This is a genomic window from Micromonospora lacuserhaii, assembly GCF_036902735.1.
Taxonomy (GTDB): domain Bacteria; phylum Actinomycetota; class Actinomycetes; order Mycobacteriales; family Micromonosporaceae; genus Micromonospora.
This window is the reverse complement of sequence record NZ_JBAKHO010000001.1, coordinates 228,285-285,955: the sequence shown is the minus strand read 5'-3', so window position 1 is coordinate 285,955 and position 57,671 is coordinate 228,285. Positions and strand designations below refer to the sequence as shown.

Sequence of the window (57,671 nt, the reverse complement as noted above, 5' to 3'; positions counted from 1 at the left end):
CGGGCGGGCCGGTGGGCTCCTGGTGGAGCTGCCGGTCGAGCTGTACGCGGCCCGCTGGCGGATCGCGCTGCGCCCCGGGCGGGACCTGCGCCGGGCCCGGGACCTGATGGAACGCGACCTGGACCAGCTCGCTGAGCAGGCCGAGGCGTACGCCGGGCCGGTGAAGATCCAGGCGGCCGGGCCGTTCACCCTGGCCGCGGCCCTGGAGCTGCCGATCGGCGGGCGGATGGTCCGGGACCCGGGGGCGGTGCGCGACCTCACCGGCTCCCTGGCCGAGGGGCTGCGCCGGCACGTCGAGGCGGTGGCCCGCCGGCTGCCCCGGGCGTCGGTGCTGCTCCAGCTCGACGAGCCGTCCCTGCCGGCGGTGCTCGCCGGGCGGATCTCCACCGAGAGCGGCTTCGGCACCTACCGGGCGGTCCAGCCCGAGCTGGCCCGGACGCTGCTGAGCGAGGTGATCGACGCGGCCGGCGTGCCGACCGTGGTGCACTGCTGCGCCCCCGACGTGCCGCTGGAGCTGATCCGTACCGCCGGTGCGACCGGCATCGCGCTCGACCTCGGCCTGCTCACCGACCTGGACCCGCTCGGCGAGGCGCTCGACGCCGGGCTCGGGCTGCTGGCCGGCGCCGCGCCCACACTGCCGCCGCCGGCCGGCCGCGCGCCGACCTCGGCCCAGGTCGCCGACCGGGTACGCACCGTCTGGGACCGCCTCGGCTTCCCCCGCCGTCAGCTCGCCGAGCAGGTGGTCATCACCCCGGCCTGCGGCCTGGCGGGGGCCACCCCGCAGTACGCCCGGGCCGTCCTCGCCGCCTGCCGGGACGCCGGACGGCGACTGCACGAGGACTGAGGGTTTTCCGTCGTACCCGGTGGGCAGGATGACGGTCATGATTGGACAGCTGCGTTCAGTGGTGATCGACTGCCCCGACCCGCGCGCCCTGGCCGGCTTCTACGCCGAGCTGCTCGGCCTGCCGCTGATCGAGGACGAGTCCGACGACGACTGGGTGGTGCTCGGCGGCCCATCCGGGCACCAACCCCGGATCGCCTTCCAGAAGGCGCTCGACCTGCGCCCGCCGGACTGGCCGGATCCGAATCGTCCCCAGCAGTTCCACCTCGACGTCACCGTCGACGACATCGAGACCGCGGAGAAGGCGGCGCTGGCCCTCGGCGCCCGCCGGCTGCGCGGCGAGGGCGACGGCTGGCGGGTGTACGCCGACCCGGCCGGCCACCCGTTCTGCCTCTGCTGGGACTGACCGGCGGCGGTGCCCGCCGGGCGGGGGTTGCGGCGAGACGGCATGATCGTCAACGTGATCGACTCCTCGCTCCGGCGGGCCTCCGGCTCGCTGTTCGGTCTCGCCTACGGTGACGCCCTGGGCAAGCCGACCGAGTTCCTGACCGTCGCCGAAATCGTCCGCCGGTACGGTCCGACCGGCCCGCGCGAGCTGGTCGGCGAGCCCGCCCTGGTCACCGACGACACCCAGATGGCCCTGGCGGTGGGCTGGGCGCTGCACGACGCGCCGGCGTACACCCCGGAGGCGGTCGAGCCGCTGCTGCGGCAGCGCTTCCTCGACTGGGCGGCCAGCCCGGAGAACAACCGCGCGCCGGGGATGACCTGCCTGCGCGCCTGCGCCGAGCTGAGCCGGGGGATGCGCTGGCAGGAGGCCACGGTGGCTGGTTCCAAGGGCTGCGGCGCGAACATGCGGGTCACCCCGGTCGGCCTGCTCGACGTCGACCTCGACACCCTCGCCGGCCTGGCCCAGCTCCAGGCGGGCCTGACCCACGGCCACCCGACCGGGTTGGCGGCCAGCGAGCTGACCGCGTACGCGGTGCGGCTGCTGTGCGAGGGCGCGGCGCTGGCCGAGCTGCCCGGGCTGCTCACCGCGCGGGCCGACGCGCAGCGCCGGGTCTACCGGGGGGACTGGCTCGGCGACCTCTGGCAGCGTCCCGGGGTGGACGGACCGGAGGAGTTCATCGCCCGGGGCTGGGACGAGTGTCGGCGGGCGCTGGCCCGGCTCGACGCCGCGCTCGCCGCGCCGGACGACGGCGGGGACCCGTGCCGGCAGACCGGCGAGGGCTGGATCGCCGAGGAGGCGCTGGCCACCGCCCTGCTCTGCGCCCTGCGCCATGTCGACGACCCGATCGCCGCCCTGGCCCGGGGGGCCACCACGGCCGGCGACTCCGACTCGATCGCCGCGCTGGCCGGCGCGTTCGTCGGTGCCGCCCACGGGCTGTCGGCCTGGCCGGCGGAGTGGACCGGCCGGATCGAGTACGCCGGGCAGCTCACCGCCCTCGGTGCCGGCTGGGACTGACCGGCGGTCGGGTTTCGTCGGCGGTGGGTCGGTACCGCGGTCGGGTCAGACCGGCAGGTGGGGAAGCTTCTTGACCTTGCTCCAGACGGCGGGATCGCACTTTCCGGCCCGGTTGGCGAAGGCGTCGGCTCGGACGTGGACGGGTTCGGCGAGGTCGAGCCAGCTGTCGTGGTCGGCGTCGGCGTCCCAGTCCCGGGTGGGGATCGGTACGTGGTCGTCCCGGTCGCTCTTGTCCTGGCTGGTGATCTTGAGCACCTCGGCGCCCCGGTCGTCGGCGCGCAGCACCAGGCACGGCCGCACCTTGGAACCGGTGCCGTCGTGGTACGGGACGTCCGCCCACCAGATCTCGCCCGGCCGGGGCGTACCGGTGGGGGTGCGCGGGCGGGGCGGCGCGGTGGGGCGCGCGCGGTCCCGGGGCGACGTGCCCCGCTCGGGGCGGGTCTTCCGGCCGCCGCCGGACGGGCGCCCGCCGCGCAGCCGCCACTCGTTCCAGGCCCAGCCGGCGACCACGGCCAGCACGACCAGCACCGCCCAGAGCACCCAGTCCGGCATCCGTACCCCCGCGTCCGCGTAGCGTCGGCAGGGCGCCGACGTGCGGCGATCGTCGCACGGCCGGGCTCCGGCCGCCCGTCGGGCGCGTCGAGGATTGTCCCACCGGCCCGATACGGTGCTCCGGTAGCGTGATCACGGGGAAACCCGACTGGTTGTCCGGAGGCGGCAGGGTGTCCGAAGAAGCGATCCCCCAGCAGGTCAGCGCCGCGCAGGAGGCGGCGGCCGGCGGCGAGCCGACCCCCGCGGCCCGGGAGCGGCACGCGACGCTGAGCCAGGAGCTCACCGAACACCAGTACCGCTACTACGTGCTCGACGCGCCGACCGTCACCGACGCCGAGTTCGACAAGCAGCTGCGGGAGCTGGAGGCGCTGGAGGCGGAGTACCCGGCGCTGCGCACCCCGGACTCGCCCACCCAGCGGGTCGGCGGCACCTTCTCCACCGACTTCACCCCGGTCACCCACGCCGAGCGGATGCTCTCGCTGGACAATGCCTTCGCCGACGAGGAGCTGGCGGCCTGGGCCGAGCGGGTCGAGCGGGACGCCGGCGGCCCGGTGCCCTACCTCTGCGAGCTCAAGGTCGACGGCCTGGCCATCAACCTCACCTACCAGAAGGGCCGGCTGGTCCGGGCGGCCACCCGGGGCGACGGGCGCACCGGCGAGGACGTCACGGCCAACGTCCGCAGCATCCGGGACGTGCCCACGAAGCTCACCGGCACCGGGGAGTTCCCCGACGTGCCGGAGCTGCTGGAGGTGCGCGGCGAGATCTACTTCCCGGTCGCCGCCTTCGCCGAGCTCAACGCCGGCCTGGTCGAGCAGGGCAGGGCACCCTTCGCCAACCCGCGCAACGCGGCGGCCGGCAGCCTCCGGCAGAAGGACCCGCGGGTCACCGCGTCCCGGCCGCTGCGCCTGGTGGTGCACGGCATCGGCGCCCGGCGGGGCTTCTCGCCGACCGCCCAGTCCGAGTCGTACGCGGCGCTGAAGGCGTGGGGCCTGCCGACCAGCGACCGGGTGCGGGTGGTGCCCGACCTGGCCGGCGTCGTGGAATACATCGCCTACTACGCCCAGCACCGGCACGACGTCGAGCACGAGATCGACGGTGTGGTGGTCAAGGTCGACCCGGTCTCCATCCAGGGTCGGCTCGGCTCCACCAGCCGCGCCCCGCGCTGGGCGATCGCCTTCAAGTACCCGCCGGAGGAGGTCAACACCAAGCTGCTCGACATCGACGTCAACGTCGGCCGGACCGGCCGGGTCACCCCGTTCGCCGTGCTGGAGCCGGTGCGGGTGGCCGGTTCGACGGTCGCCCTGGCCACCCTGCACAACGCGCGCGAGGTGGAGCGCAAGGGGGTGCTGATCGGCGACACGGTGGTGCTGCGCAAGGCCGGTGACGTGATCCCCGAGGTGCTGGGCCCGGTGATCGAGCTGCGTCCCGCCGACGCCCGTCCGTTCGTCATGCCGACCAGCTGCCCGGCCTGCGGCACCCCGCTCGCCCCGGCGAAGGAGGGCGACGTCGACATCCGCTGCCCCAACACCCGCAGCTGCCCCGCCCAGCTGCGGGAGCGGGTGTTCCACCTGGCCGGCCGGGGTGCCTTCGACATCGAGGTGCTCGGCTACAAGGGCGCCGCCGCCCTGCTCGACGCCGAGATCATCCACGACGAGGGCGACCTGTTCGCCCTCGACGCGGACCGGCTCGCCGCGTCGCCGTTCTTCGTCAACAAGGACGGCACCCTGGGCAGCAACGCGACCAAGCTGCTGGAGAACCTGGCCGTGGCCAAGGAGCGCGACCTGTGGCGGGTGCTGGTCGCGCTGAGCATCCGGCACGTCGGCCCCACCGCCGCCCAGGCGCTCGCCCGGCACTTCCGCTCGATCGAGGCGATCGACCGGGCGTCGGAGGAGGAGCTGTCGTCTGTGGACGGCGTCGGGCCGACCATCGCCGCGAGCATCAAGGAATGGTTCGCCGTCGACTGGCACCGCGAGGTGGTCCGCAAGTGGGGTGCGGCGGGCGTACGGATGGCGGAGGAGGCGGTCGACGAGGGGCCGCGACCGCTGGAGGGCCTCACCGTGGTGGTGACCGGCACGCTCGCCGGGTTCAGCCGCGACCAGGCCGCCGAGGCGATCCAGAGCCGGGGCGGCAAGGTCACCGGCTCGGTCTCCAAGAAGACCAGCTTCGTGGTGGTGGGCGACAACCCGGGTTCCAAGGCCGACAAGGCGGCCAGCCTGAAGCTGCCCGTCCTCGACGAGGCGGGCTTCCGGGTGCTGCTCGAATCCGGCCCGGAGGCCGCCCGCGAGGTGGCCCGGGTGGAGGAGAGCTGAGCGCCCCGGCGGTCGCCGGTGAATCTTGGGGCCGTATACCAACTTAATTACGACTACGACCGATTCGTGACTGTCGTGCGGGAGTGGCGGCACACAGGGCGTTTCATGGGAGCACGGTGCGCGACCGGCGCGTACCAGGACCGTGCTGCCCGGGAGGTGCGATGGAGACCGCCGACCCTCGCAACTCCGTGCCGCCCGGGCGGGGGACACCCTTCGCCGGCTTCGTCGTCACGGTCGTCGCGCTGGCCGTGCTGGTCTCCGCCGCCCCGCTGACCGACCTGCCCGACCGGTTGTCGGGGCTGCCCGCCGCGTTCTGGACGATGGCGGCGCTCGCCGTGGTCTGCGACGCCCGCCCCTTCGTCCCGCCCGGCCGGCGGCAGACCTCGGCGGTCTTCCCGTCCACCTGTTTCACCTTCGCCATCCTGCTCGGCTGGGGGCTCGGCCCGGCCGTGGCGGTGCAGGCCGTCGCCGTCGCCGTCTCCGGCTGGCGGATGCGGCACTCGGTCTGGCGGACCACCTTCAACGCCGCCCAGTACGCCTGCGCACTGGCCGCCGCCTACCTGGTGCTCTGGCTCGGGCCGGGGGAACTCTTCGCCGGCGGCCGGCTGCACTGGACCGACGTGGCCGCGGTCGCCGCCGCCACCGCCACCTGGTTCGCGGTCAACTACGGCCTGGTCAGCACCGCGTTGCGGCTGCGCTTCGGCGGCCGGTGGTGGCCCAGCGCCCGGCAGGCCCTGCCGTACGAGCTGCTCTCCACCGGCTCGCTGCTGCTGCTCGCCCCCGTCCTGGTCACCGCCGCCCGGGCCAGCGCCGCCCTGGTCCCGCTGGTGCTGGTTCCGCTCTTCGCCGTCTACCGGATGGCCCGGCTCTCCACCGAGCAGGAGCAGCTCGCCGCGCTCGACCCGCTGACCGGGCTGCCCAACCGCAAGGCGCTGCTGGCCGAGGTCGCCGAGCAGGTGCACCTGCACGCCGAGCGGGTCGCCCGGGACGAGCCCGGCGCCCACCTGGCCCTGCTCCTGATCGACCTGGACCGGTTCAAGAACGTCAACGACGCGCTCGGCCACGCGGTGGGGGACCGGCTGCTGGTGGAGGTGAGCGCCCGGCTGGCCGAGGCGGTCGGCGGCCGGGACATGCTGGCCCGCCTCGGCGGAGACGAGTTCGCGATCGTGGCCGGCGGCCTGGACGGGGTCGAGGACGCGCGGGAGCTGGCCGGCCGGCTGGTCGCCGCGCTCGCCGAGCCGGTGTCGCTGGACGGGCTGCCGCTGGACGTCGGCGGCTCGATCGGCATCGCGCTCTTCCCCGAGCATGGCGAGGACTACGCCACCCTGATGCGCCACGCCGACGTGGCGATGTACGACGCCAAGCACCGCAACGACACCGTGGCGGTGTACGCCGCCGAGTCCGACCACAACTCTGCCGAGCGGCTCGGTCTCCTGGCCGACCTGCGTCGCGTACTCGATGCCGGGCCGCCCGCCGGCCAGCCGGTGCGGGGCGGGGACGGCGCGGCGCTGCCGTCCCGGCTCGACGCCGACCCGGGGTCGGGCGGCGCCGCGGGCCCGCCTGGACGACTCCGACGAGCTGCTGAACCAGATCCTCACCGGCGCCGACCCGGTCCGCCGCCGGTCGGCGGGCCCCGACCCGGGCGAGCCGGCCCCCCCGCCGGCCGAGGCTCCGGCGCCCCCCGCCCCGACGAGCCGACCCGACGCCGACGAGGCCGCCGACGTCGGCGAGATCACCATGTACTACCAACCCCAGGTGGCCATCGCCACCGGGGAGGTGGTCGGCGTCGAGGCACTGCTGCGCTGGCGGCACCCGCGCCGCGGCATGGTCGACCCGGAGGAGCTGATCCGGGTGGCCGAGCAGAGCGCGGTGATGCGGCTGCTGACCAACCGGGTGGTGGACGACGTGGTGGAGCAGCTGGCGAAGTGGGCCGCCGCCGGGATCACCCTGCGGGCGGCGCTCAACGTCAGCGTCCGCGACCTGCACACCGGCGAGATCGCCGACCGGATCGCCGAGCGGCTGACCCGCTACGGGGTACGCCCCGAGCGGTTGCAACTGGAGATCACCGAGGGCGCGCTGATGGCCGACCCCCGGCGGGTGCTGGACACGATCACCCGGCTGCACCGGCTCGGGGTGGCCATCTCCCTGGACGACTTCGGCACCGGCTACTCCTCGTTGCAGCACCTGCGCCGGCTGCCGCTGGCCGAGGTGAAGGTGGACCGGTCGTTCGTCCTCGGGATGGCCGACGACGCCGACGACGCGGCGATCGTCCGGTCGACGATCGAGCTGGCCGGCGCGCTGGGGCTGCGGGTGGTCGCCGAGGGGGTCGAGGACGAACGGACCTGGCGACTCCTGCACGCCGCCGGCTGCGACGCCGCGCAGGGCTGGTTCTACGCCCGCCCGATGCCGGCCGAGGAGCTGGCCGCCTGGCTGGCCCGGTACCGCCCGCTCCGCCCGACCCCCAGCCCGGGCGCGGAGATCCCCCGCCGGCACGCCCGCTGAGCCGGGCATCGGCGCGGCTCGACCGGGGCTGGCGCGGACGCCACGGACCTGACGGCGTCGGCGAATCACCGGAGATCGGCGTCCGGCCGTCGGGCCGGAGGGGGAGTCGGAGGCGTGGTGGGGAGCGCAGGACAATAGACTCGCTCCGGTCACCGCGCGTCATCGCACCACCCGGCCGCGCGGCCGGCACGCAGACCCAGCAGGACAGCCACGAAGGGGGCATTGATGGCCGCCATCTCCCGCGAGGAGGTCGCGCACCTGGCGCGACTGTCGCGGCTCGCCGTCACCGAGGAGGAGCTGGACACCTTCGCCGGCCAGCTCGACGTGATCCTCCAGTCGGTCGCCCAGGTCGGTGAGGTCGCTGCGGCGGACATCCCGCCGACCTCCCACTCGGTGCCGCTGACCAACGTGCTCCGCGAGGACGTGGTGACGCCGTGCCTCACCCCGGAGGAGGCGCTCTCCGGCGCGCCCGACGCCGACCAGCAGCGGTTCCGCGTCCCGCGGATCCTGGACGAGGATGTGGCCTCATGAGCGACCTGACCAGAATGACCGCGACGGAGATCGCCGGTCTCGTCGCCGGCGGGGAGACCTCCGCCGTCGAGGTCACCCGGGCCCACCTGGACCGGATCGCCGCGGTCGACGACCGGGTGCACGCGTTCCTGCACGTCGACTCCGAGGGCGCGCTGGCCGCCGCCCGCGCGGTGGACGAGCGCCGGGCCGCCGGCGAGGAGCTGGGTCCGCTGGCCGGCGTGCCGGTCGCGGTCAAGGACGTGCTCACCACCAAGGGCGTGCCGACCACCGTCGGGTCGAAGATCCTGGAGGGCTGGCGCCCGCCGTACGACTCGACGATCGTGCAGCGGCTGCGCGACGCGGGCACGGTGATGCTCGGCAAGACCAACATGGACGAGTTCGCGATGGGTTCCTCCACGGAGTACTCCGCGTACGGCCCGACCCACAACCCGTGGGACCTGGACCGGATCCCGGGCGGCTCCGGTGGCGGCAGCGCCGCCGCGCTGGCCGCGTACGAGGCGCCGCTGGCGATCGGCTCGGACACCGGCGGCTCGATCCGCCAGCCCGGCGCGGTCACCGGCACCGTCGGCGCGAAGCCCACCTACGGCGGCACCTCCCGGTACGGCCTGGTGGCGTTCTCCTCGTCGCTGGACACTCCCGGCCCGTGCGCCCGTACGGTGCTCGACGCCGCCCTGCTGCACCAGGTCATCGGCGGTCACGACCCGCGGGACTCCACCTCGATCCCGGCCCCGGTGCCGGACGTGGTGGCCGCCGCGAAGCTCGGCGCCACCGGCGATCTGACCGGCGTGAAGCTCGGTGTGGTCACCGAGTTCACCGGCGAGGGCGCCGAGCCGGGCGTGATGGCCGCGTTCCGCGAGTCGGTGGACGCGCTGGCCAAGCTGGGCGCCGAGATCGTCGAGGTGTCCTGCCCGCACTTCCGCTACGCGCTGCCGGCGTACTACCTGATCGCGCCGAGCGAGTGCTCCTCCAACCTGGCCCGGTTCGACGGCGTCCGGTTCGGCCTGCGGGTCGGCGACGACGGCAACCGGTCGCTGGAGGAGGTCATGTCGCTGACCCGGGAGGCCGGCTTCGGCGCCGAGGTCAAGCGGCGCATCATGATCGGCACGTACGCCCTCTCCTCGGGCTACTACGACGCCTACTACGGTCAGGCGCAGAAGGTCCGCACCCTGATCACGCGGGACTTCAACGCGGCGTTCGAGCAGGTCGACGCGCTGATCTCGCCGACCACCCCGTTCGTGGCGTTCCCGATCGGGGCGCGCACCTCGGACCCGTACCAGATGTACCTGGCGGACCTGTTCACCATCCCGACCAACCTGTACGGCGGCCCGGGCATCTCGGTGCCGTGCGGCCTCTCCGACGGGCTCCCCGTCGGCCTGCAGGTGATGGCCCCGACGATGGCCGACGACCGGATGTACCGGGTCGCCGCCGCGCTGGAGTCCGTGGTCGGCACGTTCACCCCACCGGCGCTGTGAGTCAGGAGCTCAGATGACCACGACACTGCCCGCGTACGACGAGGTCGTCGCGCGCTACGAACCGGTGATCGGCCTGGAGACCCACGTCGAGCTGGGCACGAACACCAAGATGTTCTGCGGCTGCCCGACCGACTTCGGCGGCGAGCCGAACACCCGGGTCTGCTCGGTCTGCCTCGGCCTGCCCGGTTCGCTGCCGGTGGCCAACAAGGCGGCCATCGAGGCGACGATCCGGATCGGCCTGGCGCTGAACTGCTCCATCGCCGAGTGGTGCCGGTTCGCCCGGAAGAACTACTTCTACCCGGACATGCCGAAGGACTTCCAGATCAGCCAGTACGACGAGCCGCTCTGCTTCGACGGCTACCTGGACGTCGAGGTCAACGGGGAGCTGGTGCGGATCGGCATCGAGCGGGTGCACCTGGAGGAGGACACCGGCAAGACGCTGCACGTCGGTGGCGCCACCGGCCGGATCCACGGCGCGACGGAGTCGCTGGTCGACTACAACCGGGCCGGCATCCCGCTCGTGGAGATCGTCACCAAGCCGGTCCCCGGCATCGGCGCGCTGGCGCCGGAGGTGGCCCGGGCGTACGTGACCGAGCTGCGCGACGTGCTCCGCTCGCTGGGCGTCTCCGACGTCCGGATGGAGGAGGGGTCGCTGCGCTGTGACGTCAACACCTCGCTGAACCTGCCGGGCGAGGAGTGGGGCACCCGCACCGAGACGAAGAACGTCAACTCGCTGCGCTCGGTGGAGCGGGCGGTGCGTTCGGAGATGCTGCGCCAGGCGTCGGTGCTCGACGCCGGCGGGAAGATCACCCAGGAGACCCGGCACTTCCAGGAGGACACCGGCGACACCCGGCCGGGCCGGTCCAAGGAGACCGCCACCGACTACCGGTACTTCCCGGAGCCGGACCTGGTGCCGCTCGCGCCGGACACCGCCTGGGTGGCCGAGCTGAAGGCCGCCCTGCCGGAGCTGCCCCGGCTGCACCGCCGCCGGCTCCAGGAACAGTGGGGCCTGTCCGACCTGGACATGCAGTCGGTGCTCAACGCCGGTGCGGTGGAGCTGATCGAGGCCACCGTCGCCGCCGGCGCCACCCCGGCCGCCGCCCGCAAGTGGTGGCTGGGTGAGCTGTCCCGCCGGGCCAACGAGACGGGCGTGGAACTGGCCGACATCGGCGCCACCCCGGCGCAGGTCGCCGAGCTGCAGGGCCTGGTCGACGCCGGCAAGCTCAACGACAAGCTGGCCCGTACCGTCCTCGAGGGCGTGGTGGCCGGCGAGGGCTCGCCGACCGAGATCATGGCCAACCGGGGCCTGGAGGTGGTCTCCGACACCGGCGCGCTGACCGCCGCCGTGGACGAGGCGATCGCCGCCAACCCGGGCATCGCCGACAAGATCCGCAGCGGCAAGGTCGCGGCGGCCGGCGCACTGGTCGGCGCGGTCATGAAGACCACCCGCGGCCAGGCGGACGCCAAGACCGTCCGTGAGCTGATCCTGGAGCGCCTCGGCGCCCAGGGCTGAGTCCCACCCGGAACGGGCCGCCGTCGTGACCCGGCGGCGGCCCGCCCGCCTTCACCGGGTACGCGCGCGACCCGCGCCACCCCCCTCGCGTGGGCGTCAACGGCGACGCCCGGATGGAGTCACCGTGAACGAGCACGACCTCGACGTCCTCGACGAGATCCAGCGGCGGGTGCTCTGGCTCGCCACCCGGATCGTGGACGCCGCCAACCACGACCGGGACACCGGCGACGGGGTGAAGGTCGGCGGCCACCAGGCGTCCAGCGCCTCCCTGGTCACCGCGATGACCGCGCTCTGGTTCGCCCACCTCGACGCCGAGGACCGGGTCGCGGTGAAGCCGCACGCCTCGCCGGTCTTCCACGCCATCCAGTACCTGCTGGGCAACCTGGACCGGTCCTACCTGCCGAAGCTGCGGGCGCGCGGCGGTCTCCAGTCGTACCCGTCGCGGACCAAGGACCCGGACGAGGTGGACTTCTCCACCGGCTCGGTGGGCCTCGGCGCGGCGGCGCCGCTCTTCGCCGCGGTGACCCGCCGCTACGTCGACGCGCACTTCGGGCAGCGCCCGCACTCCCGGTTCGTGGCGCTGATCGGCGACGCCGAGCTGGACGAGGGGAACATCTGGGAGGCGGTCGCCGACCCGGCCACCACCGGGTTGGGCAACGTGATGTGGCTGGTGGACTTCAACCGCCAGTCGCTGGACCGGGTCGTCCCCGGCATCCGGATCAACCAGTGGCGGGGCCAGTTCGAGGCCGCCGGCTGGCACGTCGTGGAGGTCAAGTACGGCCGCAAGCTCGCCGAGGCGTACGCCCGGCCGGGTGGCGCGGCGCTGCGCGACTGGATCGACCGGATGCCCAACGAGCAGTACCAGTCGCTGTTCGGGCTGGCCGGGCCGGCGCTGCGCAAGCAGTTCCTCGACGGCGCCCCGGCCGGCATCACCGAGCTCATCGCGGACATCTCCGACGACGAGCTGGGCCCGCTGGTGACGGATCTGGGCGGCCACGACCTCGAGGCGATGCTCGACGCGTACGCCCAGTGCGACGCGGTCACCGACCGGCCCAGCGTGATCTTCGCGTACACGGTGAAGGGTTGGGGGTTGCCGATCGCCGGCAACCCGCGCAACCACTCGGCGCTGCTCAGCACCGAGCAGGTCGACGCGCTGCGGGCCGCGAACGGCCTCACCCCCCACACCGAGTGGGACCGCCTCGACCCGGCGTCGGAGGCCGGCATCCGGGCCGGCGAGCGCCGGGAGGCGCTGTCCCGCGCGCCCCGCGAGCGGTCGCTCGGGGTCACCGTCCCGGAGACCACGAAGGTACGGGTCAACAAGCCGGTCTCCACCCAGGAGGTGTTCGGCCGGGTCCTGGTCGACCTGGCCCGCGACCCGCAGGTGGCGCCCTACCTGGTGACCACCGCCCCGGACGTGGCCACCTCCACCAACCTCGCCGGGTTCATCAACAAGACCGGCGTCTTCGCCCCCACCGAGCAGCGCTCCTGGACCGAGGACCGGATGCTGCGCTGGACGGAGAGCCCGTCGGGCCAGCACATCGAGCTGGGCATCTCGGAGATGAACCTGTTCCTGCTGCTCGGCCAGCTCGGCCTGTCGTGGGACCTGTCCGGGCAGCCGCTGCTGCCGGTGGGCACGGTCTACGACCCGTTCGTGCTGCGCGGCCTGGACGCGTTCCTCTACGGCACGTACTCCGGCTCCCGGTTCGTGGTGGCCGGCACCCCGTCCGGCATCACCCTCGCCCCCGAGGGCGGCGCCCACCAGTCGACGATCACCGCGTCGGTCGGCCTGGAGCTGCCCGGGGTCACCTTCATCGAACCCGCGTACGCGGGCAGCCTGGACTGGCTGCTCTGTGACGCGCTCGGCCAGATCGCCGGGGGAGCCGCGCCGGCCGCCACCGCCGCGCCGGCGGAGGACGGGGCGTACTACTTCCGGCTCAGCACCCGCCCGATCGACCAGGCGCCCTTCGAGGCGGCCCGGGCCCGGATCGGCGACGCGGTGCTGCGCCGGCAGGTGGTGGCCGGGGCGTACCGGCTGGTGGACGCGCACCAGGCGTACCCGCACCTGGCGGACGCCCCGGTGGTCACCCTGGCCGGCTCCGGCGCGGTGCTGCCGGAGGTGCTCGCCGCAGCCGCGGAACTGGCCGACGAGGGCATCGCCGCGCACGTGGTGGACGTGACCTCGCTGGACCGGCTCTACCGGGCCTGGCAGCGGACCCTGCGCCAGGGTGTGCGGACGGCGACCGTGCCGAGCGTGCCCGGCGCGCTGCGGGCCGCCTTCGGGGACCGGGCCCCGGTGGTGACCGTGCACGACGCCGCCTCGCACGCGATGGCCTGGCTCGGCTCGGCGCTCGGGGTGCCGGCGGTGCCGCTGGGCGTGGACGAGTTCGGCCAGTCCGGCACCGTCCGCGAGCTGTACGAGCTGCACGACCTGCTGCCCGGCAGCATCGTCAACGCCGCGCTGGCCGCCCTTTCCCTGCGCTGACGGCTCAGCGGGTCGGGGTCGGGCTGGCCGACTCCGGCCCGCCCCGGGTCGGGGTGGGGGTGACCGGCACCTGGGCGCCCTTCGCCGGCTCCTTGATCACGTGCCGTTCCAGGTTGACCTGCGACTGCCCGGTGCCGCCCACCGTGATGTCGTCGTACGCCTGGAGCATCTTCTGCTGGTCGAAGTAGAGCACCGTCATCGACAGCGGGGTCGGCTTCTCGCCCTCCAGGCCGCGCAGCCCGGCGCCGCCGGTGGAGCCCTCCACCATCAGTTGGGTCGGCTGCTTGCCCGACACCTGCGGCAGCTTGGAGACCTGCCGGGCGTGGGTGTGCCCGGCGAGCACCAGCGGGCAGGTGCCGGAGAGCGGGCCGGCCGACGCCGGGTCGTGCACCAGCGCGATGTTCACCGGCTGCGGCGAGTTGCGTACGGTCGTGGCGAGCTGGTCGCCGGCGCCGATGACCTGGTCGGCGACCTGCTTGGTGAGGCCGCTGCCGGCCGGCGAGGTCTCCTTGTCCGGGGTGAACCGGGGGTCGCCGATCCCGGCGATGGTCAGCCCCGCCACGGAGACGGTCGAGTTGCTCAGCACGACCGCGTTGGGCTGGCGGGCGACCGCCGCGGCCGTCCGCGCCGAGTCGTGGTTGCCCCGGATGTAGACGTACGGCTTCTTGAGCAGGCCGATCGAGCCGACGAAGGACGCCTCCGGCTCGCTGCCCCAGTCGGTGATGTCACCGGTGTCGATCACCGCGTTGATGCCGAACTGGTCGACCACGGTGCGGATCAGCTGCCAGCCGGTCGGGTTCAGGTGCATGTCCGAGACGTGCAGCACCCGGGTGGTGCCGGGCGCCGGCTCGTAGACGGGCAGCGCCGACACCGTGGTGTAGAGCTGGCTGACGTTGCCGACGAGGCGTTGCAGCTGCTCGGAGTAGCGGGAGTAGTCGTTGGCGATCCGCCGCGCGTCACCGACGATCGCCGGGGCGTTCACCAGCAGCCCCTCGTACCGCGGCTCCTCGATCGCCTGGGGGCGGACGGTGCCGGCGGCGAGCCCGAGGCTGCCCGCGGTGACCGCCAGCGCCACCCCGCCGGCCCAGGCGGTGCGGCGGGTGTTCCGGAAGACCAGGGCGGCCAGCACCAGGGTGACCAGCACGGCCGAGCCGACGGTACGCAGGCCGAGCCGCATCGCCCCGTTCCGGACGTCCTCGACGGCGGACTGGCTGGCCCGGCTGATGCTCGCCGGGTCGTCGATCAGGGCCTCGGTACGGCGCTGGTCGAGCGCGCCGAGCCGGACGGTCAGATGGGTCGGCCCGTCGTGGCTGTCGAGCTGGAGCGCGCCCAGCGGCGGGATGTCGACCGTGGTGCCGCCCTCGATGGCCGGGGCCAGGGTCAGGTAGGCGCGGAACGGGCCGATGTCGGTGTTCACCCGGCCGCCGGCCAGCACCCCGATCACCGCCCCGGCCAGCCCGACGGCCAGCACCGCCGCGACCACCCCGGCCCGCCGGGCCCGTCCGGATCCGTCGGCCGGTCCGGCCGTCCGTCGCCAGGGTCGCCAGCGCCGCTCACGCCGGTCCCGGGCGTTCGCGTCCCCGGTCCCGCGCTGCTCGTTCTCCTGACCGTCCATGCTGAGATTCTGACCTGCCCATCGGAGGATCTTGGCAAACCCGGGGGACGGATGCCCGTCCGTGCCGCAACGACCGGTCGGTCACCGCCCGCGCGGGCCGGTCGGCCGGGGCCGGCGACCGGTCAGCTGCGGCCGGCGCCACCACCGGCGAAGACCAGCCGGAGCAGCCGGTCGTCCTCAGGCACCGGCTGGCCGCGCCCGTCGTGGTTGGAGGTGGAGACCCAGATCGAGCCGTCGGGCGCGGCGGCGACCGCGCGCAGCCGACCGTACCTGCGGGTCAGCAGCTCGCGCGGCTGGCCGAGGACGGTGCCGATGTCGGTCAGCTCGACCAGCCAGAGCCGTTCGCCGCGCAGGCACGCGGTGACCAGCAGCCGCGCCGCCGCGGCCAGGCCGGAACAGGAGGCGTCGGCGGTGCGCCACTGCACGATCGGGTCGACGTACCGCTTGTCACCGGCCTGCCCCTCGACGATCGGCCAGCCGTAGTTGGCGCCCCGGTCGATCCGGTTGATCTCGTCCCAGGTGTTCTGGCCGAACTCGACGGCGTACATCCGCTTGCCGGCGTCCCAGGCGAAGCCCTGGACGTTGCGGTGCCCGAGCGACCAGACCGGGGAGTTGGGGAACGGGTTCCCGGGCGCGGGCTTCCCGGCCGGGGTGATCCGCAGGATCTTCCCGCCGAGGTTCTTCGGGTCCTGGGCGGCGTCCCGGTCGCCGGCGTCGCCGGTGCTGACGTAGAGCTGCCCGTCCGGGCCGAAACCCAGGCCGCCGCCGTCGTGGTTGCCCGCCCTGGGGATGCCGGTGAGGATCGGCGTCGGCGTCCCGCCCAGGGTCAGCTTCGCCACCCGGTTGTCCTGCGCGGTGGTGTAGTAGACGAAGATCGTCCGGTCCTTGGCGTACCCGGGGGAGACGGCGATGCCGAGCAGCCCCGCCTCACCGGCGGCGGCCACGTCCGGGACGGTCTGCACCGGGCTGACGGTGAGCCCCTCGGGGCCGGACTCCGGCCCCACCTTGAGGATCCGCCCGCTGTCCCGCTCGGTGACCAGGGCCGCGCCGTCGGGCAGGAAGGCGATCCCCCATGGCACCCGCAGGCCCTTGGCCAGCACGGTGGCGACCACCTCCTGGCCGGCGCCGGAGGTGGCCGACGCGGACGGGGTGGGCAGGTTGGGCGGCTCGCCCGCCGGGTCCGGGTCGGGCGGCCCGAAACTGCACCCGGTGGCGGTCAGCAGCAGAGCCGCGCAGGACGCCGCCAGCGCCGCGCGGGCGCGGCCGGTGCGGGGGTGCGGGGGCAGGACGCTCACCCGCCCCACCCTAGCCCGCGGAATCGGACCCACCGGCCCTGCGGCGACAGCCGGGGACGCGGCGACCGGTCAGCGGGCCCGCACCGCGAGCAGGGCGATGTCGTCCTCGCGGCTGTCCGCGGCGGTCAGTAGCAGGTCGCAGAGGCCGGCGGGGGAGAGCTCGGCGGTGCCGGTGACCCGCTTGACCAGCTCGGCGGTCCCCTCGTCCACCGGCCGGTCCCGGCGCTCGATCAGCCCGTCGGTGTAGAGCAGCAGGGTGTCGCCGGGAGCCAGCGTCGCCTCCTGGCTGGTCCGCCGGACCGGGCGGGCGAAGCCGAGCAGCGGCTCCCGCCGGCCGTCGAGCATCCGCACCGCGCCGTCGGTGTCGACCAGCAGCGGCGGCGGGTGCCCGGCGTTGCACCAGCTGATCGTGAGGGTGTCGGCGGGCCCGGGGCGCAGTCGGGCCAGGATCGCGGTGGCGGCGGTGCGGATCCGCAGCCCGGAGATCGCCCCGTCCAGCCGGGCCATCAGCTCGTCCACCGGATCGGTTCGGCCGTACGCGTTGCCCCGCACGAGGTTGCGCAGCTGCCCCATGGTGGCGGCGGCCTCGATGTCGTGCCCGGCGACGTCCCCGATGGCAATGATCAGGTCCCCGTCGGGTTGGACGAAGGCGTCGTACCAGTCGCCGCCCACCTCGACCCGGTCGGCGGCCGGCTGGTAGCGGGCGGCCAGCTCGACGAGGGGAATCTCCGGCAGCTGCGGCAGCATGCTGTGCTGGAGCACCTCGGCGACGTGCCGCTGCTCGCCGTACATCCAGCCGTTGCCGACCGCCTGCCCGGCACGGCGGCCGATGTCCAGGGCGGTGTGCAGGTCGCCGTCGTCGAAGGGTCGCCGGCCCGGGGCGTTGACCAGCGTCATGGTGCCCATCACCGCGGCCCGCCCGGGGGCCGGGACCGGCACGGTCAGGTGGGAGCCGAAGCCGAGCCGGTCGGCGAGGGCGACCATCTCCGGGTCGGGGCTGGCCCGCCGGACGTCGTCCAGGGTGCCGGCGCTGCCCAGCACCGGCTGCCCGGTGCGCAGCACGGTGTGGGTGACCGACTCGGGGCCGAGCCGGGTCGGCATCAGCGCGGCGAAGCGGGCCACGTCGGCGGCGCGCGCCGGATCCCGGTGCACCCCGGTGACGCTGCGCGGCGCGCCTTCCCGGTCCACCAGGCTGACCAAAGCCCAGTCGGCCAGCAGCGGCACCACCGCCGCGGTCAGCCGGGCCGCGGCGGCCCCCACGTCGAGCGTGCCGGTGAGCCTCTCGCTGAGCCCGGCCAGCAGCTTGAGCCGCTCGTGCGCCTCCTCGGCCTGCCGCCGGGCCTGCTCCGCGCTGTCCAGCGCGATCCGCAGCCGCAGCTCGGAGGAGCAGGCCGCCGCCAGGTCGGAGAGCGTACGCAGCTGCTCGGCCGTCCAGGCCCGGGGCTTGCTGTCGATCGCGCAGAGCGAGCCGAGCACCCGGCCGTCCAGGTCGGTCAGCGGCATCCCGGCGTACGCGATGACCGCCAGCTCGGAAATCGCCAGGTTCTCCCGGACCCGGGGGTAGAGCCGGGCGTCCGGCAGCACCATCGGGATCTCGATGTGGACCACGTGCTGGCAGAAGGAGTGGCTCAGCGGAGTCTCCCGGCGGGCCGCCCACGGCTCGGGCAGGCCGACCATGCCGGGGAAGAACTGCCGGTCCTCGCTGACCAGCGAGACCAGCGCGACGGGCACCTCGAGCAGGTCGCTGACCAGCCGCGCGAACCGGTCGAACGCCTCGTCGGGGGCGGCGCCCAGGCCGGTGTCGGCGAGCGCGCGCAGTCGGGCGGGGTCGGCCAGCGTCGACAGTTCGACGCCGGGCGATCGCGCGGGGCGGCCCGGGGAGGGCGCGGTCATCTGCCACCTGTCTCCGGAGTAACGGCACGCCCAATGGCGCCTCGACCCTTGGTTATACCCATCCGGGGCCACCGACAACCACGGACGTGTCGGACGCCGCCGCCGTTCGCCGACCCGCCCACCCCGGCCGGGCGCCGGTCGCTATCGTCGGCCCTCGTGAAGGCATGGATTCCGCACGAGGCCGGTGTCGGGCTGCTCGGCGAGGTGCCGGCCGGCGTCACGGTGCAGCCGTGGACCGACCCGGGGCGCCCGCCGTCGGACCCGGCGGACGTCCGGTTCTGGGTGCCGCCGTTCCTCGCCGGTGGGGACGCCACCGCGATGTTGGACCGGCTGCCCGACCTGGCGGTGGTGCAGCTCCTCTCGGCCGGGGCGGACGCCTGGGTGGGCCGGGTCCCCGAGGGGGTGGCGCTCTGCGACGCCCGGGGTGTGCACGACGCCGGCACCGCCGAGTGGGTGGTCGCCGCGATCCTGTCCCAGCTGCGGAACTTCCCGGCGATGGCCCGCGCCCAGGCCCGCCGCGAGTGGGCGTACGACGCGGTCACGCCGACCGACGAGCTGACCGGCAAGCGGGTGCTGATCGTGGGTGCCGGCTCGATCGGGTCGGCGGTCCGCGCCCGGCTCGCCCCGTTCGACGTCGGCTTCACCCTGGTGGCCCGCTCGGCCCGCCCGGCCGAGGGGGTGCACGGGGTGGACGAGCTGCCCCGGCTGCTGCCGGACGCGGACGTGGTGGTGCTGCTGGTGCCGCTGACCCCGCAGACCCGCGGGATGGTCGACGAGGCGTTCCTCGCCGCCATGCCGGACGGCGCGCTGCTGGTCAACGCCGCCCGGGGTCCGGTGGCGCGGACGGAGGCGCTGGTCGCGGAGCTCACCTCCGGGCGGCTGCGGGCCGCGCTGGACGTGACCGACCCGGAGCCGCTGCCCACGGACCATCCGCTGTGGGAGCTGCCGAACGTGCTGCTCACTCCGCACGTCGCCGGCTCGGTGCGCGGCCTGCTGCCGCGGGCGTACCGGCTGGTGGGCGAGCAACTGCGCCGGTACGCGGCGGGCGAGTCACTGATCAACACGGTGGAGGGCGGCTACTGAGTCGGTGCCCCGCCGGGCTCAGTGGACGTCCGGCAGGGTCTGGCCGGTGGCGGAGACCAGCTGGGGGAGGTCGGTGCCGCGGACCGCGGGCAGCAGGACCTCCTGCCCGTCGTCGAGCCGGGCGACGGCCCGGCCACGCGGGTCGGTGGTCAGCTCGGCGACCCGGTCCCAGGGGATCCGCCGGCCGCCGAACAGGGCCCGCAGCCGCAGCTCGCGGGCGTCGGCGTCGGTGCCGGCGCGCCAGGCCCAGGCCGCGACGGCCAGCGGGATCAGCAGCACCGGCAGCAGGTACCACTCGGCGGTGGCCAGCGGCAGCGTGCCGATGAGGGCGACGAGCGCCGCGACCAGGATGGCCTGGTTGAACCGGAAGCGGATGGTGTCGGCGCTGCTCACCCTCGAATGATCCCACCTCGGACGGCTTCCGGTCGGTCGGGGCGGGACGGCCGTGACCACCACCATGCCGGCGGTGACGTGGGTCACTCCGGCAGGCCGTTACCGACGCCCCGGCCATTCGTTGCGGGTGTTGGTGTGTCGGATATCCGTCCGATCCGCCGCGCCGCCTGCACCGTCGCACCGCCCCGTGTCCCCCTCACGAAGGCGACCGCCGTGCCCCTCGCGTACCTCGTCCGCCGTCCACCCGCCGCGGTGGCCGCCGTCTCCGTGCTGGTCGCCTTGCTGATCGGTGTCGGTCTCACCGGTGCGCTGCCCCCGCTCGCCGCGACCACGCTGGCCGGCGCGTCCGGCTGCGCCCTGGCCGGGGTCCGGCTCTCCCGGTTGGCGACCGTCCGGGGCAGGGGCCGCGCCGCCCCGCGCCGACGTCGCGCCGCCGCGCTGCTCGACACCGCCGTGGCGGTGCTCGGCCTGACCGTGGCGGTGCTGCCGCTGGCGGTGCCGGCCGAGCGGACCGAGGTGGCGTCCGCGGGGCTGGCCGCCGCGGCCCTCGGGTACGGCGGCGGCCTGCTGCTGCTCCCCGGCCACTCCCGGCTGGCCCCCCGGGTCCGGTTGCGCCGGGCCCTCGACGTGCTCAGCCTCGGGACCGCCCTGCTCTTCGCCGGCTGGGTGCTCGTCCCGCCGGGCCCGGTGCCGGCGGTGGTCCGGGTGGTCACCGTGCTGGGCGCGGGCGGGGCGGCCGGGCTGCTGGTGAGCGCCATCGCCGACCGGCGCCGCCGGCCCGGGGCGGCGCTCTGCCGGGCCGGCGCGGCGGCCGCCCTGACCGGGCTGGCCGACCTAATGGTGCTGCTGGCGTGCCGGGCACCGGAGCCGGCGGTGCTGACGGCGGTGCCGCCGCTGATCGCCGGCACCCTGCTCACCGCCGCCGGGATGGGCCGGGTGTCGGCCGGCGACCCGCCGCGCGGCGACGGCCCGCCCCCGCCCTGGCCGCGGGTCACCGCCCCGGCCGCGGTGGCGATGCTCGCCGCGCTGCTGCATCTGGGGCTGCTCGGACCGTTCCGGCCGGGCGAGGTGCTGCTCGGGCTGGCGGTCATCCCGCCGCTGGTGGTGCGGGAGCTGGCCGCCGCCGCCGACGACCGGCGCGGGGCGCGCCGGCTGGCCGCCCGGGAGGCGCACTTCCGGGCCCTGGTCTCCGGCGGCCGGGATCTGGTCCTGCTGCTCGACGACGAGCTGCGGGTGGCCTGGCTCTCGACGGCCGGCGCCCGGTGGTTCGGGCTCCGCGACGACGCGGTGCGCGGCCGGCCGCTGGCCGCCCTGCTGCACCCGGACGACGCGCCCGCGGCGCTGGCGCTGCTCGCGGCGACCGGATCCGACGGCGAATCGCCCCTGCTGGCGGCCCGGATGGCCGGCGGGGACGGTGGTTGGCGGGAGACCGAGTCCACGGTGAGTGACCAGCGCGGGGTGCCCGAGGTCGGGGCGGTGGTGCTGCACGTACGGGACGTCGGGAAGCGCCGGGTGGGACGGGAGCCGGACCGGGTGGCCGCCATCGACCGGCTGACCGGCCTGGCCGACCGGGGGGAGCTGCTGCGGGCGCTCGGCCTCCGGCGCGACCCGGGCACGGTGCTCCTGGTCGACCTGGACGGCCTCGGCGCGGTCGACGCCGCCGCCCGGGCCACCCGGGACGCCCTGCTGGTCACCACCGCCCGCCGGCTGCGCGACGTGGTCGGTCCGCGCGACCTGGTGGCCCGGTTGTCCGGGGAGGAGTTCGTCGTGGTCACCGACGCCGCGCCGATCCCGGCGTACGCGCTGGGCGCCCGGCTGGTGACCGCCCTGACCCAGCCCCTGCCGACCGCCGATGCAATGGTGCGGCTACGGGTCAGTGTCGGCCTGGCCGAGCTGAGCGGGGACGGGCCGCAGGACGTGCTGCGCCAGGCCGACCTGGCCCGCCGGCGCGCCGTCCAGCTCGGCCGCAACCGGGTCGAGTGGTACGACGCCTACCTGGAGGAGCAGCTGGTCCGCCGGCTGGACCTGGAACGGGAGCTGCCCGGCGCGGCGGCCCGGGGCGAGCTGGACCTGGTCTACCAGCCGGTGCTGGGGCTGGCCGACCGGTCGCCGGTCGGCGTCGAGGCGTTGCTGCGCTGGCGCAGCCCGGTGCTCGGCACCGTCCTGCCGGGTGAGTTGCTGCCGGTGGCGGAGGAGCTCGACCTGATCGGGGAGCTGGGCGACTGGGTCCTCGACCGGGCCTGCCGTCAGCTCAGCGACTGGTCGACGGCGGGGCGGCGGCTCTGGATGGCGGTCAACCTGACGCCGCGCGAGCTGCTGGCCGTGGATCTGCTGCCCCGGGTGAGCGCGACGCTGGCCGGGCACGGCGTGTCGCCGGACCGGCTGGTGGTGGAGGTCGCCGAGCCGCGGCTGGGCAGCGAGTTGTCCACCGTGGTGGCCCGGCTGGCGGGTCTGCGCTCGCTGGGCGTCCGTACCGCGCTGGACGACTTCCAGGCCGAGCACGCGTCGCTGGCCCAGCTCCGCCGGCTGCCGATCGACCTGCTCAAGGTGCGGCCGCAGCCGATGGACGGCGCGGAGCGTCCGCTGCTCGACGTGGTGGTCACCCTGGGCGAACGGCTCGGCCTCGACGTGGTGGTCGAGGAGTTGGAGTCCGACGCGGACGTGGAGCGCGCCCGCCGGGCCGGTTGCCGCTACGGCCAGGGGTTCGGGCTGGCCCGGCCGGCCACCGCCGAGCGGGTGGAGGCGTACTTCGCGGAGTTCCCCTCGGCGTCGCGCTGACCGCGTCGTTCAGTGATTGCTTAACCGGTTCACCTGGTCCGGGGCGGGGCGGTGCTGCCGCGCGGCGTGAGGTGGGCGGTCTCGTCCTGCAGCCCGGTCACCGGCTCGCCGGCGATGACCCGGAGCAGCTGCCGCGTGGCGTGCGCGCCGTACGCCGGGATGTCCCGGCCGAGCGCGGTCAGCGGCGGGTGCACCAGCTGGCAGAGCGGCGAGTCGTCCCAGGCCACGATCGACAGGTCGCCGGGGACGGCGAGCCCCATCTCCTGGGCCACCGAGAGGCCGGCTATCGCCATCACGTCGTTGTCGTAGATGACCGCGGTGGGGCGGTTGGCGGAGCTGAGCAGCCGGCGGGTGGCCCGGGCGCCCTCCTCGCCGGTGTAGTCCGACCAGACGGTGGACGAGTCGGTCAGCCCCAGCCGCTTGCACACCTCGGCGAACGCGTCGCTGCGGATCTCGGTGTGCAGCAGCGTGGGCAGGCCGCCGACCCGGGCGATCCGACGGTGGCCGAGCGCCACCAGGTACTCCACGGTCTCCACCAGCGCCGCCGCGTCGTCGGACCAGACGCTGGCCAGGCTGCCGGTGTGCCCGGGGCCGCCGATCACCACCGCCGGCAGTTGCAGCTCCTCCAGCGCGGGCACCCGGGCGTCGTCGGTGCGCAGGTCGCAGACGAAGACCCCGTCCACCCGCCGCTCGGCCCACCAGCGGCGGTAGACCGCGATCTCCGCCTGCTGATCGGCGACCACCTGGAGGGTCAGGGCATACGACCGGGCGGAGAGTTCGGCCTCCACGCCGCTGATCAGCTCCATGAAGAAGGGCTCGATGCCCAGTATCCGGGCCGGGCGGCACAGGGCCAGGCCGACCGCGTTGGCGGTGGCGCCGGAGAGCGCGCGGGCGGCGCTGCTCGGGCTGAAGCCGATCTCCGTGGCGATCGCCAGGATGCGCTGACGGGTCGCCTCGGACACGCCCGGCTGCCCGTTGAGCGCGTACGACACCGCGCCCTTGGACACCCCGGCTCGTCGGGCTACGTCGGCGATGGTCGGCCGCTTCACCGGCGTGCTCCTCACTTCTCTCGCGGCCCCCGGGCCGGTCCCACGGCGCCGGGATCACCGGCGGCCCTCACGCTACCCCGGCCCGGGTCGGTGGTTCACCCGCCCGAGCCGTCGTTCAGCACCGTGCTGAACGATTGCTTGCGCGGTTAAGCGTACGGCCTACCCATCCCCTCTGCGTCAGCCTGGGACGTGCCGATGTGCGCGGGAGAGCGCTTCACCACGCATGGTCGCGCTCCCAAAGGTGCCCGGAGGTTACGGGACGGACTCAGCGTTAACCGCCCGTTGACACTGTCGATGGTGAACCGTACGGTGGCCTCACTTATCCGGTTCAGTCAACGTCTCTCGATATCGGGAGCGTTCCCATTCGGCGCGGAGGATGACATGAAACGGTCCTGGACCCACTGGGCCCGCGTGGCGGTGGCCGGTGCCGCCAGCCTGGTCATGGTCGCTGCGTGCAGCGGCAAGAGCACCACCGACTCCGACTCCGGAGGCGGCACGGTGACGCTCAAGATCAACTTCTGGGGCGACTTCGGGCTCCAGGACCTCAAGGCCAAGTACGAGGCCGCCCACCCCAACGTCAAGATCCAGCTCAACTCGGGCGAGTACAACGCCCAGCACGAGGACCTGCAGAAGAAGCTCGTCGCCGGCTCGGGCGCCGCGGACATCGCGGCCATCGACGAGGGCTTCATGGTCCAGTTCCGCAGCCAGTCCGACAAGTTCGTCAACCTGCTCGACAAGGGCGCCGGCTCGTACGAGAGCAAGTACCTGCCCTGGAAGTGGAAGCAGTCGCTGTCGGCCGACGGCAAGACCCAGATCGGCCTCGGCACCGACGTCGGCGGCCTGGCCATGTGCTACCGGACCGACCTGTTCAAGGCCGCCGGCCTGCCCACCGAGCGGGACCAGGTCTCCGCCCTCTGGCCCACCTGGGACAAGTTCATCGAGGTCGGCCAGCAGTACACCGGCAAGACCAGGAAGAAGTTCATCGACTCCGGCACCAACCTGTTCAACCCGATCCTGGGCCAGCAGCCCGTCGGCTTCTACAACGAGCAGGACCAGCTCCAGATGGAGCAGGGGCCGAAGGTCGCCTTCGACTACACCGTCAAGGCCATCCAGGCCGGACTCTCGGCCAACCTGGCCAGCTTCCAGGCCGACTGGGACAAGGGCTTCACCAGCGGCTCCTTCGCCGTCCTCGCCTGCCCGGCGTGGATGCTCGGCCACATCAAGGACACCGCCCCCGGCACCCAGGGCAAGTGGGACATCGCCGCGGTGCCCGGCGGTGGCGGCAACTGGGGTGGCTCGTTCCTGACCATCCCGAAGCAGGGCAAGCACGTCGACGAGGCGTACGAGCTGCTGGAGTGGCTGGTCCAGCCGGAGCAGCAGATCGAGATCTTCAAGAAGGTCGGCAACCTGCCCTCGCAGCCGGCGCTCTACGCCGACCCGGCGATCTCCGAGTTCAAGAACCCGTTCTTCAACAACGCGCCGGTCGGGCAGATCTTCCCGAAGATGGCGCAGGGCCTCACCCCGCAGTACCTGGGAAAGAAGAACGGCCCGACCCGGGTCGCGGTGGAGAACGTGATCACCCGGGTGCAGAACAAGACCCTCAAGCCGGACGCCGCCTGGGCCGAGGCGGTCAAGGAGGCCGAGAAGGCCGGCAATTCCTGACCGACCGCTGACCGGTGGCGGGGCGGAGTCCCCGCTCCGCCACCGGTCACCCGTCGAACCAGCAGCGCCGCCGGCCCGGCGGTCGGCGCCGCCCGGAACCCGCGCTCCGCACCCCCCGGTGGTCGACGAGCGCGTACCCCCGTCACCTCTTCGGCCCTGGAGTGTGTTCCATGTCCACCACGCGTGCCGCGCCGTCGCACCACCGAGTCGCCCCCGAGCGCCGCGGCCCCGGGGCCGACGAGCGGCGGATCACCTGGCGCAACCGGCTGTACCGCTTCGACATGCGGTACATGCCGTATCTGATGATCGCCCCGTTCTTCCTGCTCTTCATCATCTTTGGGCTCTTCCCGCTGGTCTTCAACGGCGTGGTCTCGCTGCGCAACTACCGGCTCGACGACCCCACGCTGCCGGCCTGGGCCGGCTTCGAGAACTTCACCCGGCTGTTCGGCGACGACGACTTCTGGAACGCGCTCTACAACACCTTCGGGATCTTCCTGCTGTCGTCCGTGCCCCAGCTGCTGCTCGCCCTGATCGTGGCGTCACTGCTCAACCGGAAGCTGCGCGCGCAGACCTGGTGGCGGGTCGGCATCCTGCTGCCGTACGTGACCCCGATCGTCGCCTCGACGATGGTGTTCAGCGTCTTCTTCTCCCGGGACTTCGGCATGGCCAACTGGGTGCTCGGCCTGCTCGGCATCGGCGGGGACACCCCGATCGACTGGCGCGCCGACAAGACGCACGCCTGGATCGCCATCGCCACAATGGTCAACTGGAAGTGGATCGGCTACAACGCCCTGCTCTACCTGGCCGCGATGCAGTCCATCCCACGCGACGTCTACGAGGCGGCGGCGATCGACGGCGCCGGCCCGTGGCGGCAGCTCTGGCGGATCACCGTGCCGATGATCCAGCCGGTCATCGTCTTCACCGTGGTGCTCTCCACCATCGGCGGGCTCCAGCTCTTCACCGAACCGATGCTCTTCGACCTGAACTCGCAGGCCGCCACCGGCGGGCCGAACGGCGAGTGGCAGACCATCGCCCAGCTGATCTACAAGGTCGGCTGGAAGGACCTCAACCTCGGCTACGCCGCCGCGATGTCCTGGGCCCTGTTCCTGATCATCCTGATCGTGGCGGGGATCAACACCCTGCTCACCAACCGCCTGTCGGGAGGTCGCAAATGACCGCCGTCGCCCCGCCGCGTCCCGCCGCAGAGGTGCGCCGCAACCGGCCCGCGCTGATGGGCCGGGCGCCGCAGGACACCCCGGCCGGCGTCTGGACCTACCTGCTGCTGGCCGTGACGTTCCTGTTCGCCGCGTTCCCGCTGTACTGGATGTTCGTCATCGCGACCAGCGACGACGCCGCGCTGGCGAAGATCCCGCCGGCGGTGGTCCCCGGCAACCAGTTCATGACCAACGTCCGGGAGGTCTTCTCCCTCCAGGACGTCTACTTCGCCGCCTCCCTGATCAACAGCGTCATCGTCTCGGTGGTGGTGACCGCGTCGGTGCTCTTCTTCTGTTCGCTGGCCGGGTTCGCCTTCGCCAAGCTGCGCTTCAAGGGCAACAACGCCCTGATGCTCTTCGTGGTGCTCACGCTGACCGTGCCCAACCAGCTCGGCATCGTGGCGCTCTACATCGTGATGGGCAAGCTCGGCTGGAACGGCACCCTGCTGGCGGTCATCGCCCCCGGCCTGGTCACCGCGTTCGGGGTGTTCTACATGCGGCAGTTCATCGTGAACACCGTCCCGGACGAGCTGGTCGAGTCGGCCCGGGTCGACGGCGCCACCACCATGCGGGTGTACGGCAGCATCGTGCTGCCCGCGATCCGCCCGGCCCTGGCGGTGCTGGGGCTGCTCACCTTCGTCGCCACCTGGAACGACTTCCAGTGGCCGCTGATCACGCTGAGCGGCACCGACTACCCGACCTCGATGGTGGCCATCTCCGACCTGGCCAGCGGCAACTACGTCATCTACCGGCGGGTGCTGGCGGGCGCGTTCATCGCCACCGTCCCCCTGCTGGTCATGTTGTTCATCGGCGGTCGGCAGATCGTCCGCGGAATCATGGAAGGCGCGGTGAAATCTTGAGTCAGCGAGCGCTGCACGAGGGTTGGGTGCTGCGGGCCGTCCCCGGCCCGCAGGTGCCGGCGGAGATCGTCGACAGGGCGGTGCCGGCCACCGTGCCCGGCTGCGTGCACACCGATCTGCTCGCCGCCGGCCTGATCCCCGACCCGTTCCTGGATGCCAACGAGACGGCGCTGGCCTGGGTGGGACGCACCGACTGGCACTACGAGACCACCTTCGCCTGGCAGCCCGGCGACGACGAGCGGGTCGATCTGGTCTGCGCCGGCCTGGACACGGTCGCCACCGTGACCCTCAACGGCACCGAGGTGGGCCGGACCGAGAACATGCACCGGAGTCACCGGTTCGACGTCCGGCCGCTGCTGCGCCCCGGCCCGAACACCCTGTCGGTCCGGTTCGACTCGGCGTACCGCTACGCCGAGGCGCACCGGGACCGGCTCGGGGACCGGCCCAACGCCTACCCGGAGCCGTTCCAGTTCATCCGGAAGATGGCCTGCAACTTCGGCTGGGACTGGGGGCCGACCCTGGTCACCGCCGGGATCTGGCAGGAGATCGGGCTGGACTCCTGGTCCACCGCCCGGCTCGCCGGTGTCCGTCCACTGGTGACGGTGACCGGCGACGAGGGGCGGGTGGAGCTGCACGTCGAGGTCGAGCGGGCGGCCGACGTGCCGCTGACCGTGCGGGCCGCCGTGGCCGGCGCCACCGGCGAGGTCACCGTCGGCGCGGGGGAGCGCACGGCCGTGCTGACCCTCGTCGTCCGCGACCCCGAGCTGTGGTGGCCGCACGGATACGGCGACCAGGCCCTCCACCAGCTCGACGTCACCCTCTGCGCCCCCGACGGCCGCACCCTGGACGACTGGTCCCGCCGGATCGGCTTCCGCTCGGTACGCCTGGACACCACCCCCGACGCGCACGGCACCCCGTTCACCCTGCACGTCAACGACCGGCCGGTGATCGTCCGGGGGGTCAACTGGATCCCCGACGACCCGTTCCCCACCCGGATCACCCGGGACCGGCTGGCGCACCGGTTCGGCCAGGCCGTCGACGCCAACATCAACCTGCTCCGGGTCTGGGGCGGCGGCCGGTACGAGTCGACGGACTTCTACGAGCTGGCCGACGAGCGGGGCCTGCTGGTGCAGCAGGACTTCCTCTTCGCCTGCGCGGCGTACCCGGAGGAGGAGCCGTTCGGCACCGAGGTGGCCGCCGAGGCAGCCGAGCAGGTGACCCGGCTGGCCCCGCACCCGTCGCTGGTGCTCTGGACCGGCAACAACGAGAACATCTGGGGCTGGCACGACTGGGACTGGCAGGAGCCGCTGGCCGGGCGGACCTGGGGGCGGGGCTACTACCTGGACCTGCTGCCCCGGACCGTCGCCGAGCTGGACCCGACCCGGCCGTACTGGCCGGGCAGCCCCTGGTCGGGCAGCGATGAGCTGCACCCGAACGACCCGGCGCACGGCACCACCCACATCTGGGACGTCTGGAACACCGACGACTACACGAAGTACCGGGAGTACGTGCCGCGCTTCGTCGCCGAGTTCGGCTACCAGGCGCCCCCGGCGTACGCGACGCTGCGCCGGTCGCTCTCCGACGAGCCCCTCGCCCACGACTCGCCCGGGATGGCCCACCACCAGAAGGCGGCCGACGGGGACGCGAAGCTCCAGCGCGGGCTGGACGCCCACCTGCCGGCGCCGGCGGACTTCGACGACTGGCACTTCCTCACCCAGCTCAACCAGGCCCGGGCGATCCAGCTCGGGGTGGAGCACTTCCGCTCCCACCGGGACGTCTGCGCCGGCACCATCGTCTGGCAGCTCAACGACTGCTGGCCGGTCACCTCGTGGTCGGCGATCGACGGCGACGGCCGCCGCAAGCCGCTCTGGTACGCGCTGCGCCGGGCGTACGCCGACCGGCTGCTCACCGTCCAGCCCCGCGACGGTGGGCTGGCCCTGGTGGCGGTGAACGAGACCGGGCAGCCGTGGCAGGCGCCGGTGACGGTGACCCGGCTGACCCTGGCCGGCGAGCCGCGCGCCAAGACGGAGTACCAGGTCGACGTCCCGGCGTACGCGTCGGTGACGCTGGCGCTGCCGGCGGACCTGGCCCGGCCGGAGGAGGCCCGGCGGGAGCTGCTGGTGGCCGAGTCCGGCGACACCGCCGAGCGGGCGCTCTGGTTCTTCGCCGAGGACCGCGACGCCGACTGGCCGGCGGCCCGGTACGACGCGACGGTGGAGCCGGTCCACGGCGGGCAGCGGGTCCGGGTGACCGCCCGGACGGTGCTGCGCGACCTGACCCTCTTCCCGGACCGGCTCGACCCTTCCGCCGAGGTGGACGAGGCGCTGGTGACGTTGCTGCCGGGGGAGTCGGTGACGTTCACGGTACGGGCCGACGCGCCGCTGGACCCGGCGGCGCTGACCGCCCGCCCGGTTCTGCGCTGCGTCAACGACATCACCGGGGGGATCGCATGAGGCGGCGACTGGGAGGCGTACTGCTGGCCCTGGCCGGGCTGCTGGCGACGGTGGCCGCCGCGCCAGCGACGGCCGCGCCGTGCGCGGGGTGCTGATCTGCGTCAGCCCCGGCAGCCACGACCTGGACAACCTGCGCGCCGAGTGACCGGTTCGCGGCCGGCCGGCGGACCTCCCTGCCGTTGGCCGGCCGCCCCGCGCGTTCGCCGCCGCCCCGGTCCACCGGCCCCTCTCGCGCCGGCGTCTCCCGCGCCGGCCCTCCGTGTCTCGCGGCCCAGGTGGTCACTCCTGGTAGCGACGCTCGCCGCGGGTACCGCGGAGAGCGACATGCCTGGGCGTCATGTTTGTGCTTTTCAGTCATGTCCCTCTCCGCCCACCTGTCCTCGACCGGTCCACCCCGCGCTGGATGACTTGAAGAGTTCTTCAAGTGCTAAAGTCTTCAGGGTGAAGGGGAGGACGTTGATGTCGGTGCCGCTGTACCAGGCCAAGGCCGAGCTGTTCCGCACGCTCGGGCACCCGGTGCGGATCCGGGTGCTCGAACTGCTCCAGGACGGCCCGAAGCCGGTCCGGGACCTGCTCGCGACCATCGACGTCGAGGCGTCCAACCTCTCCCAGCAGCTCGCCGTGCTGCGCCGCGCCGGGATGGTCACCTCGCACCGCGACGGCCCGCTGGTCATGTACGCGCTCAGCACCCCCGACGTGGCCGATCTGCTGGCCGCCGGGCGGCGCATCCTCGGCGCGGTCCTCACCGACCGGGACGGCCTCCTCGACGAGCTGCGCTCCGCCGGGGACGGCCGGTGAGCGCAGTCACCCTCGTCCGGGAGCGGGTGCTCGGGCTGCTGCCCGGCCGGAGCGACTGGGCGGCCGTGCGCCGCTCGCCCCGGCGGGACCTGCTGGCCGGGCTGACCGTGGCGGTGGTGGCGCTGCCGCTGGCCCTGGCCTTCGGCGTCACCTCCGGGCTGGGCGCCCAGGCCGGACTGGTCACCGCCGTGGTGGCCGGCGCGGTGGCGGCGCTCTTCGGCGGCTCCAACCTGCAGGTCTCCGGCCCCACCGGGGCGATGACCGTGGTGCTGGTGCCGGTGGTGCAGCGCTTCGGCCCCACCGGGGTCCTCATGGTCGGGGCGATGGCCGGCCTGGTGCTGATCGCCCTCGCCCTCGCCCGCTTCGGCCGGTACGTCCGCTACCTGCCCACCCCGGTGATCGAGGGCTTCACCGCCGGCATCGCGGTGGTGATCGCCCTGCAACAGGTGCCCGCCGCGCTCGGCGTGACCGACGCCCACGGCGAGAAGGTCTGGGCGGTGGCCGCGGACGCGGTCGGCCGGTTCGTCGTACATCCGAAGCCGGCGGCCCTCGCGGTTGCCCTCGGCGTCGCGGCGCTGCTGCTGCTCGGCGCCCGGTGGCGGCCCCGGCTGCCGTTCTCACTGCTCGGGGTGGCCGCCGCGACCGTGCTCGCCGAGCTCGCCCCGGTCGACCTGGTCCGGATCGGCGCCCTACCCCAGGGGTTGCCCGCGCCGTCGCTGGGCTTCCTCGACCTCGACGCGGTCGGCGTGCTGCTGCCCTCGGCGCTCGCGGTGGCGGCGCTCGCCGCGCTGGAGAGCCTGCTGTCGGCGACCGTGGCGGACGGGATGACCGTCGGCGAACGCCACGACCCGGACCGGGAGCTGTTCGGCCAAGGCCTGGCCAACCTTGCCTCGCCGCTCTTCGGCGGCATCCCGGCGACCGCCGCCATCGCCCGCACCGCGGTGAACGTCCGGGCCGGGGCCGCCTCGAAGCTGGCCGCCCTCACCCACGCCGTCGCGCTCGCGGCGATCGTGCTGGCCGCCGCGCCGCTGGTCGGCCGGATCCCCCTCGCCGCGCTGGCCGGCGTGCTGCTGGCCACCACCGTCCGGATGGTGGAGGCCGGCTCCCTCTGGGCGCTCGCCCGGGCCACCCGGGGCGACGCGGTCGTGCTGGTGCTCACCTTCGCCGTCACGGTGATCTGGGACCTGGTGACCGCGGTGGCGGTCGGCATCGCCGTGGCGGTCGTCCTCGCGCTGCGCGCGGTGGCCCGCAGCGCCCGGCTGGAACAGGTCCCCCTCGACCGCGGCGAGCACAGCGCCGAGGAGCACGCGCTGCTCGCCGAGCACATCGTGGCGTACCGGCTGGACGGGCCACTCTTCTTCGCCGCCGCGCACACCTTCCTGCTGGAACTCTCCGAGGTCACCGACGTCCGGGTGGTCATCCTGCGGATGTCCCGGGTGACGACGATGGACGCCACCGGGGCGCACGTCCTCGGCGACGCGATCCGCCGGCTGCGTGGGCGCGGCATCACCGTCCTGCTCTCCGGCATCACCCCCGGCCACGACCAGGTGCTCAGCACCCTCGGGGTGGCCGACGAGCTGCGCCGCGAAGGGCTGGTCTTCCCGGACACCCCGGCGGCGATCCGCCATGCCAGGGCGCTCGCGCTGGGCACGCCGGCGGCGGTGGCCCGCTAGCCCGACGGGTCCGCGACGACTGTCGCCCACCGGACAGAACCGCCGGGACGGGCACCCAGCCGGTTCAATGGCAGGCATGCGCGGAACGAGCGGCACGGCGACAGCGAAGGCGTTCATCCTGGCCTCCGTGCCCATCGGCGCCGCCGGGTTCCTCGTCCCGGACGCGTGGGCGGTCGCCTCGATCGTCACCAGCCTCACCGTGCTCGCCGCCGGTGGTGGCCTGTGGTGGGCGAGCTGGCGCCGCGCCCGGCGGTGGGCGCACCTGCACCGCACGGGCGATGCCCGGACGGTCGGCGGGGCGGTGGGCACCACCACCGCGCCGCCCGGGGTCGCCGAGGAGGAGGACCTCACCGGGCCGGTGTTCGTCGAGCGCCGCCGCCCCCGGCGGTACCGGTTGATGCTGTCGGCGACGAGCCGGGTGCGACGCGCCACCGCCCGGCGGGCCGGCGGGTCCGCCCCGTCGCCCGACGGCGATCAGCTGACCCTGGTGGCGCAGAACCTCACCCACCTCGAGGGCCTCATCTCCTCGGGCCAGGAGAGATCCCGGCGCGAGCAGGTGTGGTGGCTCATCGCCGGCCTTGCGGCGTCCATTCCGATCGGCGTGGCGATCAACCTGATCACCGGCTGACCGGCCGCCCCCGCCCTCCGCTACTCCGGCACCCGCCGGTACGCGCCGTCGCTGGCCGAGGTGGCCATCGACGCGTACGCCCGCAGTGCCGCGGAGACCGGGCGCTGCCGGTCGGTCGGGGTGTACGGGCGGTCCCGCTTCTCCTCGGCGACCCGGCGGGCCTGGAGCACGTCCTCACCGACGTTCAGCGCGATGGACCGGCCGGGGATGTCGATGACGATCTCGTCGCCCGCCCGGACCAGCGCGATCAGCCCGCCGGAGGCCGCCTCGGGGGAGACGTGCCCGATCGACAGCCCGGAGGTGCCGCCGGAGAACCGTCCGTCGGTGAGCAGCGCGCAGGCCCGGCCCAGCCCCCGGCCCTTGAGGAACGAGGTGGGGTAGAGCATCTCCTGCATGCCGGGGCCGCCCTTGGGGCCCTCGTACCGGATCACCACGACGTCGCCGGCGACGACCTCCTTGGCCAGGATGGCCGTCACCGCGTCGTCCTGGGACTCGTAGACCTTGGCCGGGCCGCGGAAGGTCAGGCACTCCTCGGGCACCCCGGCGGTCTTCACCACGCAGCCCTCGGGCGCGAGGTTGCCGTGCAGGATGGCCAGCCCGCCGTCGGCGGAGTACGCGTGCTCCCGGTCCCGGACGCAACCGTCGGCGGCGTCGGTGTCGAGCGACGACCAGCGGTTGGTGGTGGAGAACGGCTCGGTGGTGCGCACCCCGCCCGGGGCGGCGTGGAACAGCTCCACCGCCTCCGCCTTCGGCGAACCGCCCCGGACGTCCCAGTCGGTGAGCCACTGGGCGAGCGAGGGGGAGTGCACCGCGTGCACGTCCCGGTGCAGCAGGCCGGCGCGGTCCAGTTCGCCGAGGATGGCCGGGATTCCGCCGGCCCGGTGCACGTCCTCCATGTGGTACTGCGGCGAGTTCGGGGCCACCTTGGCCAGGCAGGGCACCCGGCGGGAGATCGCGTCGATGTCGGCGACAGAGAAGTCCAGCTCGGCCTCGCGGGCGGCGGCGAGCAGGTGCAGGATCGTGTTGGTCGAGCCGCCCATCGCCACGTCCAGGGCGACCGCGTTCTCGAACGCGGCCCGGCTGGCCACCGCGCGGGGCAGCACCGAGGCGTCGTCGGCGTCGTACCAGCGTTTGGCGATCTCCACCACGGTGTGGCCGGCCTCGACGAAGAGCGACCGGCGGGCGGCGTGGGTCGCCAGCGTCGACCCGTTGCCGGGCAGGGCCAGGCCGATCGCCTCGGTGAGGCAGTTCATCGAGTTGGCGGTGAACATGCCGGAGCAGGAGCCGCAGGTGGGGCAGGCGGAGCGCTCGATCTCGCCGAGCTGGTCGTCGGTGACCGCCTCGTTGGAGGAGGCGATCATCGCGTCGATCAGGTCGATCTTGGAGTGCACCACGCCCTCGATCGCCACCGTCTTGCCGGCCTCCATCGGCCCGCCGGAGACGAAGACGGTCGGGATGTTCAGCCGCAGCGCGGCCAGCAGCATGCCCGGGGTGATCTTGTCGCAGTTGGAGATGCAGACCAGGGCGTCCGCGCAGTGCGCGTTGACCATGTACTCCACCGCGTCGGCGATCAGCTCGCGACTGGGCAGCGAATAGAGCATGCCGCCGTGGCCCATCGCGATGCCGTCGTCCACCGCGATGGTGTTGAACTCCCGACCCACCCCGCCGGCCTCGGCCACCGCGTCGGCGACCAGGCCGCCCATGTCCTTGAGGTGTACGTGACCGGGGACGAACTGGGTGAAACTGTTGGCGATGGCGACGATCGGCTTGCCGAAGTCGTCGTCGGTCATCCCGGTGGCCCGCCAGAGGGCCCGGGCGCCGGCCATCGTCCGACCGTGGGTGGAGGTCCTCGACCGCAGCTCAGGCATGCCACCCAGTCTTACACCGCCGACACGCGGACCCCGGGCGGTCGTGCCGTGTCCCAACAGATGCACACCCGGTCCCCCGCGGGCGGCAGCCATCCGGCACAGTTGAGGGCGTGCGTTTCCCCCCGGGCATGGTCGCCGTCGCGGTGCTGAGCGGCCTCCTCGCCGTGGCCGCCACCGCACTGCTGGCCGGCTCGGCCCGGCGCCGTTCCGCCGGCCCGCACCGCCAGCCGTACCTCCTGCTGGCCGCCGCCGCGGCGGTAGCCCTGGTGGGCATGTCGACCGGGTTGGCCGTGGTGATCGGCGACCCCGGCCACGCCCCGCACCGGGCCACCCAGTTGACCGGCTGGCCGGTGCTGATCGCCGTCACCGTCGCGCTGAGCGGGGCCGCCGCCTGCGCCGGGCTGCTCCGGCTCCCCGGTGCCGTGGTCAGCCGGGCGGCCACCGCCCGGCTGCTGCTGGACGGCCTGATCATCGCCACCGCGCTCTGGTTCGTCGGCTGGGTGCTCTTCTCCGGGCCGACCCGGCTGCTCGGGGCGGCCACCCCGGTGGCCTGCCCGGCGATCCTGCTCGCCTCGGTGACCGCCGCGGCGACCGCCGGCCTGACGCTGATCGTGGTGCTCCGGGCCGACTCACCCCGGTTCCGGTTCGCGTTGCTCGCCGCCGGCATCACCGCCACCACCACCGGCGGGCTCGGTGTGGTCGCCGGGGTCTGCCAGACCGGCCGCGGGATGACCCTCGCCGGCACCGCGCTGCTCGCCCTGGGCCTGCTGGCCGCCGCCCTGGCGGTGCACCGGGAGCCGTCCGGCCAGGTCGACGTCGACCTGATCCGCCGCGACGGCGAGTACGCCTTCGTGCCGATGTTCGCGATGGCCGCCTCGGCGATGTTCCACCTCGTTCAGGGCGGCCGGTTCGACGCGCTCGGCATCGTCGCCGGCAGCATCGAGGGCTTCGCCCTGGTCGCCCGGCAGTACCTCACCCTCAACGACATGCGCGGGTACGCCGGCCGGCTGGCCGAGCGGGAGGCGCACTTCCGTGAGCTGGCGCACACCGACCCGCTCACCGGGCTGGCCAACCGGCGCGGCCTGCTGCGCGAGATGCAGCGCTGCGCGGACGAGGGCGTCGGCTGCGTGCTGCTCGGCCTCGACCTGGACGGCTTCAAGAACGTCAACGACATGCGCGGCCACGACGTGGGCGACATGGTGCTGGCCGAGGTGGGGCGGCGGCTGCGGGGCAACCTGCGCCCCGGCGACCTGGCCGCCCGGCTCGGCGGCGACGAGTTCGCGGTGCTGATGCGGGGCCGCCAGGCCGACGCCGACGTGGTCGCCGAGCGGCTGCTCCGGGTGCTCGGCCGGGAGTACGACCAGCCGGACGGGCCGGTGTTCCTGTCGGTCAGCATCGGGGTGGCCGGGCAGTGCGGCGAGCCCGACGTGGTGGGGCTGCTGCGCCACGCCGACCTGGCGCTGCGCTACGCCAAGCAGCGTGGCAAGAACCGGATCGAGCGCTACGACGGCACGTACGACCAGCTGCTGCTGCGCCGGACCCGGCTGGAGCACGAGATGCGTGGCGCGATCGAGCGCGACGAGCTGCGGCTGGCGTTCCAGCCGGTCGCCTCGCTGCCGTCGGTCCGTCCGGTCGGCGCGGAGGCGCTGCTCCGCTGGCACCACCCGGAGCTGGGCAACGTCCGCCCGGACGAGTTCATCCCGCTGGCCGAGGAGTGCGGGATGATCGCCAAGTTGGGCGCCTGGGTGCTGCACCAGGCCTGCTGGCAGCTCTCCCGGTGGCTGGCCGACGGGCACGACGTGTGGGTCTCGGTCAACGTCTCCCCGCGCGAGCTGCACGCCCCGGAGTACGTGGTGCAGGTCGCCGAGGCGCTGCGCGCCCACCACGTGCCGCCGCAGCGGCTGGTGCTGGAGGTCACCGAGCACGCCGTCGCCACCGACCTGGACGAGCTGATCCGCCGGTTGACCGCGCTGCGGCTGACCGGGGTGCGGATCGCGCTGGACGACTTCGGCGCCGGGTACTCGTCGCTGGGGCAGCTGCGCCGGCTCCCGATCGACATCCTCAAGATCGACCACAGTCTGGTCGCCGAACACGAGCCGGTCCGTCCGGTGGACCGGGACGGGCCGGCCTTCGCCCCGATGGTCGACATCGTGATGCGGCTGGGCCACCAGCTCGGCCTGGAGGTCATCGCCGAGGGGGTGACCTCGCCCACCGAGCTGGCCGCGGTGGTCGCCGCCGGCTGCCGCTTCGGCCAGGGCGCGCTCTTCGGCTGGGGGGTGCCGGCCGAGCACCTGGAGGCGATGCTGGAGGCGGCCACCTCGCCGGGGGCCCGGCCCGCGTCGCTCCCGCCGCCGGCGCCGGCCCCGCCGGTCCGGCCCACTCCGTCGCCGCTGCTGCCCCGACTGCGGTCCCACCCGCCGGTGCCCGCGCCACGTGTCTCGCAGGAGGGATCCGCGCAGGCCGGGCCGGTTCCGGGGGCCCCGACCGGTGACGGTGTCCCCCGTTCGTGAACCAACATGTGGGATGAGTTGACTCATCCCGCGAGATGCGTCAGGCTTGTCCACATGTCGTCGATCCGGTCGCTGCGAGTACTTACCTGAGCGCACTCTCTCCCGTCGAGAGTGCGCTGGCCCCGTGCATCTGCACGCGGGCCGTTTTTATTGCCGTCGGACCCGCCGGGGCGGACCCGCCCCCGTTGCACGTCGAAGAAGCTCCACCCACTCCAGCCGAAGGGCTGAACCGCCATGACGAGACCCACGCCAGAGACCCTCGCCCACTCCGCCCGGCGGGCGCGCACGGCCACCGAAGCGGCCAGCGACGCCGACCACACCCCCGCGCCGCGGCCCGGCACCGTCCCGGCCGGTGGTGGCAGGGGCGCATCGGCCGGCGCCGACGGAGCCGCCGCGACCGTACGGCAGTCCGCGCCGGCGCAGGTCTCCGGCGCCGGCTCGCTGGTGCGGTCCCTCGAGGCGCTCGGCGTCGACGTCGTCTTCGGCATCCCGGGCGGGGCGATCCTGCCCGCGTACGACCCGCTCTACGACTCGACCGTGCGGCACATCCTGGTCCGCCACGAGCAGGGCGCCGGGCACGCCGCCACCGGTTACGCCCAGGCGACCGGTCGGGTCGGCGTCTGCATCGCCACCTCGGGGCCGGGCGCGACGAACCTGGTCACCCCGATCGCCGACGCGTACATGGACTCGGTGCCGATGGTCGCGATCACCGGCCAGGTGGCGCGCCCGTCGATCGGCACGGACGCCTTCCAGGAGGCGGACATCCAGGGCATCACCCTGCCGATCACCAAGCACAACTTCCTGGTGCAGACGCCCGAGGAGATCCCGCAGGTGCTCGCCGAGGCGTTCCACCTGGCCTCGACCGGGCGGCCCGGGCCGGTGCTGGTCGACATCCCCAAGGACGTCCTCCAGGCGCCGACCACCTTCGCCTGGCCGCCCACCCTCGACCTGCCCGGCTACCGGCCGACCCTGCACCCGCACGGCAAGCAGATCCGCGAGGCGGCCCGGCTGATGGCCATGGCCCGCCGGCCGGTGCTCTACGTCGGCGGCGGCGTGCTCAAGGCCGGCGCCACCGAGAGCCTGCGCAAGCTCGCCGAGCTGACCGGCATCCCGGTGGTCACCACGCTGATGGCGCTGGGCGCGTTCCCCGACTCGCACCGCCAGCACCTGGGCATGCCCGGCATGCACGGCACCGTCGCCGCGGTCTACGGCCTGCAGAAGTCCGACCTGATCGTGGCGCTGGGCGCCCGGTTCGACGACCGGGTCACCGGCCAGCTGGACTCGTTCGCCCCGGACGCCACGGTGGTGCACGCCGACATCGACCCGGCGGAGATCGGCAAGAACCGGCACGCGGACGTGCCGATCGTCGGCGACGCCAAGCACGTCATCGACGAGCTGATCACCGCGGTGACCGCCGAGCGCAAGGCCGGCCACCGCTCCGACCTGGCCGACTGGTGGACCCAGCTGAACGACCTGCGCGAGCGCTACCCGCTGGGCTACGAGGAGCCGTCCGACGGCACCCTCTCCCCGCAGTTCGTGATCAAGCGGCTGGGCGAGATCGCCGGCCCGGACGCGATCTACGTGGCGGGCGTCGGCCAGCACCAGATGTGGGCCAGCCAGTTCATCTCGTACGAGAAGCCGGGCACCTGGCTCAACTCCGGCGGCCTCGGCACCATGGGGTACGCCGTCCCGGCGGCGATGGGCGCCAAGGTGGGCCGGCCCGACACGGTGGTCTGGGCGGTGGACGGCGACGGCTGCTTCCAGATGACCAACCAGGAGCTGGCGACCTGCGCGCTGGAGGGCATCCCGGTCAAGATCGCCGTGATCAACAACGGCAACCTGGGCATGGTCCGGCAGTGGCAGACGCTCTTCTACGGCGAGCGCTACTCCAACACCGAGCTGGGCACCCACAAGCACCGCATCCCGGACTTCGTCAAGCTGGCCGAGGCGCTCGGTTGCATCGGCCTGCGCTGCGAGAACGCCGAGGACGTGGACAAGACCATCGAGGCGGCGATGGCGATCACCGACGCCCCCGTCGTGATCGACTTCGTGGTCGGCAAGGACGCGATGGTCTGGCCGATGGTGGCCGCCGGCACCAGCAACGACGAGATCATGTTCGCCCGTGGCGTCCGCCCGGCCTTCGACGAGGACGAAATCTGATGACCCTGCACACGCTGTCCGTCCTGGTGGAGAACAAGCCGGGTGTCCTGGCCCGGGTCTCCGGCCTATTCTCCCGCCGCGGTTTCAACATCGACAGCCTCGCCGTCGGCGAGACCGAGAACCCGGACGTCTCCCGGATCACCATCGTGGTCAACGCCGAGTCGTCCCCGCTGGAGCAGGTCACCAAGCAGCTCAACAAGCTGGTGAACGTGCTCAAGATCGTGGAGCTGGACCCGCAGGTCTCGGTCGCCCGGGAGCTGCTGCTGGTCAAGGTCCGCGCGGACCGCAACGCCCGGGCGCAGGTGCTGGAGACGGTGAACCTGTTCCGGGCCCGGGTGGTCGACGTCGCGCCGGACACGCTCACCATCGAGGCCACCGGCACCCCGGACAAGCTCGACGCGCTGCTGCGCGACCTCGAACCCTTCGGCATCAAGGAAATGGTCCAGTCCGGCACGGTGGCGATCGGGCGCGGCTCGCGCTCCATCACCGCCGGGCCCGCGCTGCGCGCCGCCTGACCTGACCTCGCCGGCGCTCCGCGCCGCCCGAACCATCGCACAAGTCCACGACGGGCCGCTCGGACCGCCGTACGAAAGGGAAGTCAATGAGCGTTGAGGTGTACTACGACGACGATGCCGACCTGGGCCTGATCCAGAGCCGCAAGGTCGCGGTGATCGGGTACGGCAGCCAGGGCCACGCCCACGCGCTGTCGCTGCGCGACTCCGGCGTCGACGTGGTGATCGGCCTGCCGGCGGGCTCGAAGAGCCGGCCGAAGGCCGAGGAGCAGGGCCTGCGGGTGCTCACGCCGGCCGAGGCGGCGGCCGAGGCCGACGTCATCATGATCCTGGCGCCGGACACCGCGCAGCGCGCCCTCTACACCGAGGCGATCGAGCCCAACCTCGCCCCCGGCAAGGCGCTCTTCTTCGGCCACGGCTTCAACATCCGGTACGGCCTGATCACCCCGCCGGCCGACGTGGACGTGGCGATGGTCGCCCCGAAGGGCCCGGGTCACCTGGTCCGCCGCCAGTACGTCGACGGCAAGGGCGTGCCCTGCCTGGTCGCCGTCGAGCAGGACGCCAGCGACTCCGCCTTCGCGCTCGCCCTGTCGTACGCCAAGGGCATCGGCGGCACCCGGGCCGGCGCGATCAAGACCACCTTCACCGAGGAGACCGAGACCGACCTCTTCGGCGAGCAGGCGGTGCTCTGCGGCGGCGCGGCGGCGCTGGTGCAGACCGGCTTCGAGGTGCTCACCGAGGCGGGCTACGCCCCCGAGGTGGCCTACTTCGAGTGCCTGCACGAGCTGAAGCTCATCGTCGACCTGATGTACGAGGGCGGCATCGCCCGGATGCGGTACAGCGTCTCCGACACCGCCGAGTACGGCGACCTGTCCCGTGGCCCGCGGGTCATCGACTCCCGGGTCAAGGAGGAGATGCGCAAGATCCTCGGCGAGATCCAGTCCGGCGAGTTCGCCCGCGAGTGGGTGGCCGAGGACGAGGCCGGCCGGCCGAACTTCGCCAAGTGGCGGGCCGAGGGCGCGGCGCACCCGATCGAGGAGACCGGCCAGAAGCTGCGGTCGATGATGAGCTGGGTGGATCGGCCGATCACCGAGACGGCCTGACCGGCACGGGTGGCGGGTCCGGCGCTCTCCCCGGCGCCGGGCCCGCCGCCGCCTGCGTTCCGCCCCTGTTCAGCCCCGGGACATGTCTGGTTTGTGAGGGCACTCACCCCGCAGTCCCGGACACGCCGGCCGACCCGCGCCCTACGATCCCTGGTAGGTGCGTAGCCGGCACCTGACGGCCATGGCACGGCTCACCGCAGGGCGCAGCGCGGCGTCCCCCGCCGCAGCCGACCGCTCTGACGACATCTACGAGGACCAATGAATCCTGTCGTACTGATCGCCGAAGAACTCGCTCCCGCCGCCATCGAGGTGCTCGCGTACGACTTCGACGTACGCCACGTCGACGGCACCGACCGCCCGGCCCTGCTCTCCGCGCTCGCCGAGGCCGACGCGGTGATCGTGCGCAGCGCCACCCAGATCGACGCCGAGGCGATCGCCGCCGCGCCGCGTCTCAAGGTGGTCGCCCGGGCCGGCGTGGGCCTGGACAACGTCGAGGTGCCGGCCGCCACCGCGCGGGGCGTCATGGTCGTCAACGCCCCCACCTCCAACATCGTCTCCGCGGCCGAGCAGGCCGTCGCGCTGCTGCTCGCCGTGGCCCGCAACACCGCCGCGGCAAGCGCCGCGCTCAAGGCGGGGGAGTGGAAGCGGTCCAAGTACACCGGCGTCGAGCTCCAGGGCAAGACCGTCGGCGTGGTGGGTCTCGGCCGCATCGGCGTGCTCTTCGCGTCTCGCATCGCCGCCTTCGGCACCCGGCTGATCGCGTACGACCCCTACATCCAGCCGGCCCGCGCGGCCCAGCTCGGCGTCCGCCTGGTCGGGCTGGAGGAGCTGCTGCGGGAGAGCGACTTCATCTCCATCCACCTGCCGAAGACCCCGGAGACCGTGGGCCTGATCGGCGAGAAGGAGCTGGCGGTCGTCAAGCCCGGCGTCCGGATCGTCAACGCCGCCCGCGGTGGCCTGGTCGACGAGCAGGCCCTGGCCGACGCGATCGCCGAGGGCCGGGTCGCCGGCGCCGGCGTCGACGTGTACGCCAAGGAGCCCTGCACCTCGTCGCCGCTGTTCGCCTTCGACAACGTGGTGGCCACCCCGCACCTGGGTGCCTCCACCCACGAGGCGCAGGACAAGGCCGGCCTGGCCGTGGCCAAGAGCGTCAAGTTGGCGCTGCAGGGCGAGTTCGTGCCGGACGCGGTCAACGTGCAGGCCGGCGGCGTGGTCGCCGAGGACGTCCGCCCGCTGCTGCCGCTGGCCGAGAAGCTCGGCCGGGCGTTCACCGCGGTCGCCGGCGGGGTCGCCGCCAGCGTCACCGTCGAGGTGCGCGGCGAGATCGTCGCCCACGACGTCTCGGTGCTCAAGCTCGCCGCCACCAAGGGGCTGTTCAGCTCGGTGGTGGAGGAGCAGGTCACCTACGTCAACGCGCCGCACCTGGCCGCCGAGCGGGGCGTCGAGGTCACCCTCGCCACCCAGGCCGAGACGGTGGACCACCCCAACCTGGTCACCGTCCGGGGCGCGCTGCCCGACGGCCGTACGGTCAGCGTCTCCGGCACGGTCGCCCAGACCGGCACCCGGGACGTCATCAAGCTGACCGAGGTCGACGGCTTCGACGTGGAGATCGGGGCGGAGGGCATCCTGCTCTTCCTGCGCTACGTCGACCGGCCGGGCGTGGTCGGCACCGTCGGCACCCTGCTCGGCGAGGCGGGCATCAACATCGCCGCGATGCAGGTGGCCCGTCGGGAGGCCGGTGGCGAGACGCTGATGACCCTCACCGTCGACCAGGCGCTCGGCGCGGACCTGCTCACCTCGGCGGCCGACTCGATCGGCGCCAACTCGGCCAGCGCCGCGGACCTGCGCGACGAGTAGTCCCACCGCACGACGCAGGGGGGCCCGGCCGTCACGGCCGGGCCCTTCGTCGTACCGGCGGTCAGCCCCCGACGGGGGAGGGCGGCGGATAGACCGAGCCGTCCTGGGCGTCGAAGAGCATCAGGCCGTGCTCGCCGGCCAGTCGTTCGATGTCGAGCAGCACCTGGTCCTCGCAGGTCGGGACCAGGTTCAGCTCCACGTGGTCGACGGCCGCGTGCAGCGGGGCCACCTCCCACGGCGTCCCCGGGCCGGCCGGCCGGTCGGGGTAGCTGGCGGTGATGGCCCGGTAGAAGCCGACCACCCGCGGATCCGGGTACCGGTCGCCGTGCTGCCCCTCGCGGCACCGCCGCACCGCCGCCCGCACGTCCTCGGGCGTGGCCCCGTCAGGCAGGGCCCACACGCTGAGATCGAAACTCACGGCGCACAGCGTGCCATCCGGCGTTCCCCCCGGCGACACTGACCCGCCGACGGATACCAGGTGGTGGCGACGGTCCTCGGCGAACGGTCCGCTGTGGAGACTCTTGCGTCGAGTTGCGTCGATTCGCTAGCGTACCGGTGCGGTCACCGGGTGAGTCGAGGCGTCGACACGTCTTCGGGTGACGAGGTCAGGCGTCCGGCCGGCCGGTCCGCACCCCTCGATTGCGCGAGCCACGCGCACTCGTCGCTGACCGGCCCCCACGGTCGTTGCCGAGACCGTGGGGGCCGATCGCCGGCCCGTCGACCGCGCCACCGGTGTGGACCCCCTCCACCCCGTCGGCCGACGTGCCGCCCGCACCACTCAGCGGCGGCCGTGGGCGAAGAGAGCCTGATATCCCGAGCCGTTGCGGAACCAGGACAGCCCGGTGGGCCCGGCCGCGTAGAGCGCGGTGGCGTAGGCGTCGGCGACCGCGAGGTCGGGGCCGACGACGGTGGCGGCGACCAGGTGTTCGGCCGGCTCGCCGGTGTGCGGGTCGACCACGTGCCCGCGCCGGCCGGTCACCCCGGAGGTGCCCACCGCGCCGGCGGTCATCTCCAGCACCAGCGGTGCGCGCCGCCCGTCGGTGGGGTGGTGCACGGCCACCCGCCAGGGGCCGCCGTGCGCGGCGTGCCCGCGTACGGTCAGGTCGGCGCCGGAGAGCACGGCGTAGTCGGTGATGCCGGCGGCCCGCAGCCGGGCCGCGGCCCGCTCCACCGCCCAGCCGTTGAGCAGGCCGCCCGGGTCGAAGCCGCCGGGCACCGCCCAGGCGTCGAACCAGCCGTCGGTGGCCGCGCGCATCGCCGCGCAGCGGTCGACCAGGTCGGCCAGCGGCGGGTACGACTCGGTGCCGATCTCGCCCCGGCGCAGCCGGGAGACCAGGCTGTCCGGGCGGGTGGGCCCGTAGGTGAGGTCGATGGCGCGCAGCTCGGCGACGGCGTCGCGCAGGGCGTCACCGACCACCCGGCGGCCCAGGTGCTGCGGCGCGTTGAGCAGCAGCGAGTACTCGGCGGTGCTGGTGCGGACGGTGTGCGACGCGGCGATCCGGTCGCCGGCGGCGTCGGCCGGGTCGACCCGGTGGGTGCGGGTGCCGAGCCGGAGGTCCGGCCGGCGCCGGGAGAAGGCCGCCTGGTCCACCCATCGGGTGCGCGCCTGCTCGTCCGCCCGGCCTGGTCTGGACTGCTGGTCGATCCGCATCACACCCGCTCCTTCGCCGCCGGCGCCGCAACGCCGCGGCTGGCTCCGTCCCGGGCCCCCGTGACCCGCTGACGTCATCGACCCTAGGTAGCGGAGATGACCGCACCATGAATGCCACCTGGGAGCCTCCTGAGCATCCGAGTTTCCCGGATCGTGGAAGGTCCGTACCGGGAGGCGGGACGACGACGTACGGTGCACCCAGGCGACGAGGTGGAGGAGCGTCAGGTGGCACGGATCGCGGTGGTGGCCGGGGACGGGATCGGACCCGAGGTGGTCGCGCAGGCCCGCAAGGTCCTCGACGCCGTGCTTCCCGGCACCGAGGCCACGGAGTACGACCTGGGCGCGGCCCGCTACCACCGTACCGGCGAGGTGCTGCCCGAGTCGGTGCTGGCCGAGCTGGCCGGCCACGACGCCATCCTGCTCGGCGCGGTCGGCGATCCGAGCGTGCCGCCCGGGGTGCTGGAGCGCGGCCTGCTGCTCAAGCTCCGGTTCGCCTTCGACCAGTACGTCAACCTGCGGCCGTCGCGGCTCTGGCCGGGCGTTCCCGGCCCACTGGCGACCGTCAAGCCGGGCGAGGTCGACCTGGTCGTGGTCCGCGAGGGCACCGAGGGGCTCTACGCGGGCGCCGGCGGCACCCTGCACCGGGACACCCCGGCCGAGGTGGCCACCGAGGAGAGCCTGAACACCCGGCACGGGGTGGAACGGGTCATCCGGGACGCCTTCGCCCGGGCCGCCCGCCGGGAGCGGCGCAAGGTCACCCTGGTGCACAAGACCAACGTGCTCACCCACGCCGGCTCGCTCTGGGCCCGCGCCTTCGAGGCCGTCGCCGCCGAGCACCCCGACGTCGCCACGGAGTACCAGCACGTCGACGCCGCGGCGATGTTCCTGGTCACCCAGCCCCAGCGGTACGACGTGGTGGTCACCGACAACCTCTTCGGTGACATCCTCACCGACATCGCCGCCGCGGTCACCGGCGGCATCGGGCTCGCGGCCAGTGGCTCCATCAACCCGACCGGGGCGTACCCGTCGATGTTCGAGCCGGTGCACGGCTCGGCGCCGGACATCGCCGGCAAGGGGGTCGCCGACCCGGTCGCCGCGGTGCTCTCCGTGGCGCTCCTGCTCGACCAGCTCGGCCACCCCGACGCCGCCGCCCGGGTCACCCGCGCGGTCGCCGCGGAGTTGGCCGCCCGCACCCCGGGCGTACCGCTGCGCACGGCGGAGGTCGGCGACCGGCTCGCCGCCCACGCGGTGAGCTGACCGGCCCGTCAGCTCCGTCACCGGTCCGGCGCCGGGTCGCCAGACCCCGGGCCGGGCCGCGGTCGTCCCCGAGGCCGCCTCGCCGACGCCCCCGCGCGCCCTCATTCGGAGCGCTCGATCTGCCGGGGCGGAGCTATCCGCTGAACGACCGTTCGGGGTAAGTTTCAGGCACCAGTGACGTCGGTGTGCGATCCCGCACGCCGCGAACCCGCAGGGAGGTCAGCGCGATGAGCGGTGGTGACAAGCTCGATTTCGAGATCCGTCCGAATCCCGCGCCGGTATCCGCCGCCGACCGGGCCGCCCTGCTGGCCAACCCGGGGTTCGGCCGGGTCTTCACCGACCACATGGTCACCATCCGCTACGCCGAGGGCAAGGGCTGGTACGACGCCCGGGTCGAGGCGCGCGCGCCGATCCCGATGGACCCGGCCAGCGCGGTCCTGCACTACGCGCAGGAGATCTTCGAGGGGCTCAAGGCGTACCGGACCGCCGACGGCTCGGTCACCATGTTCCGCCCGGAGGCCAACGCGGCCCGGTTCGTCGCCTCCGCCCGCCGGCTGGCCATGCCGGAGCTGCCGCCGGAGGCCTTCGTCGAGTCGCTGCGCAAGCTCGTCGAGATCGACCGGGACTGGATCCCGGAGGGCCCGGACGCCAGCCTCTACCTGCGGCCGTTCATGTTCGCCAGCGAGGTCTTCCTCGGCGTCCGCCCGGCCAACGAGTACCTCTACTGCGTCATCGCCTCGCCGGCCGGGGCGTACTTCGCCGGCGGCGTCAAGCCGGTGACCGTCTGGGTCTCCCCGGACTACACCCGGGCCGCGCCCGGCGGCACCGGCGCGGCGAAGTGCGGCGGCAACTACGCCGCCTCGCTGGCCGCCCAGGCCGAGGCGATCGAGGCCGGCTGCGACCAGGTGGTCTTCCTCGACGCGGTGGAGCGCCGGTTCGTCGACGAGCTGGGCGGCATGAACGTCTTCTTCGTCTACGACGACAACACCCTGGTCACCCCGCCGCTGACCGGCACCATCCTGCCCGGCATCACCCGGGACGCGATCCTCACCCTGGCGGCCGCCTCCGGGCACCGGGTCGAGGAGCGGCCGATCAGCTTCGCCGACTGGCAGGCCGACGCCGCGAGCGGCCGACTGCGCGAGGTCTTCGCCTGCGGCACCGCCGCGGTGATCACCCCGATCGGCCGGGTGCGCTTCCCGGACGGCGAGTTCCTGATCGGCGGCGGCGAGCCGGGCCGGTCCACCACTGCGCTGCGCGAGCAGCTGGTGGCCATCCAGCGCGGCGAGGCCGAGGACCCGCAGGGCTGGGTGCAGCGCGTTCTCTGATCGTTTCCGACGTCCGCCGGCCCGCCGCCTCCACGGCGCGGCCGGCGGACGTGTTTCCGGAGCGGCGGCCTACTCCAGCAGGTGGGCGCGGAGGGCGGCGAGCTGGTCGTCGGTGATGCCGGACCGCCGGAGGTAGTCCTCCACCGACCCGTACCGCTGCCGCAGTTCGGCGAGGAAGAGCACCATCGCCTCCGTCGGGGTGGTCAGCGGGGGCAGCCCCGGCCGGATCTGCTTGCCGGTGCTCTCGAACCAGGCCTGGAAGCGCGCGGCAGCCTCGGTGCTCAGCGCGTAGTCGGCGACGATCTCGGCGTCGGAGACGCCGAGCGCGGCCAGCGTCAGGCTGCAGACGAGGCCGGTGCGGTCCTTGCCGGCGACGCAGTGCACCAGCACGGGGGCGTTCGTCTCGTCGGCGATCAGCCCGACCGCCTCGGCGAGCCCGGCGGCGCCGGTCTCGGCCAGGTCGGCGTACCGGTCGGCGAGGTAGCGGGCCAGGTCGGTCTCCGGCCGGTAGGGGACTTCACCCCAGTCGGCGTGCTCCGGGTGGATGTTCCGGTACGCCAGCCCGTCGAGCTCCGGCACCCGGCCGTCCCGCTCCACCTCGGACGGCCGGCGCAGGTCGATCACCGTCCGCACGCCCAGGGCGGCGAAGGCCTCCCGGTCCGCGCCGTCGAGCCGGTGTGGTGAGTCCGAGCGGTAGAGCCGCCCCCAGCGCACCGTGCGGCCGTCGTGACCGGGGTAGCCGCCGATGTCGCGGAAGTTGAACATGACGGAGAAGGGGATCCGGCGGTTCACCTCGATGTCGTCCACGTCGACACGGTAACGGCCGGTGGGGCGTCGCCCCACCGGCCGTCGGTGTCCGTTCCGGTCAGCGTGCGGTGCCCGGAGGAAGGTTGCCGTACGTGTCGTCGTAGTAGCCGCCGAGCTTGTCCCGGTAGGCCGGGTCGCTGTGGCTGCTCTCGTCGTACTCCGGCGCGGCCTTGATCTGGTCCTTGTCCCGGTCGACGTAGACCTTGCGCTCGTCATGGTCGACCTGGTTGACGGTGCCGGCCGGCAGCATGACCTTCTTGCCGAAGATCCACGGGCCGGTGTCGACGACCAGGAAGCTGGCGCCGACCTCGTGGCTCGCGCTGTCGATCTTGCCGATGCTGCCGTCGGTGGCCTCGACCTTGTAGCCGACCAGGTCCGCGTCGGCCACCCGGGCCTCGTCGCGGTAGCTCCACGGGTTGAAGGCGCCCGTGGGCGCTCCGCCGGGGAACGCTCCCTGGCCGCCGTCGATCATGGGGTCCGTCGTGCCGTGCGTACTGCGCGGGTCGAGCCTGTCCATGGCAAAACTCCTGCCTCGACTGTGAAGTCGTTTTGGGGAGGACGTGCTTCTTACGCATCTTCGGGGTACCCGGGCCTGCCGGCTTTCACACCATGTGACCGAAAATGACGATGGGCCGACGCCGCGACACGCGGCATCGGCCCACCAGTGGATACGGTTCAGCCCAGTGCGGCCTGGGCGTCCAGCGCGACCGCGGCGGCGTGTACGACGGCCGCGATCCGCAGTCCCTCGTGGACCTGTTCCCGGGTGAAGCCTGAGGCGCGCAGCGTCTTCTCGTGCGACTCAAGGCAGACCCCGCAGCCGGTGATCGCCGAGACGGCGAGGCACCAGAGCTCGAAGTCGCCCTTCTCCACGCCCGGCTTCGCGATGATCTGCATCCGCAGCCGGGCCGGCATCGACGCGTACTGGTCGTCGCCGATCAGGTGCTTGGCCCGGTAGTAGACGTTGTTCATCGCCATGATGGTGGCGGCGCCCTTGGCCGCCTCCACCGCCTCCGGGGTGAGGTGGCTGGCCGCCTCGGCGGCGATCTCCCTCAGCACCACCGGATTGCGGGCCGCGACCGCGCAGGCCAGGGCCGTGCCCCAGGCCTGCTCCGGCTTGAGCGTCGAGGTGCCGACGGTGGAGCCGAGGTTGAGCTTGATGTCCTTGGCGTACTCGGGCAGCGCCGCCTTGATGACGTCCAGACCCACCTCAGGCACCGGCGCCGGCGAGCAGGGCGTTGGCGTCCAGGGTCTGGCCGCCCTTGTTCCAGTTGCACGGGCAGAGCTCGTCGGTCTGCAGCGCGTCGAGCACCCGCAGCACCTCGGAGACGTTCCGGCCGACCGAGCCGGCGGTGACCATCGCGAACTGGATCTCGTTGTTCGGGTCGACGATGAAGGTGGCCCGCTGGGCGACGCCGTCCTCGCCGAGCACGCCGCAGTCGCCGGTCAGCTCGCGCTTGATGTCGCTGAGCATCGGGAACGGCAGCTCGCGCAGGTCCGGGTGGTCCTTGCGCCAGGCGTAGTGGACGAACTCGTTGTCCACCGAGACGCCGAGCACCTGCGCGTCGCGGTCCGCGAACTCGCCGTTGAGCCGGCCGAACTCCGCGATCTCCGTCGGGCAGATGAAGGTGAAGTCCTTCGGCCAGAAGAAGACCACCCGCCACTTGCCCTCGTGGGACTTGTGGTTGATCGTCTCGAACGCCTTGTCGGCGTCGAGCGACACGCAGGCGGTGAGTTCGTACTCGGGGAAGCGGTCACCGACAGTGAGCACGGGTCCTCCTTGACAGCGGCACGAGGGCCGTTAACTGGATCGGTTCCAGATACTCCCCGCAGCGTTGTTTCCGTTGGTCGGCGGCCGGGTGACTTGTGAAGTCGATCACCGGCGAAGCGTTCCGCCCGGAGCGGGCCGCGGATCGGGTACGGCCACCCTGCGTCATCGTCCCGACATGTGGATTGTTCCTCCCAAAACCGGGGCGGGGTGGCAGAGTGGCGATCGTGACCAGCACCGTCCTGATTATTGGCAGCTAGCGCGCCGGCCTCCCCTCCGCCGAGCGCGCAGACCTCCCGCATCCGCGGGGGGTCTTTTTGTTGCTCGCACCAGGCACGAAGAAGGGACCACCATGACGTTCCAGGTCTACGACACCACGCTGCGCGACGGTGCCCAGCGCGAGGGGCTCAGCTACTCGGTGGTCGACAAGCTCGCGGTGGCCCGGCTGCTCGACGAGTTCGGCGTCGGCTTCATCGAGGGCGGCTGGCCGGGCGCCGTGCCGAAGGACACCGAGTTCTTCCGCCGGGCGCGCACCGAGCTGCACCTGAACCACGCGCTGCTGGTCGCCTTCGGCGCGACCCGCCGGGCCGGGGTCGCGGTCGCCGACGACCCGCAGGTGCGCGGGCTGCTCGACGCGCAGACACCGGCGATCGCCCTGGTCGCCAAGGCCGACATCCGGCACGTCGAGCGGGCCCTGCGCACCACCGGCGCGGAGAACCTGGCGATGATCCACGACACCGTGGCGCACCTCGTCGCCGAGGGGCGGCGGGTCTTCGTCGACGGGGAGCACTTCTTCGACGGGTTCCGGCACGACCCGGCGTACACCACCTCGGTGGTCGAGACCGCGCTCGCCGCGGGCGCCGAGCGGTTCGTGCTCTGCGACACCAACGGCGGCATGCTGCCGTCCCGGGTTACCGCCGCGATCGCCGACCTCACCGCCCGGACCGGCATCGCCCCCGAACTGCTCGGCATGCACGCCCAGAACGACACGGCCTGCGCGGTGGCCAACACCATCGCCGCCGTCGAGGCCGGCGTCCGGCACGTCCAGGGCACCGCCAACGGCTACGGCGAGCGCCCCGGCAACGCCGACCTCTTCGCCGTCGTCGCCAACCTCCAGCTCAAGCTCGGGCTGCCCGTCCTACCGGAGGGCTGCCTGGAACAGATGGTGCGGGTCTCGCACGCCATCGCCGAGATCGCCAACATCGCCCCCGACACCCACCAGGCGTACGCCGGGGCCGCCGCCTTCGCCCACAAGGCGGGGCTGCACGCGAGTGCGATCAAGGTCGACCCGTTGCTCTACAACCACGTGGACCCGTCGGTTGTGGGCAACGACATGCGGATCCTGGTGACCGAGATGGCCGGCCGGGCCAGCGTCGAGCTCAAGAGCCGCGAGCTGGGCCTGGACCTGGCCGGCCATCCGGAGGCGCTGTCGAAGGTCACCAGCCGGGTCAAGGAGCTGGAGGCGGGCGGCTGGTCGTTCGAGGCCGCCGACGCCTCGTTCGAGCTGCTGGTCCGCTCCGAGCTGCCGGACGCCGCCCCGGCGCGGCCGTTCGCGCTCGAGTCGTACCGGGTGCTGGTCGAGCACCGTGAGGACGGCGCGGTGGTCTCCGAGGCCACCGTGAAGATCCGGGTACGCGGCGAGCGGGTGATCGCCACCGCCGAGGGGAACGGCCCGATCAACGCCCTCGACGAGGCGCTGCGGGTCGGCCTCTCCCGCCACTACCCGGAGCTGCGCCACTTCGAGCTGGCCGACTACAAGGTCCGGATCCTGGAGGGCAGCCACGGCACCGGCGCGGTGACCCGGGTGCTGGTGGAGACCGCCGACGGCACCGGCCGGGACTGGACCACCGTCGGGGTGCACCCCAACGTGGTCGAGGCGTCCTGGCACGCGCTGGTCGACGCCCTCACCTACGGGCTGGACCGGGCCCGGGTCTGACCGGCCCGGGGCGGGCCGCGACGGCCCCGGCGCCGGTCAGGCGGTCGGGAGGCGCAGCTCGGCGAGGACGGCGCGATGGTCGCTGCCGGGCACCCCGTGCACGCGGACCGCGCGCACCGCGATCCGCCGGTCGACCAGCACGTGGTCGATGGTGACCGGCGGGATCAGGTCCCCGTCGTACGGACCCCAGGTGCCGGTCAGCCCCGCGCCGGCGGCGTCGGCCGCGTCGACGTACCCGCTGCCCAGCAGGGCGCGCAGCGGGGCGTGGTCGAGGGTGGCGTTGAAGTCCCCGGCCAGGATGCTGAGCGGGCCGTCCGGGGTGGCCCGCGGCTGCGCCCGTAGGTCGGCGAACCAGTCGTCGACCACGGCGATGGCGTACGGCGCGGCCGGGTGCGCCGACTCGACCCGCAGCGGCGGCGCCCCGGGCACCGCCAGGGTGCCGTACGCCTGGGTGAACGCGAACCCGGGGTTGCGCCGGAAGCCGCCGGCGGAGAGCGGGAAGCGGGCGTAGACACCGGAGCCGGTGGTGCCCACCTCCGGGTTGAGCTGCCGGTGGGGGAGCAGCTCGGCCAGCCCCGCCCGGTCGAGCGCGGCCTGCGCCTGGGGGGTGAACTCCTGCACGGTGAGCACGTCCACCCGCTCCCGCCGGACCAGGTCGACCAGGGTGCGGGCGTCGCCGCCGCCCTTGAGCAGGTTGGCGGTGAGCAGCCGCAGGGTCGGCCCGCCCGCCGCCGGCTGACCGGAGGCCAGCGCCCGGGGCGCCACCGCACCGACCAGGCTCAACGCCAGCACGGCCGCGACCACCGCCGGCCAGCGGCGCCGCAGGGCGAGCGCGAGCAGCAGCGCCAGCACGCTCCAGGCCGCGACGTACGGCGTGAAGGCGACCGCCTGCACCAGCGGCCCCCGCTCCAGCCCGGCCAGCCGAACCACCGCCGCGCCGACCGCCGGTACGACGGCGAGCCAGCAGAGCCCGTCGGAGATCCGGCGCCCGGTTGCCGGCGCGGTCGTCGCAGTGTCCACCACGGTCGCCAGGCTAGCGGCCGAAAGGGTCGCGGAGGGGCCCGCCGGCTTTTCGTGAATGTGCCGAGGTTCGCCTCTCACAATTTCCGGCGACGTTGTCAGAATTGCGAAACGCGGCGGGAGCTATTGACCCTCCACTTTTTGCGGTGCTACGTTCCTCCTGGTTGTGGCGTCGCAACAGAGCGTAGTAACACCCGATCAGAGCCGGTATGAGGTGAGGATGAATCCACACCTCAGGTGCGGATGAAAGCATTCGTCTTTCGTCACCCGGCTCGTCCGCAAAATGCAACCGGCCCGCCGGCACGAGCGGGTCGGCCGTATCGCCACGGTCACACAAAGGGGAACCTCATGGCCACATTCTTCAGGCGTAAGGCGGCAGGGGTGACGCTCGGCGTCCTGGCGCGACCGTCCGGTGTGGAACGTCCGTTCGTCGCCCGCTCACCGGGTTGCCGACCGGGCGGGTGACTCGTCCCGTTCCGGGGCGGAAAGGGCCTGCCAGGGGCTGATAATCCGACGTTTGTCCGGCCGTCGCCCCGGGAAGCAAGCACCGTGACGGACATCTCGGACACCCTGGCCAGCCTGCCCAGCCCGGTCGATCCCGACGCGGTGGGCGCCGAGCTGGAACAGACCCTCTTCGAGGTCAGACGCGTGATCGTCGGGCAGGATCGGCTCGTCGAACGCCTGCTCACCGCACTGATCGCGGACGGGCACTGCCTGCTGGAGGGGGTGCCCGGCGTCGCCAAGACCCTCGCCGCGCACACCCTCGCCACCGTCGTCGGCGGCACCTTCTCCCGGATCCAGTTCACCCCCGACCTGGTCCCCTCCGACATCGTCGGCACCCGGATCTACCGGGCCTCCAAGGAGAGCTTCGACGTCGAGCTGGGCCCGATCATGGCCAACCTGGTGCTGGCCGACGAGATCAACCGGGCCCCGGCCAAGGTGCAGTCGGCGCTGTTGGAGGCGATGGCGGAACGGCAGGTCACCATCGGCGGGCGCAGCTGGCCGGTGCCCGAGCCGTTCCTGGTGCTGGCCACCCAGAACCCGATCGAGTCCGAGGGGGTCTACCAGCTCCCCGAGGCGCAGCGCGACCGGTTCCTGATGAAGGTCGTGGTCGACTACCCGAGCGACGCCGACGAACTGGCCATCCTCTACCGGATGAGCGCCGACCGGCCCCGAGCGCGGCAGATCCTCGACCCGGCCCGGCTGCGCGCCTTCCAGCAGTGCGCCGCCCACATCTTCGTGCACCACGCGCTCGCCGAGTACGTCGTCCGGCTGATCCTGGCCACCCGGGACCCGGGGCGGTTCGGCGCCGGTGAGGTCGCCCCGATGCTGGCGTACGGGGCGAGTCCCCGGGCCACCCTCGGCCTGGTCGCCGCGGCCCGCGCCCAGGCGCTGCTGCGCGGCCGGGAGTACGTGCTGCCCGAGGACGTCCGGGAACTCGCGGTGGACGTGCTGGCGCACCGGCTGGTGCTCTCCTTCGACGCGGTCGCCGACGGCGTCTCCGCCGAGGCGGTGGTGCGCCGGCTCGTCGACGCGGTGCCACCGCCCGTCCTGGCCACCGGGCAGCCCGAGCACGCGCCGGACCTGGCGGCGGCGTGAGGCGCGCCGCCGTGGCCGTGCCGGCCGACCCGGGCCTGGCCGAACTCGCTCCCGAGCAGCGACTGCGCCGGCTGGAGCTGACCGTCACCCGCCGCCTGGACGGCCTGCTCCAAGGGGAGCACCGGGGCCTGCTCCCGGGCCCCGGCAGCGAGATCGCCGGCAGCCGTGAGTACCGGCCGGGGGAGGACGAGGTGCGCCGGATGGACTGGGCGGTGACCGCCCGGACCACCGTGCCGCACATACGCGAGGTCGACGCCGACCGGGAACTCAGCACCTGGCTGCTGGTCGACGCCAGCCCCAGCATGGAGTTCGGCACCGCCGAGCTGGACAAGCGCGAGCTGTCGGTGGCCGCCGTCGCGGCGGTCGGCTTCCTCACCGCCGGCGCCGGCAACCGGCTCGGCGCGCAGGTCCTCGCCCCGACCGGGCTGCGCCGGTTCCCGGCCCGCGGCGGTCGTACCCACCTGCTCGGGCTGCTCCGGGCGCTGCTGACCGCCCCACGCGCCGGCGGGTACGACGCCGACGCCGCGCCGGCCCCGCCCGACCTGGGCGAGGCACTCGCCGCGGTGCAGCGGATGGCCACCGCACGCGGCCTCGTCGTGGTGGTCTCCGACTTCCTCGACGGCCTGCCCGACGACCACCACGAGCCGGTGCCCTGGGAGCCGGCGCTGCGCCGCCTCGCCGCCCGGCACCAGGTGCTCGCCGTGGAGGTCACCGACCCGCGCGAGCTGGAGCTGCCGGACGTCGGCCTGATCACCATGGTGGACCCGGAGACCGGCCGGCGGCGGGAGGTCTGGACCGGTGACCCGGCCCTGCGCCGGCGCTACGCCAGCGCCGCGGCCGCCCAGCGCGACCAGGTACGCCGGGCGCTGCGCCGGTGCGGCGCGGCCCACCTGCCGCTGCGGACCGACCGGGACTGGACCGCCGACATCGTGCGGCACGTACACGCCCAGCGCCGACTCGCGGCGGCGCCCGCCACCGCCCGGGGAGGTATCGCGTGACCTGGCAGTCGCCCGCCCGGCTCCTGCTGTTGCTCGGGGTGCTCGCCCTGGCGGTCGGCTACCTGCTGATGCAGCGCCGGCGCAGCGCCTACGCCGTCCGCTTCACCAACCTGCGGCTGCTCGACCGGGTCGCGCCGAACCGCCCCGCCTGGCGGCGGCACGTGCCCGCCGGCCTCTTCCTGGCCATGCTGGCGCTGCTGGTGGTGGGCTTCGCCCGGCCGGCCGCCGAGGTGCGGGTGCCCCGGGAACGGGCCACCGTCGTGGTCGCCGTCGACGTCTCCACCTCGATGCTCGCCAGGGACGTGGAGCCCGACCGGCTCGGCGCGGCCAAGGAGGCCGCCACCCGCTTCGTCGACGGGCTGCCCGACGAGTTCAACGTCGGGCTGGTCGCCTTCGCGGGCAGCGCGGCCGTGGTGGTGCCACCCGGCACCGATCGGGAGGCGCTGCACGACGGCATCGGACGGCTCGCCGAGGGGATGACCGGGGTACAGGGCACCGCGATCGGCGAGGCGATCAGCGCATCGCTGGGCGCGGTGAAGGGGCTGGACGCCAAGGCGGCCAAGCAGCCGCCGCCGGCCCGGATCATCGTGCTCTCCGACGGCGCGAACACCGCCGGCATGGACCCGATGGAGGCCACCGCGGCGGCGGTGACGGCCAAGGTGCCGGTGCACACCATCTCCTTCGGCACCCCGGGCGGCTTCGTGGACCGGGGCGGCCGGCCGATCCAGGTGCCGGTCGACGGGCAGACGCTCAAGGCGGTCGCCGAGCAGACCGGGGGCGGGTTCCACGAGGCCGGCTCGACCCGGGAGTTGCGCGACGTCTACGAGGACATCGGCTCCTCGGTGGGTTACCGCAAGGAACGCCAGGACATCTCCGCCCGGTTCATCGGCCTCGGGCTGGTGTTCGCCATGGGCGCCGCGGCCGGGTCGATGCGGTGGTTCTCCCGCCTGCCCTGAGCCCGTCGAGCGAGCAGTGAGGAGCGGACGTATGGCAGCACAGACCGGACTGGGCGAGCCCCGGGGACCGTGGTTCGTCTCGCCGGAGCTGGGGCCGGACGGGCGGCACCGGTGGGACGTACCGGAGTCGGGGGAGGACGCCGCCCGGCGGCGCTGGCGCGGGCGGTTGCTGACCGCGGCGGCCGTGGTGGCGCTCTCCACCGTCTCGGGAGCGGCGGCCGGCGGTTGGGTGGCCGGTCAGGGCGGCGGCGGACCGTCGGCCGCGTCGGCCGCCCCGGTCCCGGCGGAGCTGGTGACGGCCGCCCAGAAGACCGTGCCCGGGGTGGTGTCCGTGCTGGTCGGCGGCGGCCCCGGGCAGGGCGCCACCGGCTCCGGCTTCGCCATCGACGACCAGCAGCACATCATCACCAACGACCACATCCTGGCCAAGGGCGGCGGCGGCGCGGTGACCGTGGAGCTGCCCGACGGCCGGCGGTACGCCGCCGAGGTGGTCGGCCGGGAACCGGGCAGCGACCTGGCGGTGCTCAAGGTGCCGGCGGCGGCCGGCCTGTCCCCGCTGCCCCTGGCCAAGCCCCGTTCGACCCGGGTCGGCGAGCCGGTGCTGGCGGTCGGCTCGCCGCTCGGCCTGGCCGGGACGGTGACCGCGGGCATCGTCAGCGCGCTGGACCGCCAGGTCCGGTTGGGCACCAACCGGCGCAGCGCGGTGCAGACCGACGCCTCCATCAACCCGGGCAACTCCGGCGGTCCGCTGGTGAACGCCCGCGGTGAGGTGGTCGGGGTGAACACGGCGATCGCCACCATCGACGGCAACGGCTCGATCGGCATCGGCTTCGCCATCCCGATCGACCAGGTGCAGCAGACCGCCGACACGATCATCGGCAAAGGCGGCTGAGTCGGACGCGCCAGGACCGGACGGTCGTAGCGGTAAAACTGTCGGATACCGGGCCCAGACCCATCGGGCCATAGAAATATCACGCTGAGTCTGGATACTGGCGTGGGTGGAGCTTCCTCTCATAGCGGTCCTGCTCGCGGTGGGACTCTTCATCGGATGGGGCGTGGGCGCGCAGTACGCCCGGGCCAAGCGCGGCTGGACCGACTACAAGGCCGCCCAGAAGGCCGTGCCGGGGGCCCGCAAGACCGCCTGGCTGCTGGTGCGGGCGGTCACCACCAAGGTCGGCGTGATCGCGCTGCTGCTGATCGGCGCGGTCGCGTACGCCGCCGTCGGGTCCGACCACGACCGGGCCGAGCCGGCGCCCGGCCCGACGCCGAGCGCCACCACCCCGCACGGG

General features: G+C 73.7%; 44 protein-coding genes and 1 pseudogene (2 of these 45 cut by a window edge). 31 read left to right on the top strand and 14 right to left on the bottom strand.

Annotated features, from left to right (window positions below):
- The 3 genes in view from V6U81_RS01310 to V6U81_RS01300 are tightly spaced (at most 42 nt apart) and all read left to right on the top strand, a layout consistent with a single transcriptional unit that may run on beyond the window.
- Positions 1-844, top strand: the 3' portion of a protein-coding gene (locus V6U81_RS01310; protein WP_334483080.1) for a methionine synthase. The gene continues 161 nt to the left of window position 1, outside the view; only the last 844 of its 1,005 coding nucleotides appear in the window; its start codon lies beyond the left edge, outside the window; its stop codon occupies positions 842-844.
- A gap of 37 nt (positions 845-881) precedes the next feature.
- Complete coding sequence (locus V6U81_RS01305; RefSeq protein ID WP_334483077.1) at positions 882-1,247, top strand: VOC family protein; 366 nt, start codon at positions 882-884, stop codon at positions 1,245-1,247.
- 42 nt (positions 1,248-1,289) lie between these two features.
- Positions 1,290-2,303: an ADP-ribosylglycohydrolase family protein gene (locus V6U81_RS01300; protein WP_334483075.1), complete on the top strand. Its 1,014-nt coding sequence runs from the start codon at positions 1,290-1,292 to the stop codon at positions 2,301-2,303.
- A 45-nt stretch (positions 2,304-2,348) separates the two neighbouring features.
- Here V6U81_RS01300 and V6U81_RS01295 read toward each other — a convergent pair whose 3' ends face one another.
- The gene (locus tag V6U81_RS01295) at positions 2,349-2,855 is read right to left on the bottom strand and encodes a type II toxin-antitoxin system PemK/MazF family toxin (RefSeq protein ID WP_334483073.1); all 507 of its coding nucleotides are present in this window, start codon (positions 2,853-2,855) and stop codon (positions 2,349-2,351) included.
- Positions 2,856-3,025: 170 nt separating this feature from the next.
- Between V6U81_RS01295 and ligA the strand changes: the two genes are divergently transcribed.
- The 6 genes and pseudogenes from ligA to V6U81_RS01265 all read left to right on the top strand — a co-directional run bounded on the left by ligA (position 3,026) and on the right by V6U81_RS01265 (position 13,664).
- Positions 3,026-5,164, top strand: a complete 2,139-nt coding sequence (gene ligA, locus V6U81_RS01290; RefSeq protein WP_334483071.1) for an NAD-dependent DNA ligase LigA — start codon at positions 3,026-3,028, stop codon at positions 5,162-5,164.
- Positions 5,165-5,325: 161 nt separating this feature from the next.
- Positions 5,326-7,666: pseudogene (locus V6U81_RS01285) on the top strand (putative bifunctional diguanylate cyclase/phosphodiesterase).
- Between the two features lie 225 nt (positions 7,667-7,891).
- Positions 7,892-8,197, top strand: a complete 306-nt coding sequence (gatC, locus tag V6U81_RS01280) for an Asp-tRNA(Asn)/Glu-tRNA(Gln) amidotransferase subunit GatC (protein ID WP_334483069.1) — start codon at positions 7,892-7,894, stop codon at positions 8,195-8,197.
- The gene (gatA, locus tag V6U81_RS01275; RefSeq protein WP_334483066.1) at positions 8,194-9,669 is read left to right on the top strand and encodes an Asp-tRNA(Asn)/Glu-tRNA(Gln) amidotransferase subunit GatA; all 1,476 of its coding nucleotides are present in this window, start codon (positions 8,194-8,196) and stop codon (positions 9,667-9,669) included. The genes gatC and gatA overlap by 4 nt, the downstream gene beginning before the upstream one ends.
- Before the next feature lie 13 nt (positions 9,670-9,682).
- Positions 9,683-11,182 carry an Asp-tRNA(Asn)/Glu-tRNA(Gln) amidotransferase subunit GatB gene (gene gatB / locus V6U81_RS01270; RefSeq protein WP_334483062.1) on the top strand — a complete coding sequence of 500 codons (1,500 nt, stop codon included), beginning with the start codon at positions 9,683-9,685 and terminating at the stop codon, positions 11,180-11,182.
- Between the two features lie 124 nt (positions 11,183-11,306).
- Positions 11,307-13,664: a transketolase-like TK C-terminal-containing protein gene (locus V6U81_RS01265; protein ID WP_334483059.1), complete on the top strand. Its 2,358-nt coding sequence runs from the start codon at positions 11,307-11,309 to the stop codon at positions 13,662-13,664.
- Positions 13,665-13,668: 4 nt separating this feature from the next.
- Here V6U81_RS01265 and V6U81_RS01260 read toward each other — a convergent pair whose 3' ends face one another.
- From V6U81_RS01260 to V6U81_RS01250, 3 genes are all read right to left on the bottom strand, one after another.
- Positions 13,669-15,279: a metallophosphoesterase gene (locus tag V6U81_RS01260; protein ID WP_334483056.1), complete on the bottom strand. Its 1,611-nt coding sequence runs from the start codon at positions 15,277-15,279 to the stop codon at positions 13,669-13,671.
- A gap of 122 nt (positions 15,280-15,401) precedes the next feature.
- Entirely contained in the window at positions 15,402-16,574 is a 1,173-nt protein-coding gene (locus V6U81_RS01255) for a PQQ-dependent sugar dehydrogenase (protein WP_334483053.1), read from the bottom strand.
- 69 nt (positions 16,575-16,643) lie between these two features.
- The gene (locus V6U81_RS01250) at positions 16,644-18,467 is read right to left on the bottom strand and encodes a SpoIIE family protein phosphatase (RefSeq protein ID WP_334483051.1); all 1,824 of its coding nucleotides are present in this window, start codon (positions 18,465-18,467) and stop codon (positions 16,644-16,646) included.
- Positions 18,468-18,623: 156 nt separating this feature from the next.
- On the opposite strand from V6U81_RS01250, the gene V6U81_RS01245 reads away from it, so the two are divergent.
- The gene (locus V6U81_RS01245; RefSeq protein WP_334483049.1) at positions 18,624-19,550 is read left to right on the top strand and encodes a 2-hydroxyacid dehydrogenase; all 927 of its coding nucleotides are present in this window, start codon (positions 18,624-18,626) and stop codon (positions 19,548-19,550) included.
- Positions 19,551-19,568: 18 nt separating this feature from the next.
- On the opposite strand, the gene V6U81_RS01240 is transcribed toward V6U81_RS01245, so the two are convergent.
- Positions 19,569-19,943: a PH domain-containing protein gene (locus V6U81_RS01240; RefSeq protein ID WP_334483046.1), complete on the bottom strand. Its 375-nt coding sequence runs from the start codon at positions 19,941-19,943 to the stop codon at positions 19,569-19,571.
- A 213-nt stretch (positions 19,944-20,156) separates the two neighbouring features.
- Between V6U81_RS01240 and V6U81_RS01235 the strand changes: the two genes are divergently transcribed.
- Positions 20,157-22,721, top strand: a complete 2,565-nt coding sequence (locus V6U81_RS01235) for a putative bifunctional diguanylate cyclase/phosphodiesterase (RefSeq protein ID WP_334483043.1) — start codon at positions 20,157-20,159, stop codon at positions 22,719-22,721.
- A gap of 29 nt (positions 22,722-22,750) precedes the next feature.
- On the opposite strand, the gene V6U81_RS01230 is transcribed toward V6U81_RS01235, so the two are convergent.
- Positions 22,751-23,770: a LacI family DNA-binding transcriptional regulator gene (locus V6U81_RS01230; protein WP_334483041.1), complete on the bottom strand. Its 1,020-nt coding sequence runs from the start codon at positions 23,768-23,770 to the stop codon at positions 22,751-22,753.
- 381 nt (positions 23,771-24,151) lie between these two features.
- On the opposite strand from V6U81_RS01230, the gene V6U81_RS01225 reads away from it, so the two are divergent.
- The 7 genes from V6U81_RS01225 to V6U81_RS01195 all read left to right on the top strand — a co-directional run bounded on the left by V6U81_RS01225 (position 24,152) and on the right by V6U81_RS01195 (position 33,058).
- Positions 24,152-25,432, top strand: a complete 1,281-nt coding sequence (locus tag V6U81_RS01225) for an ABC transporter substrate-binding protein (RefSeq protein ID WP_334483038.1) — start codon at positions 24,152-24,154, stop codon at positions 25,430-25,432.
- Positions 25,433-25,602: 170 nt separating this feature from the next.
- Positions 25,603-26,607 carry a carbohydrate ABC transporter permease gene (locus V6U81_RS01220; RefSeq protein ID WP_334483035.1) on the top strand — a complete coding sequence of 335 codons (1,005 nt, stop codon included), beginning with the start codon at positions 25,603-25,605 and terminating at the stop codon, positions 26,605-26,607.
- A 56-nt stretch (positions 26,608-26,663) separates the two neighbouring features.
- The gene (locus V6U81_RS01215) at positions 26,664-27,506 is read left to right on the top strand and encodes a carbohydrate ABC transporter permease (protein ID WP_420883948.1); all 843 of its coding nucleotides are present in this window, start codon (positions 26,664-26,666) and stop codon (positions 27,504-27,506) included.
- Positions 27,503-29,959 (top strand): glycoside hydrolase family 2 protein, encoded by a 2,457-nt coding sequence (locus V6U81_RS01210; protein WP_334483030.1) that lies wholly within the window; start codon positions 27,503-27,505, stop codon positions 29,957-29,959. The genes V6U81_RS01215 and V6U81_RS01210 overlap by 4 nt, the downstream gene beginning before the upstream one ends.
- 459 nt (positions 29,960-30,418) lie before the next feature.
- Complete coding sequence (locus V6U81_RS01205) at positions 30,419-30,757, top strand: ArsR/SmtB family transcription factor (RefSeq protein WP_334483028.1); 339 nt, start codon at positions 30,419-30,421, stop codon at positions 30,755-30,757.
- Positions 30,754-32,430, top strand: a complete 1,677-nt coding sequence (locus V6U81_RS01200; RefSeq protein WP_334483026.1) for a SulP family inorganic anion transporter — start codon at positions 30,754-30,756, stop codon at positions 32,428-32,430. Before V6U81_RS01205 ends, V6U81_RS01200 begins: the two co-directional genes overlap by 4 nt.
- Positions 32,431-32,506: 76 nt before the next feature.
- The gene (locus V6U81_RS01195) at positions 32,507-33,058 is read left to right on the top strand and encodes a hypothetical protein (RefSeq protein ID WP_334483023.1); all 552 of its coding nucleotides are present in this window, start codon (positions 32,507-32,509) and stop codon (positions 33,056-33,058) included.
- A gap of 20 nt (positions 33,059-33,078) precedes the next feature.
- On the opposite strand, the gene ilvD is transcribed toward V6U81_RS01195, so the two are convergent.
- The gene (gene ilvD, locus V6U81_RS01190; RefSeq protein WP_334483020.1) at positions 33,079-34,926 is read right to left on the bottom strand and encodes a dihydroxy-acid dehydratase; all 1,848 of its coding nucleotides are present in this window, start codon (positions 34,924-34,926) and stop codon (positions 33,079-33,081) included.
- Positions 34,927-35,054: 128 nt separating this feature from the next.
- On the opposite strand from ilvD, the gene V6U81_RS01185 reads away from it, so the two are divergent.
- The 5 genes from V6U81_RS01185 to serA all read left to right on the top strand — a co-directional run bounded on the left by V6U81_RS01185 (position 35,055) and on the right by serA (position 43,068).
- On the top strand, positions 35,055-37,436 hold the full coding sequence (locus tag V6U81_RS01185) for a putative bifunctional diguanylate cyclase/phosphodiesterase (RefSeq protein ID WP_420883947.1): 2,382 nt from the start codon (positions 35,055-35,057) through the stop codon (positions 37,434-37,436).
- Positions 37,437-37,670: 234 nt separating this feature from the next.
- Positions 37,671-39,596 carry an acetolactate synthase large subunit gene (locus tag V6U81_RS01180; RefSeq protein WP_334483014.1) on the top strand — a complete coding sequence of 642 codons (1,926 nt, stop codon included), beginning with the start codon at positions 37,671-37,673 and terminating at the stop codon, positions 39,594-39,596.
- Positions 39,596-40,111, top strand: a complete 516-nt coding sequence (gene ilvN, locus V6U81_RS01175) for an acetolactate synthase small subunit (protein WP_088963577.1) — start codon at positions 39,596-39,598, stop codon at positions 40,109-40,111. Before V6U81_RS01180 ends, ilvN begins: the two co-directional genes overlap by 1 nt.
- An 86-nt stretch (positions 40,112-40,197) precedes the next feature.
- A complete protein-coding gene (gene ilvC / locus V6U81_RS01170; RefSeq protein WP_334483009.1) occupies positions 40,198-41,211 on the top strand; it encodes a ketol-acid reductoisomerase in 1,014 nt (337 codons plus the stop codon).
- A 258-nt stretch (positions 41,212-41,469) separates the two neighbouring features.
- Positions 41,470-43,068: a phosphoglycerate dehydrogenase gene (gene serA / locus V6U81_RS01165; RefSeq protein ID WP_334483007.1), complete on the top strand. Its 1,599-nt coding sequence runs from the start codon at positions 41,470-41,472 to the stop codon at positions 43,066-43,068.
- A 61-nt stretch (positions 43,069-43,129) separates the two neighbouring features.
- Here serA and V6U81_RS01160 read toward each other — a convergent pair whose 3' ends face one another.
- Both V6U81_RS01160 and V6U81_RS01155 read right to left on the bottom strand, forming a co-directional pair.
- On the bottom strand, positions 43,130-43,486 hold the full coding sequence (locus V6U81_RS01160) for a hypothetical protein (RefSeq protein ID WP_334483005.1): 357 nt from the start codon (positions 43,484-43,486) through the stop codon (positions 43,130-43,132).
- A 360-nt stretch (positions 43,487-43,846) separates the two neighbouring features.
- The gene (locus V6U81_RS01155; protein ID WP_334483003.1) at positions 43,847-44,719 is read right to left on the bottom strand and encodes an FAD:protein FMN transferase; all 873 of its coding nucleotides are present in this window, start codon (positions 44,717-44,719) and stop codon (positions 43,847-43,849) included.
- Positions 44,720-44,944: 225 nt separating this feature from the next.
- On the opposite strand from V6U81_RS01155, the gene V6U81_RS01150 reads away from it, so the two are divergent.
- Together V6U81_RS01150 and V6U81_RS01145 are read left to right on the top strand one after the other, a co-directional pair.
- Positions 44,945-45,976 carry a 3-isopropylmalate dehydrogenase gene (locus V6U81_RS01150; RefSeq protein ID WP_334483000.1) on the top strand — a complete coding sequence of 344 codons (1,032 nt, stop codon included), beginning with the start codon at positions 44,945-44,947 and terminating at the stop codon, positions 45,974-45,976.
- A gap of 227 nt (positions 45,977-46,203) precedes the next feature.
- Positions 46,204-47,301 (top strand): branched-chain amino acid aminotransferase, encoded by a 1,098-nt coding sequence (locus V6U81_RS01145; RefSeq protein WP_334482997.1) that lies wholly within the window; start codon positions 46,204-46,206, stop codon positions 47,299-47,301.
- A gap of 69 nt (positions 47,302-47,370) precedes the next feature.
- Here the strand turns inward: V6U81_RS01145 and V6U81_RS01140 are convergent, their stop codons facing one another.
- The 4 genes from V6U81_RS01140 to V6U81_RS01125 form a co-directional block, all read right to left on the bottom strand.
- Complete coding sequence (locus tag V6U81_RS01140) at positions 47,371-48,066, bottom strand: tyrosine-protein phosphatase (RefSeq protein ID WP_334483181.1); 696 nt, start codon at positions 48,064-48,066, stop codon at positions 47,371-47,373.
- Between the two features lie 100 nt (positions 48,067-48,166).
- A complete protein-coding gene (locus V6U81_RS01135; protein ID WP_334482994.1) occupies positions 48,167-48,625 on the bottom strand; it encodes a PRC-barrel domain-containing protein in 459 nt (152 codons plus the stop codon).
- Positions 48,626-48,783: 158 nt separating this feature from the next.
- Positions 48,784-49,314 carry an alkylhydroperoxidase, AhpD family gene (gene ahpD, locus V6U81_RS01130; RefSeq protein WP_334482991.1) on the bottom strand — a complete coding sequence of 177 codons (531 nt, stop codon included), beginning with the start codon at positions 49,312-49,314 and terminating at the stop codon, positions 48,784-48,786.
- Between the two features lies 1 nt (position 49,315).
- A complete protein-coding gene (locus V6U81_RS01125; protein ID WP_334482988.1) occupies positions 49,316-49,876 on the bottom strand; it encodes a peroxiredoxin in 561 nt (186 codons plus the stop codon).
- Positions 49,877-50,225: 349 nt separating this feature from the next.
- Here V6U81_RS01125 and cimA point away from each other — a divergent pair, with 349 nt between their 5' ends.
- Positions 50,226-51,809, top strand: a complete 1,584-nt coding sequence (gene cimA, locus V6U81_RS01120) for a citramalate synthase (RefSeq protein WP_334482985.1) — start codon at positions 50,226-50,228, stop codon at positions 51,807-51,809.
- A gap of 36 nt (positions 51,810-51,845) precedes the next feature.
- Here the strand turns inward: cimA and V6U81_RS01115 are convergent, their stop codons facing one another.
- A complete protein-coding gene (locus V6U81_RS01115) occupies positions 51,846-52,829 on the bottom strand; it encodes an endonuclease/exonuclease/phosphatase family protein (protein ID WP_334483178.1) in 984 nt (327 codons plus the stop codon).
- 549 nt (positions 52,830-53,378) lie between these two features.
- On the opposite strand from V6U81_RS01115, the gene V6U81_RS01110 reads away from it, so the two are divergent.
- The 5 genes from V6U81_RS01110 to V6U81_RS01090 form a co-directional block, all read left to right on the top strand.
- Positions 53,379-54,428 carry an AAA family ATPase gene (locus V6U81_RS01110; protein ID WP_334482983.1) on the top strand — a complete coding sequence of 350 codons (1,050 nt, stop codon included), beginning with the start codon at positions 53,379-53,381 and terminating at the stop codon, positions 54,426-54,428.
- A gap of 17 nt (positions 54,429-54,445) precedes the next feature.
- Positions 54,446-55,426, top strand: a complete 981-nt coding sequence (locus V6U81_RS01105) for a DUF58 domain-containing protein (RefSeq protein ID WP_334483175.1) — start codon at positions 54,446-54,448, stop codon at positions 55,424-55,426.
- Entirely contained in the window at positions 55,423-56,382 is a 960-nt protein-coding gene (locus V6U81_RS01100; protein WP_334482980.1) for a VWA domain-containing protein, read from the top strand. Before V6U81_RS01105 ends, V6U81_RS01100 begins: the two co-directional genes overlap by 4 nt.
- Positions 56,383-56,413: 31 nt before the next feature.
- A complete protein-coding gene (locus tag V6U81_RS01095) occupies positions 56,414-57,274 on the top strand; it encodes a S1C family serine protease (RefSeq protein WP_334482979.1) in 861 nt (286 codons plus the stop codon).
- A 106-nt stretch (positions 57,275-57,380) separates the two neighbouring features.
- Positions 57,381-57,671 carry the 5' portion of a hypothetical protein gene (locus tag V6U81_RS01090; protein WP_334482978.1) on the top strand. Its footprint extends 18 nt past the window's final position, so 291 of the gene's 309 nt are visible here — the first part of the coding sequence; its start codon is at positions 57,381-57,383; the stop codon falls past the right edge of the window.

Bases quoted from the DNA above. Each gene is read 5' to 3' on its own strand.
- V6U81_RS01140 (WP_334483181.1), bottom strand. From the start codon at position 48,066: ATGTTCAACTTCCGCGACATCGGCGGCTACCCCGGTCACGACGGCCGC.
- V6U81_RS01250 (WP_334483051.1), bottom strand. From the start codon at position 18,467: ATGACCGCGCCCTCCCCGGGCCGCCCCGCGCGATCGCCCGGCGTCGAA.
- V6U81_RS01145 (WP_334482997.1), top strand. From the start codon at position 46,204: ATGAGCGGTGGTGACAAGCTCGATTTCGAGATCCGTCCGAATCCCGCG.
- ilvN (WP_088963577.1), top strand. From the start codon at position 39,596: ATGACCCTGCACACGCTGTCCGTCCTGGTGGAGAACAAGCCGGGTGTC.
- V6U81_RS01260 (WP_334483056.1), bottom strand. From the start codon at position 15,279: ATGGACGGTCAGGAGAACGAGCAGCGCGGGACCGGGGACGCGAACGCC.
- V6U81_RS01135 (WP_334482994.1), bottom strand. From the start codon at position 48,625: ATGGACAGGCTCGACCCGCGCAGTACGCACGGCACGACGGACCCCATG.
- V6U81_RS01300 (WP_334483075.1), top strand. From the start codon at position 1,290: ATGATCGTCAACGTGATCGACTCCTCGCTCCGGCGGGCCTCCGGCTCG.
- V6U81_RS01205 (WP_334483028.1), top strand. From the start codon at position 30,419: ATGTCGGTGCCGCTGTACCAGGCCAAGGCCGAGCTGTTCCGCACGCTC.
- serA (WP_334483007.1), top strand. From the start codon at position 41,470: ATGAATCCTGTCGTACTGATCGCCGAAGAACTCGCTCCCGCCGCCATC.
- V6U81_RS01295 (WP_334483073.1), bottom strand. From the start codon at position 2,855: ATGCCGGACTGGGTGCTCTGGGCGGTGCTGGTCGTGCTGGCCGTGGTC.
- gatB (WP_334483062.1), top strand. From the start codon at position 9,683: ATGACCACGACACTGCCCGCGTACGACGAGGTCGTCGCGCGCTACGAA.
- gatC (WP_334483069.1), top strand. From the start codon at position 7,892: ATGGCCGCCATCTCCCGCGAGGAGGTCGCGCACCTGGCGCGACTGTCG.
- V6U81_RS01225 (WP_334483038.1), top strand. From the start codon at position 24,152: ATGAAACGGTCCTGGACCCACTGGGCCCGCGTGGCGGTGGCCGGTGCC.
- cimA (WP_334482985.1), top strand. From the start codon at position 50,226: ATGACGTTCCAGGTCTACGACACCACGCTGCGCGACGGTGCCCAGCGC.
- V6U81_RS01185 (WP_420883947.1), top strand. From the start codon at position 35,055: ATGGTCGCCGTCGCGGTGCTGAGCGGCCTCCTCGCCGTGGCCGCCACC.
- gatA (WP_334483066.1), top strand. From the start codon at position 8,194: ATGAGCGACCTGACCAGAATGACCGCGACGGAGATCGCCGGTCTCGTC.
- V6U81_RS01155 (WP_334483003.1), bottom strand. From the start codon at position 44,719: ATGCGGATCGACCAGCAGTCCAGACCAGGCCGGGCGGACGAGCAGGCG.
- ilvC (WP_334483009.1), top strand. From the start codon at position 40,198: ATGAGCGTTGAGGTGTACTACGACGACGATGCCGACCTGGGCCTGATC.
- V6U81_RS01215 (WP_420883948.1), top strand. From the start codon at position 26,664: ATGGGCCGGGCGCCGCAGGACACCCCGGCCGGCGTCTGGACCTACCTG.
- V6U81_RS01195 (WP_334483023.1), top strand. From the start codon at position 32,507: ATGCGCGGAACGAGCGGCACGGCGACAGCGAAGGCGTTCATCCTGGCC.
- V6U81_RS01220 (WP_334483035.1), top strand. From the start codon at position 25,603: ATGTCCACCACGCGTGCCGCGCCGTCGCACCACCGAGTCGCCCCCGAG.
- V6U81_RS01095 (WP_334482979.1), top strand. From the start codon at position 56,414: ATGGCAGCACAGACCGGACTGGGCGAGCCCCGGGGACCGTGGTTCGTC.
- ilvD (WP_334483020.1), bottom strand. From the start codon at position 34,926: ATGCCTGAGCTGCGGTCGAGGACCTCCACCCACGGTCGGACGATGGCC.
- V6U81_RS01180 (WP_334483014.1), top strand. From the start codon at position 37,671: ATGACGAGACCCACGCCAGAGACCCTCGCCCACTCCGCCCGGCGGGCG.
- V6U81_RS01305 (WP_334483077.1), top strand. From the start codon at position 882: ATGATTGGACAGCTGCGTTCAGTGGTGATCGACTGCCCCGACCCGCGC.